The 57,671-nt window shown below is 72.2% G+C and carries 45 protein-coding genes, 2 tRNA genes and 1 pseudogene (1 of these 48 running past the window's edge); 34 read left to right on the top strand and 14 right to left on the bottom strand.

Going from position 1 to position 57,671, the window contains the following annotated elements; genetic code table 11:
• The 3 genes from ABD299_RS05590 to ABD299_RS05580 form a co-directional block, all read right to left on the bottom strand.
• Positions 1-636 carry the 5' portion of a coiled-coil domain-containing protein gene (locus ABD299_RS05590; RefSeq protein WP_344259372.1) on the bottom strand. It extends 657 nt beyond the left edge of the window, so 636 of the gene's 1,293 nt are visible here — the first part of the coding sequence; the start codon lies at positions 634-636; its stop codon lies beyond the left edge, outside the window.
• Positions 637-732: 96 nt separating this feature from the next.
• A complete protein-coding gene (locus ABD299_RS05585; protein WP_344259371.1) occupies positions 733-1,746 on the bottom strand; it encodes a glutamate ABC transporter substrate-binding protein in 1,014 nt (337 codons plus the stop codon).
• Between the two features lie 32 nt (positions 1,747-1,778).
• Positions 1,779-3,152 (bottom strand): hypothetical protein, encoded by a 1,374-nt coding sequence (locus ABD299_RS05580; protein WP_344259369.1) that lies wholly within the window; start codon positions 3,150-3,152, stop codon positions 1,779-1,781.
• 303 nt (positions 3,153-3,455) lie between these two features.
• Between ABD299_RS05580 and ABD299_RS05575 the strand changes: the two genes are divergently transcribed.
• Positions 3,456-4,514, top strand: a complete 1,059-nt coding sequence (locus tag ABD299_RS05575) for a glycoside hydrolase family 5 protein (protein WP_425581257.1) — start codon at positions 3,456-3,458, stop codon at positions 4,512-4,514.
• Between the two features lie 90 nt (positions 4,515-4,604).
• Positions 4,605-5,183 (top strand): GNAT family N-acetyltransferase, encoded by a 579-nt coding sequence (locus ABD299_RS05570; RefSeq protein WP_344259367.1) that lies wholly within the window; start codon positions 4,605-4,607, stop codon positions 5,181-5,183.
• A gap of 18 nt (positions 5,184-5,201) precedes the next feature.
• On the opposite strand, the gene ABD299_RS05565 is transcribed toward ABD299_RS05570, so the two are convergent.
• Positions 5,202-5,825, bottom strand: coding sequence for a GNAT family N-acetyltransferase (locus ABD299_RS05565; RefSeq protein WP_344259365.1), 624 nt, complete (start codon positions 5,823-5,825; stop codon positions 5,202-5,204).
• Positions 5,826-5,886: 61 nt separating this feature from the next.
• Positions 5,887-6,117, bottom strand: a complete 231-nt coding sequence (locus ABD299_RS05560; protein ID WP_344259363.1) for a hypothetical protein — start codon at positions 6,115-6,117, stop codon at positions 5,887-5,889.
• 232 nt (positions 6,118-6,349) lie between these two features.
• Here ABD299_RS05560 and ABD299_RS05555 point away from each other — a divergent pair, with 232 nt between their 5' ends.
• From ABD299_RS05555 to ABD299_RS05540, 4 genes are all read left to right on the top strand, one after another.
• Positions 6,350-6,895 (top strand): HNH endonuclease, encoded by a 546-nt coding sequence (locus tag ABD299_RS05555; RefSeq protein WP_344259803.1) that lies wholly within the window; start codon positions 6,350-6,352, stop codon positions 6,893-6,895.
• 269 nt (positions 6,896-7,164) lie between these two features.
• Positions 7,165-7,464 (top strand): hypothetical protein, encoded by a 300-nt coding sequence (locus ABD299_RS05550; RefSeq protein ID WP_425581274.1) that lies wholly within the window; start codon positions 7,165-7,167, stop codon positions 7,462-7,464.
• Complete coding sequence (gene malQ / locus ABD299_RS05545) at positions 7,464-9,632, top strand: 4-alpha-glucanotransferase (protein ID WP_344259359.1); 2,169 nt, start codon at positions 7,464-7,466, stop codon at positions 9,630-9,632. Before ABD299_RS05550 ends, malQ begins: the two co-directional genes overlap by 1 nt.
• 69 nt (positions 9,633-9,701) lie before the next feature.
• A complete protein-coding gene (locus tag ABD299_RS05540) occupies positions 9,702-9,884 on the top strand; it encodes a hypothetical protein (protein ID WP_486388907.1) in 183 nt (60 codons plus the stop codon).
• A 105-nt stretch (positions 9,885-9,989) separates the two neighbouring features.
• Here ABD299_RS05540 and pepN (ABD299_RS05535) read toward each other — a convergent pair whose 3' ends face one another.
• Positions 9,990-12,554, bottom strand: a complete 2,565-nt coding sequence (pepN, locus tag ABD299_RS05535) for an aminopeptidase N (protein WP_344259355.1) — start codon at positions 12,552-12,554, stop codon at positions 9,990-9,992.
• Between the two features lie 168 nt (positions 12,555-12,722).
• Here pepN (ABD299_RS05535) and ABD299_RS05530 point away from each other — a divergent pair, with 168 nt between their 5' ends.
• Together ABD299_RS05530 and ABD299_RS05525 are read left to right on the top strand one after the other, a co-directional pair.
• The gene (locus tag ABD299_RS05530; RefSeq protein ID WP_344259354.1) at positions 12,723-13,166 is read left to right on the top strand and encodes a helix-turn-helix transcriptional regulator; all 444 of its coding nucleotides are present in this window, start codon (positions 12,723-12,725) and stop codon (positions 13,164-13,166) included.
• Positions 13,163-13,570: a VOC family protein gene (locus ABD299_RS05525; RefSeq protein ID WP_344259352.1), complete on the top strand. Its 408-nt coding sequence runs from the start codon at positions 13,163-13,165 to the stop codon at positions 13,568-13,570. The genes ABD299_RS05530 and ABD299_RS05525 overlap by 4 nt, the downstream gene beginning before the upstream one ends.
• Positions 13,571-13,657: 87 nt before the next feature.
• On the opposite strand, the gene ABD299_RS05520 is transcribed toward ABD299_RS05525, so the two are convergent.
• A complete protein-coding gene (locus tag ABD299_RS05520) occupies positions 13,658-16,954 on the bottom strand; it encodes a S8 family serine peptidase (protein ID WP_344259351.1) in 3,297 nt (1,098 codons plus the stop codon).
• A gap of 236 nt (positions 16,955-17,190) precedes the next feature.
• Here ABD299_RS05520 and ABD299_RS05515 point away from each other — a divergent pair, with 236 nt between their 5' ends.
• Positions 17,191-18,912 carry a TIGR03767 family metallophosphoesterase gene (locus ABD299_RS05515; protein WP_425581256.1) on the top strand — a complete coding sequence of 574 codons (1,722 nt, stop codon included), beginning with the start codon at positions 17,191-17,193 and terminating at the stop codon, positions 18,910-18,912.
• A gap of 3 nt (positions 18,913-18,915) precedes the next feature.
• On the opposite strand, the gene ABD299_RS05510 is transcribed toward ABD299_RS05515, so the two are convergent.
• Both ABD299_RS05510 and pepN (ABD299_RS05505) read right to left on the bottom strand, forming a co-directional pair.
• Positions 18,916-19,905, bottom strand: a complete 990-nt coding sequence (locus ABD299_RS05510; RefSeq protein WP_344259349.1) for a hypothetical protein — start codon at positions 19,903-19,905, stop codon at positions 18,916-18,918.
• A 142-nt stretch (positions 19,906-20,047) separates the two neighbouring features.
• Positions 20,048-22,657 carry an aminopeptidase N gene (gene pepN, locus ABD299_RS05505; protein ID WP_344259348.1) on the bottom strand — a complete coding sequence of 870 codons (2,610 nt, stop codon included), beginning with the start codon at positions 22,655-22,657 and terminating at the stop codon, positions 20,048-20,050.
• A 235-nt stretch (positions 22,658-22,892) separates the two neighbouring features.
• Here pepN (ABD299_RS05505) and ABD299_RS05500 point away from each other — a divergent pair, with 235 nt between their 5' ends.
• The 4 genes from ABD299_RS05500 (at position 22,893) to ABD299_RS05485 (ending at position 25,811) form a co-directional block, all read left to right on the top strand.
• The gene (locus tag ABD299_RS05500; protein ID WP_344259802.1) at positions 22,893-23,480 is read left to right on the top strand and encodes a mycothiol-dependent nitroreductase Rv2466c family protein; all 588 of its coding nucleotides are present in this window, start codon (positions 22,893-22,895) and stop codon (positions 23,478-23,480) included.
• A gap of 306 nt (positions 23,481-23,786) precedes the next feature.
• On the top strand, positions 23,787-24,389 hold the full coding sequence (locus tag ABD299_RS05495) for a biotin transporter BioY (protein ID WP_344259347.1): 603 nt from the start codon (positions 23,787-23,789) through the stop codon (positions 24,387-24,389).
• A 73-nt stretch (positions 24,390-24,462) separates the two neighbouring features.
• Positions 24,463-24,951 carry a ribose-5-phosphate isomerase gene (locus ABD299_RS05490; protein ID WP_344259346.1) on the top strand — a complete coding sequence of 163 codons (489 nt, stop codon included), beginning with the start codon at positions 24,463-24,465 and terminating at the stop codon, positions 24,949-24,951.
• 29 nt (positions 24,952-24,980) lie between these two features.
• The gene (locus tag ABD299_RS05485) at positions 24,981-25,811 is read left to right on the top strand and encodes an Fpg/Nei family DNA glycosylase (RefSeq protein ID WP_344259345.1); all 831 of its coding nucleotides are present in this window, start codon (positions 24,981-24,983) and stop codon (positions 25,809-25,811) included.
• 18 nt (positions 25,812-25,829) lie between these two features.
• On the opposite strand, the gene ABD299_RS05480 is transcribed toward ABD299_RS05485, so the two are convergent.
• A complete protein-coding gene (locus ABD299_RS05480) occupies positions 25,830-27,059 on the bottom strand; it encodes a GNAT family N-acetyltransferase (RefSeq protein ID WP_344259344.1) in 1,230 nt (409 codons plus the stop codon).
• Positions 27,060-27,152: 93 nt separating this feature from the next.
• Here ABD299_RS05480 and ABD299_RS05475 point away from each other — a divergent pair, with 93 nt between their 5' ends.
• From ABD299_RS05475 to ABD299_RS05465, 3 genes are all read left to right on the top strand, one after another.
• Entirely contained in the window at positions 27,153-28,307 is a 1,155-nt protein-coding gene (locus tag ABD299_RS05475; protein ID WP_344259343.1) for a SpoIIE family protein phosphatase, read from the top strand.
• 241 nt (positions 28,308-28,548) lie between these two features.
• Positions 28,549-29,274 (top strand): M23 family metallopeptidase, encoded by a 726-nt coding sequence (locus tag ABD299_RS05470; RefSeq protein ID WP_344259342.1) that lies wholly within the window; start codon positions 28,549-28,551, stop codon positions 29,272-29,274.
• Between the two features lie 261 nt (positions 29,275-29,535).
• Positions 29,536-30,957: an ATP-binding protein gene (locus ABD299_RS05465; RefSeq protein WP_344259341.1), complete on the top strand. Its 1,422-nt coding sequence runs from the start codon at positions 29,536-29,538 to the stop codon at positions 30,955-30,957.
• An 81-nt stretch (positions 30,958-31,038) separates the two neighbouring features.
• On the opposite strand, the gene ABD299_RS05460 is transcribed toward ABD299_RS05465, so the two are convergent.
• Complete coding sequence (locus tag ABD299_RS05460) at positions 31,039-31,830, bottom strand: SDR family NAD(P)-dependent oxidoreductase (RefSeq protein ID WP_344259340.1); 792 nt, start codon at positions 31,828-31,830, stop codon at positions 31,039-31,041.
• A 70-nt stretch (positions 31,831-31,900) separates the two neighbouring features.
• Positions 31,901-33,013, bottom strand: a complete 1,113-nt coding sequence (locus ABD299_RS05455; protein WP_344259339.1) for an acyltransferase family protein — start codon at positions 33,011-33,013, stop codon at positions 31,901-31,903.
• A 460-nt stretch (positions 33,014-33,473) separates the two neighbouring features.
• Here ABD299_RS05455 and ABD299_RS05450 point away from each other — a divergent pair, with 460 nt between their 5' ends.
• Positions 33,474-33,689 carry a hypothetical protein gene (locus ABD299_RS05450; RefSeq protein ID WP_344259337.1) on the top strand — a complete coding sequence of 72 codons (216 nt, stop codon included), beginning with the start codon at positions 33,474-33,476 and terminating at the stop codon, positions 33,687-33,689.
• A gap of 56 nt (positions 33,690-33,745) precedes the next feature.
• Here ABD299_RS05450 and ABD299_RS05445 read toward each other — a convergent pair.
• Positions 33,746-33,816: transfer RNA gene (locus tag ABD299_RS05445), tRNA-Gly, on the bottom strand.
• Positions 33,817-33,944: 128 nt separating this feature from the next.
• Between ABD299_RS05445 and ABD299_RS05440 the strand changes: the two genes are divergently transcribed.
• From ABD299_RS05440 to clpX, 5 genes are all read left to right on the top strand, one after another.
• Positions 33,945-34,021: transfer RNA gene (locus ABD299_RS05440), tRNA-Pro, on the top strand.
• Between the two features lie 93 nt (positions 34,022-34,114).
• On the top strand, positions 34,115-35,506 hold the full coding sequence (gene tig, locus ABD299_RS05435; protein WP_344259335.1) for a trigger factor: 1,392 nt from the start codon (positions 34,115-34,117) through the stop codon (positions 35,504-35,506).
• Between the two features lie 256 nt (positions 35,507-35,762).
• On the top strand, positions 35,763-36,377 hold the full coding sequence (locus ABD299_RS05430) for an ATP-dependent Clp protease proteolytic subunit (protein ID WP_344259334.1): 615 nt from the start codon (positions 35,763-35,765) through the stop codon (positions 36,375-36,377).
• A 64-nt stretch (positions 36,378-36,441) separates the two neighbouring features.
• Positions 36,442-37,089, top strand: a complete 648-nt coding sequence (locus ABD299_RS05425) for an ATP-dependent Clp protease proteolytic subunit (RefSeq protein WP_344259333.1) — start codon at positions 36,442-36,444, stop codon at positions 37,087-37,089.
• Between the two features lie 150 nt (positions 37,090-37,239).
• Positions 37,240-38,535 carry an ATP-dependent Clp protease ATP-binding subunit ClpX gene (gene clpX, locus ABD299_RS05420; protein WP_344259331.1) on the top strand — a complete coding sequence of 432 codons (1,296 nt, stop codon included), beginning with the start codon at positions 37,240-37,242 and terminating at the stop codon, positions 38,533-38,535.
• A 63-nt stretch (positions 38,536-38,598) separates the two neighbouring features.
• On the opposite strand, the gene ABD299_RS05415 is transcribed toward clpX, so the two are convergent.
• Positions 38,599-39,603 (bottom strand): hypothetical protein, encoded by a 1,005-nt coding sequence (locus tag ABD299_RS05415; protein WP_344259329.1) that lies wholly within the window; start codon positions 39,601-39,603, stop codon positions 38,599-38,601.
• A gap of 139 nt (positions 39,604-39,742) precedes the next feature.
• Here ABD299_RS05415 and ABD299_RS05410 point away from each other — a divergent pair, with 139 nt between their 5' ends.
• From ABD299_RS05410 to ABD299_RS05355, 12 genes and pseudogenes are all read left to right on the top strand, one after another.
• Positions 39,743-42,376: a valine--tRNA ligase gene (locus tag ABD299_RS05410; protein WP_344259327.1), complete on the top strand. Its 2,634-nt coding sequence runs from the start codon at positions 39,743-39,745 to the stop codon at positions 42,374-42,376.
• Positions 42,377-42,469: 93 nt separating this feature from the next.
• Positions 42,470-43,975: a bifunctional tetrahydrofolate synthase/dihydrofolate synthase gene (gene folC, locus ABD299_RS05405; RefSeq protein ID WP_344259325.1), complete on the top strand. Its 1,506-nt coding sequence runs from the start codon at positions 42,470-42,472 to the stop codon at positions 43,973-43,975.
• Positions 43,975-44,337 (top strand): DUF4233 domain-containing protein, encoded by a 363-nt coding sequence (locus ABD299_RS05400; RefSeq protein WP_344259323.1) that lies wholly within the window; start codon positions 43,975-43,977, stop codon positions 44,335-44,337. The genes folC and ABD299_RS05400 overlap by 1 nt, the downstream gene beginning before the upstream one ends.
• A 71-nt stretch (positions 44,338-44,408) precedes the next feature.
• Complete coding sequence (gene ndk, locus ABD299_RS05395; RefSeq protein WP_344259321.1) at positions 44,409-44,834, top strand: nucleoside-diphosphate kinase; 426 nt, start codon at positions 44,409-44,411, stop codon at positions 44,832-44,834.
• 296 nt (positions 44,835-45,130) lie between these two features.
• On the top strand, positions 45,131-46,150 hold the full coding sequence (locus tag ABD299_RS05390; RefSeq protein ID WP_344259801.1) for a rod shape-determining protein: 1,020 nt from the start codon (positions 45,131-45,133) through the stop codon (positions 46,148-46,150).
• 84 nt (positions 46,151-46,234) lie between these two features.
• Entirely contained in the window at positions 46,235-47,272 is a 1,038-nt protein-coding gene (gene mreC, locus ABD299_RS05385) for a rod shape-determining protein MreC (RefSeq protein WP_344259319.1), read from the top strand.
• 3 nt (positions 47,273-47,275) lie between these two features.
• A complete protein-coding gene (mreD, locus tag ABD299_RS05380; protein WP_344259317.1) occupies positions 47,276-47,977 on the top strand; it encodes a rod shape-determining protein MreD in 702 nt (233 codons plus the stop codon).
• Positions 47,974-50,076 (top strand): penicillin-binding protein 2, encoded by a 2,103-nt coding sequence (gene mrdA, locus ABD299_RS05375; protein ID WP_344259315.1) that lies wholly within the window; start codon positions 47,974-47,976, stop codon positions 50,074-50,076. Before mreD ends, mrdA begins: the two co-directional genes overlap by 4 nt.
• A gap of 10 nt (positions 50,077-50,086) precedes the next feature.
• The gene (rodA, locus tag ABD299_RS05370; protein ID WP_344259313.1) at positions 50,087-51,277 is read left to right on the top strand and encodes a rod shape-determining protein RodA; all 1,191 of its coding nucleotides are present in this window, start codon (positions 50,087-50,089) and stop codon (positions 51,275-51,277) included.
• A 64-nt stretch (positions 51,278-51,341) separates the two neighbouring features.
• Positions 51,342-53,273: a TIGR03960 family B12-binding radical SAM protein gene (locus ABD299_RS05365; RefSeq protein ID WP_344259311.1), complete on the top strand. Its 1,932-nt coding sequence runs from the start codon at positions 51,342-51,344 to the stop codon at positions 53,271-53,273.
• 145 nt (positions 53,274-53,418) lie between these two features.
• Entirely contained in the window at positions 53,419-54,198 is a 780-nt protein-coding gene (locus ABD299_RS05360; protein ID WP_344259309.1) for a TIGR03936 family radical SAM-associated protein, read from the top strand.
• Between the two features lie 199 nt (positions 54,199-54,397).
• Positions 54,398-57,671, top strand: a pseudogene (locus ABD299_RS05355) (Rne/Rng family ribonuclease); the annotation flags it as partial.

Raw genomic sequence — 57,671 nt, 5'->3', positions numbered from 1 at the left:
GCCGTCCGGCACCCAGAAGGCCAGCGGGTCGGCGATGACCTCGGCGCGCAGCGCGGTCAGCTCGCCGGTGACGCGCCGCAGCTCGTCCCCGGCCGGGTGCTCCCCCGGGCGCACCCCCGCGGACCGGGCCAGCCCGCTGAGCCGCCGCAGCTCGGCCGAGAGCAGGTCTATCCGGGCCGGCAGTGCCGACCACACGGTGTCGGCGGCGATCACCACGGCGAGCACCTCCGCGTAGCCGGCGTTGATGCGGCCGACCAGTTCCTGCCAGCCCACCCGCGCGGCCGTCCCGTCCTCCTCGGGGAGCGGCAGGTTCCGCCCGGTCAGCAGCATGGTCAGCTGGAGCAGTTCCTGGCGCCCGGGGGAGCGGCGGCGGTCGCGCAGCTGCCTGGCGGTCTCCAGGGTCTCGGTGCAGATCTCGTAGTACGTCCACAGCCGGGACACCGTCCGCTCGGCGCCGGCCCACCGTTCGCGGGTCGTACCGGACAGCGCGGTGCCCTCCAGGAGCCGGCGCCCCGCGTGGTCCTGGAGTGCGAGCAGGGAGGACTCGATCGCCTCGTGCTCGGTGCCGAGCCGCGCCAGTTCACGGTCGGCCTCCTCCCGGCTCAGTACGTGCCCGCCGGAATCCGGGGCGGCCATCGCGCTCCCCTCTCCGTGTGCGGCCGCTGGCGCGGCCGGTCGGTTGCTGTCACACCCTCTCGCAGATCTCTTCCCCGCGTCCGGCGGTACGAGAGCTCAGTCCCGGTAGACCGGTCCGGGCGGCCGCGGGGACCGGTCCCCCAGGTGGCCGGCGAGCCAGCGGTCGTAGGAGTCCCGCCACGGGCTGCCGGGTCCGCCGTCGCCGCGGAACTCCTCCAGCACCCGGTTGACCCGGCGGATGAGGTCCTCGTCGTCCGGGTGCATCGCGATGGCGTAGGGCTCCACCGTGACCGGCTCGCCGACCAGACGCATCGCCGGGTCCTGGGCCGCCTGGCCGGCCGCCAGGGCGTTGTCGGTCATCACCGCGTCGGCCTCGCCGAGCTGGACCCGCACCAGGCAGTCGAGCTGGTGCGGGACCAGTACCGTGGCGGCTCCGTGGCTCTCGGCGGCCAGCAGGTCCGCCGCGGTGGAGCCGCGGGCCGCGCACACCCGGGCGTCCCGCAGGCTCGCGTCCCAGCCGGTGACGGGGGAGCCGTGCGGTGCGAGCATCTGCTGCCCGGCCTCGAAGTAGGCGGTGGAGAAGGCGATGTGCTCGCGCCGTTCACAGGTGACGGACATGGTGCGCACCACCATGTCGAGGGTGCCGTCCAGTATCCGCGGTATGCGTTCGGCGGTGGGCACGGCCCGGTAGACCACGGTGGGCCGCTCGCCCAGCAGGTCCTCGGCGACCGCCCGCACCAGATCGATGTCGAAGCCGGTGATCTCTCCGCTGCCGGGCGCCCGGAAGCCCCACAGATAGCTGTTCTGGTCGACCCCGACGACCAGACGTCCGCGTTCCTGGATGCGCCGGACGGCCGGTCCCGCCTCGCCGGAGGGCCGCAGCCCGGCCGCCGGGTCGCTGCCGTCGGCACAGGTCTCCCGTTCCGGGGCGGTCGGGACGGGCAGTGGGGAGGCGGGGCGGAAGGTCTCCGGGACCCCGGGCGCGGCGGCCGGTGAGGACTGCCCGGCGCCGGTGGCCGTCCCGGCCGGGACGGCCAGGAGGGCGGCCACGAGGGCGAGAGCCGCCAGGGCGGTCCGGCCGGCCGGTGGGGTCCGTCCGGTTCCGTTCACCGGTTCTCCCCCGAGGGAGTGCGCCGGCCTTCTCACCGGTACTCCGACAGTCGGCGGCCGATCCCGGTCAGCACACCCGCCATGCCCGCCAGGGTGAGGACGACGATGCCGCCGGAGAGCCCGGCCAGCCGGTCACGGCCCCGCTCGGCGGCCCGCTCGAACTGCCGCTGCTCGTGTTCCACGGCCTGCTCCAGATTCTCGTCGATGCGGTCGAAGAGGCCGGCCGAGCCCTCCTCGCCGATCACGAGGGCGACGGCGGCCTCGTGATCGCCGGCGAGCTCCCGGGCGATCGCCTCGGCGTGCCGCGCGCGCCAGGCGGCGGCGTCCGCGACGGCCCTCTCCAGGGGCCGCCGGCCGGCCTCGTCGTCGGCCAGCCGGACGGCACGGTCCAGCAGGCCTCCGGGGGCGTCGGGGATCCGGCCGGCCAGCCGGTCCATCCCGCGCTCGAAGCGCTGCTCGAAGTCGTTGTCCGCGCCACGCGACACCAGCAGCATGTTCTCGGTACCCCGGGCCTTCAGGGCCTCGGACCTGGCCTCGTGGAGCACCTCCAGCGAGCGCGCGCCGGTGCGTTCGGCCTCGTCGAGGGCGGACCGGGCCAGCAGGTGGGCGCCCGCCAGCCAGCCCAGCAGCACGGCGGTCGCGGTGCCCGCCGCCAGCAGGCCCGGGCTGAACACCCGGTTGGTACGGCGGAAGTGCCGGACCTGGGCCCATCCGAGCGCCCCGAGGACGAGGACGCCGAGGCCGCCGGAGAGCCATGGGCGGCCGCCCGCCAGCCGGGTGTCGGAATGGAACGAGGAGTGCTCCAGACGGTAGAGGGCCTCGGCGGCGGGGAGCAGCACCTCCTGCATGCGGGTGTCCGCGTACCGCAGATAGGCGCTGCCCAGCGGGAGCCCCTGCCGCTCGTTTGCCCGGGCGGCCTCCACCAGGCCGGTGTAGACCGGGAGTTCCTCGGCGAGGACCCGTATGTGGTGCTGGGCCCTGGGCGAGCCGTCGCTGTGCGCGGCGGCGTGGGTGAGGAGCTCCGAGGCGTTGGCGATGTCGTCGGCGTAGCGGGCGCGCAGCTCGGCACCGTCCTCCCCGTCGGCCAGGAAGCCGGCGGCGGCGCTGGTGTTGGCGTCGGCGAGCGAGCGGTAGACGGCGGCCGCGTCGGCGCTCAGCGGCTGGCTGCTCTCCAGCGCGGTGTGCGCGGCGGAGTGCCGCACGGAGATCTCCCATGAGGTCACGGCCCCGAACAGCAGGACCAGCCCGGCGAGGGCGGCGCCGAGAACGCGCAGCCGCCCCGGCTCGGTGCCGGCCGCGGCGCGCAGCAGACGGGCCTGTTCCCGCCAGGCGGGCACCGGCCCGGCGTCCGGCGCGCGGGGCCGGGGCGGTGACGGTTCCTGCGGCACGGCCGGTGGATGTGTCACCTGTCCGCACCCTCCCCCCGGGTCTCGCTCCGGTCAGCAGTATGCCGTCCCGGTACCGGCTCGCCACAGCCCTCGCGGGCGGCCGGTACCGGGACACGGCCCGGCCGGCGCTCCACCGGGGTCCCGTATCCGGCCGGGGGCCGCGCGTTCCGGTCCGGTCCGTGCCGGTTCGCCCCGGGTTCCGGCCGCTGGTCTTGACCTTTGCGCCATGTTCACTCTAAGTTCGCCGCCGCTCACCCCCCACGGTTCACGCTTCCCCCCACCCGCCGGAAATGTCATGTTCCGGGCAGAGAAGAGGACGACATGAGCTCATCACACGGCCGGCACCGGCGGCGCTCCCTCCGCACCAGGCTGCTGGCCCCGCTGGCCGGGCTCCTGGCGGCAGGCGGACTGATGGCGGCCGGGACGCTCGCCGCGGCCGGCACCGGCGACCAAGCCCCGCAGGCTCTCACCCCGTTCCAGGAGCACGGCCGTCTGGAGGTCTGCGGCACCCGCCTGTGCGACGAGAACGGCGAGGAGGTCCAGTTGCGGGGCATGAGCACCCACGGCACCCAGTGGTACGCCCACTGCGTCACCGAGGGGTCGCTCGACGCGCTGGCCGGCGACTGGGGAGCCGACGTCCTGCGAGTGTCCACCTACGTCCAGGAGGGCGGCTACGAGACCGACCCCGAGCGCTTCACCGACATCGCCGGCCGCATCATCGACCAGGCCACCGAGCGCGGCCTGTACGTCGTCGTCGACTGGCACCAGCTCTCCCCGGGGGACCCGAACCACAACACCGAGCGCGCCAAGCGGTTCTTCCGGGACATCACCGCGCGCCACGGCCACCAGGACAACCTGCTGTACGAGATCGCCAACGAACCCAACGGCGTCGGCTGGCAGGCGGTCAAGAGCTACGCGGAGGAGGTCATCCCCGTCGTCCGGGCCGGTGACCCCGACGCGGTCGTCCTGGTCGGCACCCGCGCCTGGTCCTCGCTGGGAGTCTCCGAGGGCAGCGACGAGCGGGAGATCCTGGCCGACCCGGTCGATGCGGACAACATCATGTACACCTTCCACTTCTACGCAGCCTCGCACCGCGAGCCCTACCTGGAGACGCTCTCCCGGGCCGCCGACAGCATCCCGGTGTTCGTCACCGAGTTCGGCACCCAGGACTACTCGGGCGAGGGCGCGAACGACTTCGCCACGGCCCAGCGCTACCTGGACCTGATGGCCGAGAAGAAGATCAGCTGGATCAACTGGAACTTCTCCGACGACTGGCGCTCGGGCGCGGTGTTCCGCGAGGGCACCTGCTCCGGTGACCGGTGGACGGGCACCGGGGTGCTCAAGGAGGCGGGGGTCTGGATCCGCGAGCGGATCGGCTGACCGGAGCGGGGAGGAGGACGGGCGGCCGGCGCAAAAGTCCGCCGGTCCGCTGAATCGCTCCCCGGGCACAGACGTGGCAGTATCAGCGCCATGTCCGGCATATCCCAGCCCTCCGCACTGCCCGCACTGCCCGCCGGTCTCCGGCTCGCCGGCGAGGGCGTCGTGCTGCGCGAGTGGACCAGCGGAGACCTCACCGCCATGGTCGAGCTGTTCGACGACCCCGAGGTCGCCCACTGGACGGCGCTCAGCTCGCCGTTCGACCGGGACGCCGCCCGAGAGCACCTCGCCAAGGTCCGCGCCTCCCGCTCGGAGGGCCTGGGCATCCAGCTGGCCGTCACCAAGGACGGCGAGGAACCGCACGGCGAGATCGTGCTGTTCCGCAGCCCCGAGGACGAGGAGGGCCGGGACATCGAGCTCGGCTACAGCATCGGGGCCCGCAGCCGCCGGCAGGGGCTCGCCACCGCGGCGCTGCGGGTGATGACCGACTACGCGCGCCGGGAGTTCGCCCCCGAGCGGCTCGTACTGCGGATCGAGGAGGAGAACACGCCGAGCAATGCGGTGGCCCGGGCGGTCGGATACCGGCTCACCGACGACGAGCCGGTCATCCGGGAGATCAGGGGCCGGACGATGGCCCTGCGCACCTGGAGCCGTCCGGGGCGGCCCTTCTGAGCCGGCGCGCCCCCGCTCTCACAGCAGCCGGCCCAGGTAGACCGTCGGACTGTCCTCGGAGACGGGCAGCAGCTCCGTGAAGCCCAGCCGGTCGTAGAACAGCCGGGCGCGGGTGTTCTCCGGGCTCATCCCCAGATGCACCCCGGGCACCCCCCGTTCCCGCAGCGCGCCCCAGAAGGTGTGCATCAGCCGTGTGCCCAGCCCCCGCCCCTGCCCCTCGGGCAGCAGGTCGATGTGCAGATGGGCGGGGTACCGCTCGGCGATCTCCGGGACCAGCATCCGCTCCGGGTGGTGCAGCAGCGACCGCATCTCCTCGTCCGGGGTGCGGGGCGGACCCGACGGCTCCGGGAACCGCCCGGTCAGGGCCGGCAGCCAGTGCCGGCGGAACGCCTCGTAGTAGGCCACGCTGTCGGCGGTGCCCACGATGTAGCCGATCGGACGCTCACCGCTGTCGGCGACGAAGACCAGCTCCGGGTCGAGCGCCGCGTACGGCCCGGCGAACAGGCTCGGCAGCAGATCGGGGTCCTCGTAATGGCCGGAGGCGTCACCCCCGGCCAGCCCGGTGCGCAGGCAGATGTCGTACAGGGCGGCCCGGTCCGCGGCCCGGTAGGGGCGGATCAGGACACCGGGGGCGGCAGGCATGGCCACATCATGTTCGAGGCCCGCGCGCCGCACAAGAACGGCGGCACGGCACCCCGCCCCCTCACCGGTTCCCGGGCCGCCCGCCGCCGGATCCGGCCGCCGAACGCTGCCGTCGCCGCTCGGCGTTCACGCGCAAGCCGCAGCGGGAGCCGCCGGAGCGGTCCGCGCGGCCCGCCCTGGCTGTCAGCCGGGTGATCGCCCGGCGGACCACCGCCCGCAAGGTCATGGCGATGACCACGATCAGCGCGATGCGCAGCCCGGCCGCCGGCCACGCCTCCCCGTTCTCCTCCACCCAGCCCGCGCGGCCTCGGCGGCGCTTCCCGGCGTATCGACGTTCACCCGTCCACGGTAATCCGGGTGTTCGAGGGAGATCGTCCGCCGGACGGGGGAGAAGAGGAAGGTGACAGGCATGTGGCGCGCGACCCATTTCGCGTTCGTGGTGGCGCCACGGGCCACAGCCGGGACACACTGTGGGAGATCGTCCCGGCGCGAGCCACGCGCCGCCGACGGAACTGGAGGGCACCGTGCCGCACGTCCTGGTCCTCAACGCCTCGTACGAGCCGCTCGGCGTCGTACCGGTCCGCCGCGCACTCATCCTGCTGCTGAACGACAAGGCCGTCAGCCTGGAGGATTCCGGGGCGCTCATGCGCAGCGCGGCGCGCGCCATACCGGCGCCCAGCGTGGTACGGCTCAAGCGCTTCGTGCGGGTGCCGCACCGCAGCGCCGTGCCGCTGACCCGCCGGGCCCTGTTCGCCCGCGACGGCGGCCGCTGCGCCTACTGCGGCGGGGTGGCCACCAGCGTGGACCACGTCATCCCCCGCAGCCGCGGCGGCCAGCACGCCTGGGAGAACGTCGTCGCCGCCTGCCGCCGCTGCAACCATGTGAAGGCCGACCGGCACGTGGCCGAGCTCGGCTGGCGGCTGCGGCACGTTCCCGGTCCGCCCTCCGGGCTGGCCTGGCGGATCATCGGCACCGGTCACCGCGACCCGCGCTGGCTGCCCTACCTCCAGCCGTACGGCGCCGACGACGCGCTCGCCCGGATAGAGGGCAGCCACGCCTCCGCCTCCTGAAGGAGCCGGCCTGAAGGCGCCGGGAGGCACGGCCCTCCCGGTGGACCGCTGCGCGTGGCCCCCGTGACGCCGCAAGATGTGCCTGGCCGGCGCGCCGCGCCGCGCAATTCTTGCGCCCGCAGCCGGGTGAGGTCAGCCACCTTCCCGTGACAGGGATGGATGCCCTGGCGTCTACTGGGTAAAGCAGTAAGGTGTTCGCTTCCTTCACCGAACGGAGACACGACGTGGCCGCAGCCACCACCGCCTGGGATACCCCTGTCCTCATCGCCATGCCCACCCAGATGGACAAACCCGAAGACGGCGAACCCCTCAAACAGGACGTCCCGGAGCTGTGGGACGACACCGGCGAGCTCGACCTCTCCGACCTGTCCCACCCCGACTCCGGGCTGGAGGGCGTCAGCTCCAGCGGCGGCCCCGCGGCCCCGCTGACCAGTGAGCCCCCGCTCGCCGACACCACCCCCCTCACGTCCGAGAAGCCGCTGGCCGCCGAGCTGCCGCTGACCTCGGAACCGACCGGCAGCGGCCTGTACACCGACGCGCGCAGCGGCGCGGAGGCCGTCGAGTACTGATGGGCGGGCTGTCGCAGCTGGCCGCTGCGCACGGCGTCGCGACCTCCTACCGGCCCGCACCCGGCCGGTGTGTCGAGGTCGAGCCGGACACGGTGGTGGCCGTGCTCTCCGCTCTGGGCGTGGACGCCTCCACGCCGCGGGCCGTCAGCGACGCCCTGGAACGCCACCGGGAGAGCCGCGATGCGGCAGGACTGCTGCCGCCCACGGTCGTCTGGCCTCTTGCGCCCGCCCCCGGACTGCCCGAGGGCACCGTCCTGCGGGTCCGCACCGAGGACGGCCGCGAGCTGGACTGGGACCCGGCGGCGCGTCCGCCGCCCCTGCCACCGGGACGGCACGTCCTGGACGCCCGCGCCCCCGGCGGCCGCACCGGGCGCGCCACCCTCGTGGTCGCCCCCGAGCGGGTGCCCGCTCCCCGCCACCGCAGTCACGGCCTGCTCCTGCAGCTCTACAGTCTGCTGTCCGCCCGCTCCTGGGGCATGGGCGACCTGGCCGATCTCGCCGAACTGGCCGGCTGGGCCGGACACACCCTGGGCACCGGATTCCTCCAGCTCAACCCCCTGCACGCGGCCGTCCCCGGTGCCCCGGGCGAGGCCACCGACCCGTCCCCCTACCGGCCCGGCTCCCGGCGCTTCCCCGACCCGGTCCATCTGCGGGTGGAGGACGTCCCCGAGTACGCGTATCTGGGGCCCGCCGCCCGGCAGCGCGTCGAACCGCTGCTGCGGCGGGCCGCCGCACTGCGCCACGCGGTGCTGCACCGGGGCGCGGCCATCGACCGCGACGCGGTCTGGGACCTCAAGCGGCAGGCGCTGGAGCAGATGCGGAACGTGGTGCCCGGGCCGGGACGACGAGCCCGGTTCTGCGCCTACCTCGCCGAGCAGGGACAGGCCCTGGAGGACCACGCGACCTGGTGCGCACTGGCCGAGCTGCACGGTCCCGACTGGCGCACCTGGCCGGCGCCGCTGCGCGACCCCCGTTCCTCCGGCACCGCCCGGGCGCGGGCGGACCACCTGGAGCGGGTGGACTTCCACTGCTGGCTCGCCTGGCTCACCGACGAGCAGCTCGCCGGCGCCCAGCGCGCCGCCCGCGAGGCCGGCATGGCGGTGGGCCTGGTGCACGACCTGGCCGTCGGGGTGCATCCGCACGGCTCGGACTCCTGGGCCCAGCAGCGCGTGCTGGCCACCGGCATGTCCGCGGGCGCCCCGCCGGACGCGTTCAACGCCAAGGGCCAGGACTGGGGGCTGCCGCCCTGGCGCCCCGACGCCCTGGCCGCCGCCGGCTACGAGCCGTTCGCCGGGCTGGTGTCCGGGCTGCTCCGCCACAGCGGAGCGCTGCGCATCGATCATGTGATGAGCCTGTTCCGGCTCTGGTGGATCCCCGAGGGCGCCGAGCCGCGCGCGGGCACCTACGTGCGGTACGACTCCCGCGCCCTGCTCGGTGTGCTGGCGCTGGAGGCCCACCGGGCCGGGGCCGCGGTGGTGGGGGAGGACCTGGGTACGGTGGAGCCGGGCGTGCGCGAGGAGCTGGCGGCCCGCGGCGTGCTGGGCACCTCGGTGCTGTGGTTCGAGCGGGACCGGCCGCAGCCCGCGGCAGCCGGAGAAGGCCGGGACGGTGACGCCACGCCGCCGGACGGGATGGATGACGGGCCGGACGGCGTGAGGGAGATCGCCGGGCCGCTGCGGCCCCAGGAGTGGCGGGCCGGCTGCCTGGCGACCGTCACCACGCACGACCTGCCGCCCACCGCGGCCCGCCTCAGCGGCGCGGACGTGGAGCTTCGCGGGCGGCTCGGGCTGCTGCCGGGGGCCCCGGAGGCCGAGCGGGTGGCGGCCCGGGCGGAGGTCGACCGCTGGCTGGCGCTGTTCCTGCGCCTGGGCCTGCTGCCGCGCTGGTCCACTCCGCAGCAGCAGATCACCGCGGCCTACCGGTTCCTGGCCCGCACGCCCGCCACGATGGTGGGGATCTGGCTGCCCGACGCGGTCGGTGACACCCGCCCGCAGAACGTCCCCGGCACCTGCCGGGAGTACCCCAACTGGCGGCTGCCGCTGGCCGACGGAGGCGGCCGGCCCGTCGCGCTGGAGGAACTGGCCGCCGACGGCCGCCTCGCCCGCCTGGTGGACGCGGTTTCCCGGGACATGCGCCCCGGGCGCGGAGCCGTCCGGGACGTTGGTTAATGTGGTGCCGTGCTGAACAAGAACCCGAAGAGCGCGGCGCGTGCCGGAGCGGTCACGCTCGGCACGGCGATGCTGCTGCTGATGTCCTCCCCGGCCGCCCACGCCCTCGTCCGCGACGACGGCGACGACCCCGGTCCCGGCCTGAGCATCTTCGAGACGCTCAGCCTCTTCGTCTTCGCCCCGATCCTGCTGTTCGTGGTGATCGCCGGGCTCGTCGTCCTGGGTGAGAAGAAGGCCCGCACCGACGCCTGACGCCGGCGCCCCCGTGCGGCGCCCCGCCCGGGGCCGCGGCCGGGGGCAGCGGGGCCGCCGGGGGCGGGACGGCACCGGCCGCCCCGCCCGCCCGCGAACCCCGGATCAGCCGGCCGCCGCGTCCGCGGCCTGGGCGTTCAGCGCCCGCTCCACCCCGGCACGGGACTCCGTGACCAGCCGACGCAGCGCCGCGCTCGGCTCGGCCTCCTCCAGCCAGGCGTCCGTCGCCTCCAGCGTCCCGGCCGAGATCTGCAGCGACGGGTAGAGGCCCACCGCGATCTGCTGGGCCATCTCGTGGCTGCGCGACTCCCACACGCCCTTCAGCGCCCGGAAGTACTTCTCCGCGTAGGGCCGCAGCAGTTCCCGCTGGTCGGTCTGCACGAAACCGCCGATCACCGCCTCCTGCACGGCGTTGGGCAGCTTGTCGCTCTCCACGACCGAGGCCCAGGCCGCGGCCTTGGCCTCCTGGGTGGGCCGGGCCGCCCGCGCGGTGGCCGCGTGCCGCTCACCCGCCGACGTCGCGTCCCGCTTCAGCTCCGCGTCGATCGCCGCGTCGTCCGCCCGCCCGGTCGCGGCCAGCCGCTGGAGCAGCGCCCAGCGCAGCTCGGTGTCCACGGTCAGTCCGTCGATCGTCTCGCCGCCGTCCAGCAGACCCGCGAGCAGGTCCAGCTGGGCATCGGTGCGTGCCGTGGCGGCGAAGGCCCGGGCCCACGCGAGCTGGTGGTCGCTGCCCGGCTCGGCGGCCCGCAGCTGCTCCAGCGTCGCCCCGGTCCACTTCGCCAGGCCCGTCTCGCGCCAGGAGGGCGCGGCGTACAGGTCCAGGGCCAGCTTCACCTGGCGGTGCAGGGACTGCACGACGCCGATGTCCGACTCCTTGCCGATGCCCGCCAGGACCAGCTCCAGGTAGTCCCGGGTGGCCAGCTCGCCGTCGCGGGTCATGTCCCAGGCGGAGGCCCAGCACAGCGCGCGCGGCAGCGACTCGGTGAAGTCGCCCAGGTGCCGGGTCACCGCGGCGAGGGAGTCGGCGTCCAGCCGGACCTTGGCGTAGGACAGGTCGTCGTCGTTGAGCAGGATCACCGCCGGACGCTCCCGGCCGGTGAGCGCGGGTACCTCGGTGCGCTCGCCGTCGACGTCCAGTTCGATCCGGTCGGTGCGGACCAGCTTGCCGCCCTGGAGCCCGTACAGGCCGATGGCGATCCGGTGCGGGCGCAGCGTCGGCTCGCCGGTGGCGCCGGCCGGCAGCGCGGGGGCCTCCTGGCGCACCGCGAACGACGTGATGGTGCCCGAGCCGTCGGTGCTGATCTCCGGCCGCAGCAGGTTGATCCCGGCGGTCTCCAGCCACGCCTTCGACCAGGCGGTCAGATCCCGGCCGCTGGTCTCCTCCAGGGCGCCCAGCAGGTCGGCCAGCCGGGTGTTGCCCCACTCGTGGCGCTTGAAGTACGCCTGCACGCCGCGGAAGAACTCGTCCTCGCCGACGTAGGCGACCAGCTGCTTGAGCACCGAGGCGCCCTTGGCGTAGGTGATGCCGTCGAAGTTGACCAGCACGTCCTCCAGATCACGGATCTCGGCCATGATCGGGTGGGTGGAGGGAAGCTGGTCCTGCCGGTAGGCCCAGGTCTTCATCTGGTTGGCGAAGCTCGTCCAGGCGTGCGGCCAGCGGCTTCCCGGGGCGTACGCCTGGCAGGCGATGGAGGTGTAGGTGGCGAACGACTCGTTCAGCCACAGGTCGTTCCACCACTCCATGGTGACCAGGTCGCCGAACCACATGTGGGCGAGCTCGTGCAGGATGGTCTCGGCGCGCATCTCGTACGCCGCGTCCGTCACCTTGGACCGGAAGACGTACTGGTCGCGGATGGTCACCGCGCCGGCGTTCTCCATCGCGCCGGCGTTGAACTCCGGCACGAAGAGCTGGTCGTACTTGGCGAACGGGTAGGGGTAGTCGAACTTCTCCTCGAACCAGTCGAAGCCCTGCCGGGTGACCGCGAAGATCGCCTCGGAGTCCAGGTGTTCGGCCAGCGAGGGCCGGCAGTAGATGCCCAGCGGCACCGTCCGCCCGTCCTTCTCCCAGGAGCTGTGCACCGAGTGGTAGGGCCCGGCGATCAGCGCGGTGATGTAGCTGGAGATCCGGGGGGTCGGCTCGAAGCTCCAGACGTTGTCGCGCGGCTGCGGGGTGGGGGAGTTGGAGATGACGGTCCAGCCCGCCGGGGCGGTCACCGTGAACCGGAACTGCGCCTTGAGGTCCGGCTGCTCGAAGCAGGCGAACACCCGCCGGGCGTCGGGCACCTCGAACTGGGTGTAGAGGTAGGCCTGCTGGTCCACCGGGTCGACGAACCGGTGCAGGCCCTCGCCGGTGTTGGTGTACGCGCAGTCGGCGACCACACGCAGTTCGTTGCCGCCCTCGGCCAGCGCCGGCAGGGCGATCCGCGAATCGGCGAAGACCTCGGCGGGCTTGAGCGGCTCGCCGTTGAGGACGACCTCGTGCACCGCAGGGGCGATCAGGTCGATGAAGCCCGCCCCGGTCTCCCGGGCCGTGAAGCGCACGGTGGTCTCGGAACGGAAGGTGCCCCCCTCCTGTGCTCCGGAGAGGTCCAGGGCGATGTCGTACGACTCCACGGTCAGGAGCCGCGCCCGTTCCTGCGCCTCTTCCCGGGTCAGATTCGTGCCAGGCACGTGGTGTTCTCCCTCATGTGTCGTTCATGTCTCGGTTGTCTGTCGGTGGTGCTGTCTCACATCGCGGGATGCCCCGCCGGCCATCCTTCCACGGCCGGGGCCGCGACGCCCGGGAGGCGGTGGTCCCGGGGGCTCTCCGCTGTCGGTCCGGCGTGGAACGCTGGTCCGGTGAGCCCAGAGAACCTCTCCCACCTGCGCCGGGCGCGCGACCTGATGGACCGCGAGTACACCCGGGCGCTCGATGTCCCCGCACTGGCCCGGGCGGCGCTGATGTCGCCCGCGCACTTCTCCCGCGCGTTCCGTGCCGCCTACGGGGAGACGCCCTACGGCTATCTGATGACGCGCCGGATCGAGCGGGCGAAGGCCCTGCTGCGGCGGGGGGACCTCACCGTCACCGAGGTGTGCGTGGCGGTCGGCTGCACCTCGCTGGGGTCCTTCAGTTCCCGGTTCACCCGGATCGTCGGGGAGAGCCCGAGCGCCTACCGGGCACGCGCGCACCGGGCCGCGGGGGTGCCCGGGTGCTGGGTGCGGGCGGTCACCCGGCCCGCCCGCACACCGAGCAGGATCGGAGAAGCGCCGGCGGGCCCGCCCGGCGTAGCGTCCAGGACATGAACCTCACGCTTTCCCACACATTCGTCCAGGTGCACGACCAGGCCGAGGCACTGGCCTTCTACCGCGATGTCCTCGGCATGGAGGTGCGCGCCGACATCCCCTTCGAGGGGGTCCGCTGGCTGACGGTCGGCCCGCCCTCGCAGCCCGGGGTGGAGATCGTTCTCGAGGCGGTGGGGATGGGCCGCGGGGAGGAGGACCGGGATACCCTGCGGGGACTGCTGGCGAAGGGGTCGCTCAGCGGTGTCATCTTCGCCACCGACGACTGCGACGCCCTCTTCGAGAAGGTCCGCGCCGCGGGCGCCGAAGTGATGCAGGAGCCGGTGACGCAGCCCTACGGGGTGCGCGACTGCGCCTTCCGGGACCCTTCCGGCAACATGGTGCGCTTCTCAGGACCCACGCGCTGAGACCCGGTCCCGGCCGCAATGCCCGGGGGCCTGGGGCGGCAACCGCCGCCTCAGGCCCCCGGGACCGTGGTGCTACCGGTCAGCCGGTCAGGGAGTGACCACCCGCTCGATGCGGATGCCACCGGTCCCGGTGGGGGTGCCGCGCTCGTTGAGCAGGCGCACCTCACCGAAGAACTCGCGGCCCTCGGGCGCCGCACCGGTGACCAGCACCTCCGCGTCGACCGAGGCGGTGGCGCCGCTGGGCAGATCGATCGTGCCGTCCTCGTCCAGGCTGATGCGGCCGAGGTCCGGGCTGATGAAGCTGTCCCGGTAGTCGTACTCGGTGGTGCCGGCCGGCACCGAGTAGCCGTGCACCTCGACGGTGTAGACGCCCGGCGCCGGGTCGGCCAGCGAGACGTTCTCCTCGGAGTCGCCGCGGGTGGAGCTGCCGACCAGTACGCCGTCGTGGTAGACGTACAGGTCCAGATCCGCCGCGCTGTCCGCGGGGGAGCTCAGGGACAGGTCGAACCGCGAGACGTTGGCGGGGAGCTCCACCTCGTGGCTGGTCCACTCGCCGTCGGCGATGGTGGGACGTTCGACGACGGCCGAGCCGAGGTCACCGCCCTCGAAGGACCCCTGGATGCCGGCGAAGTCGTTGCTGACCTCCCAGGTCACCGTGGTGGGGGTGCCCAGTTCGGCCTCCTCGACGACCTGCGTCCCGGGGTCGAAGCTGGTGCCCAGCGCGGTGGCCGTGACGGTGTAGGGGTTCTTCAGCATCGGCGAGGTGCGGCGTGCCTCGACCTCGATCTCCCAGACGCCCGGGATCGGGTCCTGGTAGGAACGCAGGCCCGGCGGGCAGGGGTTGGCCGGGTTGTCGAAGTTGGGGTAGCAGTTGATGGCCGAGGTGGAGTCGGCCGGGATGCCCCAGGGGTTGATGGCGACCCAGCGGGTCTGGCTGCCCTCGGCCAGTCCGCTCATGGCGATCTCCAGGGACTTGGTGCCCTCGGGGACCTTCACGAAGTAGGACGTCGGGTCGTTGCGCTCGGCGGTTCCGGAGTTGGCCACCGTGTAGTCGGGGGCGGCCAGTTCGTCCGCGCTGATGACGGTCGCCAGCATCTGGGCGTCGGTGCCCTTGGTGCGGGGGTCGTCGATGGTCAGGATCGCGCTGTGGATACCGGCGGTGCGCGGGGCGGCCTCGACGGTGACCGTCACGGGCTTGCCCAGCGGCAGCTTGACGACGGACCTGCCCGCGATCCTGAAGGTCTTGCCGTGGTTGTTGACCAGGCGCAGCTTGTGGCTGACCGAGCCCTTCGGGCCGGAGGTGCGGGTCACGGTGACCTCGTAGGCCTTCTTCTCACCCACGGCCGGGGCGCTCTCCCGGTCGTAGATGCCGGTGCCGGTGTGCGGTGTCCGCAGGTTCTCCGACAGGTCGTGGCTGACCGGAGCCGACACGGTGTACTCGTGGGCGGTGGCGCGCTTGGCGATGAGCTTCCAGGCGGCCGGGGTGTCCATCAGGCCGGCGCCCTGCTCGTACGCCTGCACGTTCCTGATGGTCTTCGCGGAGCTGGTCAGCGCGGTGCGCAGATCGGCCGGGGTCAGGTCGATGCCGCGCTGCCCCGCCGCGGAGAGCAGCAGTGCCGAGGCGCCCGCGACCTGCGGCGAGGACATCGAGGTGCCCTGCAGCATGCCGTAGCCGGGCGGCAGGCCGTAGCCGGCGTCGGGGACCGAGCTGCCGGGCTGCCAGGTCGGGATGGTGTTGATGGAGGCGCCCGGACCGGAGATGGTGGGCTTGAAGCCGCCGTCCGCCCGCGGGCCGCGGGAGGAGAACGGGAACATGTTGTAGGCCTTCTTCACCTGCGAGCCGTAGTTGGCCGCCCACGTCTCCTTCGAGACGGCCGCGCCGACGCTGACCACCTTGTCGGCCACGGACGGGTCGCCCACGGTGTTGGCCCCGGGGCCGCTGTTACCGGCGGAGATGACCAGCTGGACTCCGTAGGTGTCGATCAGCTCGGTGTAGAGCCGTGCCCGGGCGTTGTTGCCGTCGTTCAGCGCGGGCAGGCCGCCGATCGACATGTTGACGATGTCGACGCCGCGGTTGACCACCAGGTCGATCATGCCCTCGGTGAGGGCGGTGTAGGTGCAGCCGCCGCTCCAGGCGCAGGCGCGGGAGGAGACGATCTGCGCGCCGGGGGCCGCTCCGTTCATCTTGCCGCCGAACAGGCCGTGGGCGGCGGTGATCCCGGCGACGTGCGTGCCGTGACGGTTGCTGACGATGCCGATGTTGACGAAGTCGGCGGTCTCGCCGACCCAGGAGCCACCGTAGGGATCCATGGGGACGTCCTTGCGGATCTCCACGACGAACGGGATGCTCTCGGCGATCTCGGTGTCGGGGTCGTCCTCGCCGAAGTAGCCGACGTCGAAGTTCTCCTTGTACGGCTTCATCGGGGTGTCGTTGCGGAAGTCGCCGTCGTCGTCCAGGTCGAGCGTGACGGTGCCGGCCTCGGGGTCGTAGAGCACGGCCCAGCTGGAGGTGGTCGCCCCGTCCCGGTCCAGGTCGCCGTTCATCTCGCCGCCGGCGGTGGCGCTCTCCCGGAACAGGCTGATCAGGTAGTCGCCCTCGGGGGCCTTGTACTCGCGCCCGTTGTAGGTGAAGACCTCGCCCGAGACCTCGGTGACCATGGGCCGCCAGGTGAGGTCGCTGTCGATGATCGGGTCGGTGGCGGTGACCGAGTCGACGATTTTGCGTTCGCCGGTGGTGGTCTCCTGGAGCGCCGGGTGGGCGAGGTCCACGCCGGTGTCCAGCACGCCGATGGTCACCCCGCGGCCGTCGAACTTCGGGTTCTTCCGGACGAAGTCGACGGCGCCGATCTCGTGCGACGGCTGGTAGGGGTTGGCCGCCGGGGTGTCGGGGCCGGGGCCGGGGTAGCTGCCGGCCTTGCCCGCGGCGCCGCGGGCCTCGGGGACCGGGTCGGGGAGCGGTATCTCCTCGTTGAGGTCGATGGCGTGCACCGAGGACATCGCGCGGGCCCGGTCGATGGCGGCTTCGGCCTTGCCGGTCGGCACGGTGACGCGGAGGTAGCCGACGGCGTCCTCCGCGTAGCCGACCGAGGTGCCCTCGACGGACTCGAGTCCGGCCGAGACGTCCTCGGTCGCGCCCGGCTCGGCGGCGATCATCATCGTGACGTGGGTGTCACCGCGGAGCTGGGCCTCGGCCAGCAGGGTGGCGTCGGCCGTGGAGAACTTCTCGTCCAGCGGCTTGTCCACCATGGTGCGGGGGGCGTCGTCGGCGAGGGCCGGGGTCGCGCCGGCCATGGCCACGGCGGCCACCAGGCCCGCGGCGAGGGTGACGCGCGCCGTGCGTCTCATGCCGGGTGAGGCCGACGAGGGGCGGGGAGAGAGTGACATGGGCATCCTTGTTCGGATTCCGGGACAGGATGACCGGTCATCCTACGGAAGTGCAGTGCATTTGTGGGGAGTTCGCAGAAACTTTGTCGTGTTCCCGCAAAATCGGGGGCGGGTGTGCCGCCGGAGGTCCGCTCCGAGGGCATGACCTTCGGCCCTCCGCCCTCTAGGCTCCCGGTGGACCGGAAGCGTTCCGGTCCCTCACATCCGGCACACACCGCACACGGGGGGCACACGCCATGTCCGGAAGATCGGTGAGAGAGCGGCTGAGTGCCCTGGCAGCGGCCAACCGCCGCACCGTGCTGGGGGCGCTGGGCGGCGCGGTACTGGGGACCGCCGGTGCCGTGGCGCTGAGCGGGCGCGGCAGCCCCGCCGAGGCGAGGGACGAGAGCGACGGCCGTACCCCGGGCACCGACGGCGCGCACGCCACCGGAACGACGCTGGAGGAGGCAGCCTCCGGCACCGGCACCGGCCCCTACCGCCCGCTCTCCGCGGGCCCGGGCTGGACCAGGGTGCTCCGCGACGACCTGGCCGCACCCGGCCCCGGGCGCGAGGGCCCCCGCACCCCGCTGGCGGCCTTCGTGCAGTTCACCGACACCCACGTCACCGATGTGCAGCACCCGCTCCGGCTGGAGTACCTGCGCACCGCGGCGGTCGGGTACTGGCGGCCCCACGAGACCCTCACCGTGGCCGGACTGGCCTCTCTGGTGGAGCGGGTCAACGCGCTCCGGGCGGGCCCGGCCACCGGGGAGCCGCTCGGATTCGTCATGACCACCGGCGACAACACCGACAACAACAGCACCAACGAACTGGAATGGTTCCTCACCGCCATGAACGGCGGGCGCATCACTCCGGCCGGGGACCCGGCGGGTTACCAGGGGGTACAGCGCAGCGGGCTGCCGCTGTACTGGAACCCCGAGGACGAACTGTCGGATCTGGACAAGCAGCTGGGCTTCCCCCGGCTGGAGGGATTCCTGGACGCGGCCCTGCGCGAGGTGAAAAGCCCCGGTCTGGACATCCCCTGGTACTCGACCTCGGGCAACCACGACCTCCTGGCCACCGGGGTCTGTGCGGACAGCACCGGATACCTGGCCGCCTTCGCCACCGGCGACCGCAAACTCCTCGAACTGCCCCACGGCGAGGCCGCCACGCTCTACACCTCCCTGCGCGAGGGCGGGGACCCGCTCGGCCGGGACCTGACGGAGGTCCTGCGCACCCACCGGCGCGCCATGGTCCCCGTCACCCCGGACGAGCGCCGCACCCCTTTCACACGCCGGGAGTACACCGCCGCGCACCTGGCCGCACGGCACACCGGCCCCGGCCCGGTGGGCCACGGCTACACCGAGGACAACCTCGAACAGGACACGCTCTACTACACGTTCCGCATCGCGGACAACGTCCTGGGCATCAGCATGGACACCACCAACGCCGGCGGGCACTGGCAGGGCTCGGTCGGCACCGGCCAGCTCACCTGGCTGCGCGAGCAACTCGTGCGGCACGCGGACGACCACGTCCTGGTGTTCAGCCACCACGCCAGCTGGTCGATGACCAACGACCACCCCGACCCGCGGCACCCGGGGGAGGAGCGGCACCTCGGGGAGGAGCTCATCGAGCTCTTCCGGCGGCACCCGAACGTGGTGGGCTGGATCTCCGGGCACTCCCACCGCAACCGGATCGAGCCCCGCGGCAGCTTCTGGGAGGTCTCCACCGCCTCCCACATCGACTACCCGCAGCTCGCCCGCGTCATCGAACTGGCCGAGAACGGCGACGGGACACTCTCGCTGTTCACCACGCTGGTGGAGTCGGCCGCCCCCTATGCCACCGACCCCGGGGACCTCTCGCAGACCGGGCTGGCCGCCTGGTACCGGGAGCTCGCGTTCAACGCGCCCGGCGCCACGCTGGACCGGCGGCTGGGCAAGCCGGACGACCGCAACACCGAACTGCTGCTACCCGGCCGGTGAGGGTCAGCGCGGCAGCACGGTGATCCGTCCGGGCAGGTCACCCGGCACCGCGGCCAGCAGGGCGGTGCGGACCACCGCGGCCTGGAGGCCGGGACGGGTCCGCAGTTCGTGCGGGTTCACCAGCAGCAGGGTGACGCCCTGCCGGGCAAAGGCGTCCGGGTCGCCGGGCGCGTGGCCCCCGGTCGCCGCCGGCCCGGCGCGGCCCGTCCCGACCGCCAGGGCGAGCGCGTACTCGGGCCAGCAGGCGTCCACCGGGCCGAGCAGCGAACCGTCCGGCAGCCGCAGTTCCACGTTCCAGCACGGATCGGGGAGACGCGCGTCGCGCACCAGCTCCATCAGCCGCTCCTCGTCCGCCGCGCGGCCGGCGGCGATCAGACTGTCCAGTGCCGCGGCCACCGCCGGCCGGCCGAGCAGCTGGGCGCGGCTCAGTTCCCTTACCAGCGTCGGCGGTTCGCAGTGCCCGCCGCGCACGGCCTCCGCCAGCAGCCGGCGCACCGTGGCGGTGTCGGTGAGCTGCGCCACCGTGTCCGTCACGGCCCGGCAGGCCGGGGCGACGGGAACGCCGTCGATGTCCACCGGCACGGGCAGCCGTGGGGTGCGCACGATGCGGGCGGCGCCGGTGGAACGCAGCCGGCGGGTCCGCGGCACGAGCACGTCGACCTGGTTCAGGGCGCCGATCGGCTGGGCACAGGCGAAGCCGTGCAGAGCCAGTGCGGCGGGCCCGGTGACCACGGTCCGGCCGAAGCCGTCCTGGCGGCCCTCGGCGTACCGCAGCACCGCCTGCAGCAGTTCGCTCCCGGTGGGCGGGCCCTGATGCAGCAGGAAGACCCCCGGCAGCGGCATCTGCCAGGGCCCACCGGGACGGCAGCGGGCGCTGGCGGTCGCGGGGGAGACGCCGTGCCGGCGCAGCTCCCGCAGCGACATGACGCACGGATGGGCGTCGTCCGTCCGGCGGGGGAGCTGCCGGGCGGAGAGGGGGGCGTCGGAGTCCATGTGGGTCATGATCCGGCGATTCCCCTCTCCGGCCCGGCGGCCACCCGCTGTTACACGTTCGTCGAGAAAACCGGACAACTCCACATCAATGAGCTGCTGTTCGGCCGCCGAACAGGCGGACGGCGGCATCGGGAGCGTCGGTTCAGGGCAGGGCAGCGCCCGCGTCGCATCCCTGGGCCCGCAGTGCGCGGCAGAGGTCGTCCCGGGCCTCCAGCACCAGCCGCCGCAGCGCCGGCGCGGCGTCCGGGTGCGTGTCCAGCCAGGCGTCTGTGGCCTCCAGTGTCGCGCGGTCGCCCTGCAGGGCCGGGAACAGCCCGCGCACCACGGCCATGGCGATTTCGATGGATCTCTCCTGCCACACCCGCTCGATCGCCTCGAAGTACCGCGCGGCGTAGGGAGCCAGCAGGTCACGGTGGCTGCTCTGGCAGAAGCCGTCGATCGTCGCCTCGACCAGCGCGTTGGACAACCGGTCGGACTCCACCACGTCCTCCCAGGCCCGGGCCTTGACCGCCGCGGAGGGCCGGGCGGCCAGGCAGCGCACCTGGTGACGCTTTCCGGAGGCGGTGTCGTCCCGGGCCAGCTCCTGCGCCAGTTCCCGCTCGTCGGCCAGGCCATGGGCGGCCAGCGGACGCAGGAACGTCCAGCGCAGTTCCTGGTCCACCTCGAGACCGTCGATCCGGGCCGACCCGGCCAGCAGACCGCGCAGCAACCGGAAGTCGTGTTCCGAGGCGGCGCACGCCGCGAAGAACCGGGCCCAGGCAAGCTGGTGGTCGCTGCCGGGAGCCGCCGGCCGCAGCTCGGCCAGAGCCGCTTCGGCGAGACCGGCTCCGGCTGCTTCCCTGCGGTCGGGGGCGGTGTAGTGCACCAGGGCGGTCTCGGCCCAGGCGTGCACCATCTGCAGGACGCCGATGTCGCTCTCCGCGCCGGCGGAGCGCCGCACCAGGCCGAGGAAGTCGCCGGTCGGCATCAGGCCGTCCCGGGTGAGGTTCCACAGGGCCGACCAGCACAGTGCGCGGGCCAGCGGGTCGGTGATGTCGCCCAGGTGGCTTCGCAGGGTGTCCAGCGAACCCTCGTCGAAGCGGATCTTGCAGTACGTCAGGTCCTCGTCGTTGACCAGGATCAGGTCGGGGCGCTCGGCGCCGGTCAGCGCCTCCACCACCGTGCGGCTGCCGGTGACGTCGACGCCGGCCTGCGCGTAGCGGGCCAGCGAGCCTTCCGGGCCCTCCTTCCGGTACAGGCCGACCGCGACCCGGTGCGGGCGCAGCGTCGGGTGGCTCTCGGGCGCCTCCTGCAGCACGGCCAGTTCGGTGATCCGCCCGGCGGCGTCGTAGGTGGCCTGGGGCGTCAGGGAGTTGACGCCCGCGGTCTGCAGCCAGGCCTTGGCCCACTCGCCCATGTCGCGCCCGGAGGTCTCCTCCAGCACCGACAGCAGATCCTCCAGCCGGGTGTTGCCGTAGGCGTGGCGCTGGAAGTAGCGCCGGGCGCCCTCCAGGAAGGCGTCCCGGCCCGCGTAGGCGACCAGCTGCTTGAGCACCGAGGCGCCCTTGGCGTAGGTGATGCCGTCGAAGTTGAGCTTGGCGTCCTGCAGGTCACGGATGTCGGCGGTGACCGGGTGGGTGGAGGGCAACTGGTCGGCCCGGTACGCCCACGCCTTGCGCCGGTTGGCGAAGGTGATCCAGCCCTCCTCGAAACGGGTGGCCTCCACCAGCGAGAAGGCGCCCATGAAGTCGGCGAAGGACTCCTTGAGCCACAGATCGTCCCACCACTCCATGGTGACCAGGTCGCCGAACCACATGTGGGCCATCTCGTGGAGCAGGGTGTTGGCACGTCCCTGGTACGCGGCCCGGGTGGTGCGCCCGCGGAAGACGTACTCCTCGCGGAAGGTGACGCACCCCGGGTTCTCCATGGCGCCGATGTTGTACTCGGGCACGAACGCCTGGTCGTACTTGCCGAAGGGGTACGGGAAGCCGAAGTGGTCGTGGAAGAAGTCCAGTCCCTGCTTGGTGGTGGTGAAGATCTCCTGGGCGTCGAAGTGCTTCGCCAGGCCCTTGCGGCACAGCGCGGCGAGCGGGATCTGCAGCTCGGTGCCGTCCTCCAGGCGGCGGCTGTAGTGGTCCCGCACCACGTGGTACGGGCCCGCCACCACGGCGGTGATGTAGGTGGAGATCGGCTTCGTCCGGGCGAACCGCCAGGTCGCCGAGGCGCCCTCGTCGGCCGGCTCGGGCTCCCCCTCCTGCGCGCCGTTGCTCAGCACCGTCCAGCGGGCCGGAGCGGTGACCCGCACGTCGAACGGAGCCTTGAGGTCCGGCTGCTCGAAGTTGGCGAACACCCGCCTGGCGTCCGCCGGTTCGTACTGGGTGTAGAGGTAGGTCTCGCCGTCCTCCGGGTCACAGAAGTGGTGCAGTCCCTCGCCGGTGCGGCTGTAGGCGCAGCGCGCGTCCACCACCAGCTCGTTCTGCGTGGCCAGACCGCTCAGGGTGATCCGGGAGCCGTCGAAGACACGGTCGGCGTTGAGTTCGACACCGTTGAGCGTGACCGAGTGGACGTGCGGGGCGATGAGGTCCACGAAGGTCTCGGCGCCCTCCGTCGCGCAGCCGAACCGGATGGTGGTCGTGGAGCGGAAGGTGCGTGGTCCGGAGGCGGGTGCCGGCTCGGTGGCCGAGCGGAGATCGAGGGCGATCTCGTACCCGTGGACGGTCACCAGCCGTGCCCGTTCTCGGGCCTCGTCACGGGTCAGGTTCTCTCCGGGCACGACTCGACTCCCTCGTCTCACTGATTGGTCCTGCACGCCAACGGCGCGTGTCAGCATCGCATGGGAGAGTGACGGCGTGCACGGGGCAATGCGCTCCGTGGCCGCGCGCGGAGCGGCATTCCCGGTCTCCGCCCCCGGGGCATGCGTCTGCGGGCGGGGGAGACTCGTACGCACACCCTTGCCCTGAGGAGTACACGTGTCCGACAAGACCCCCGCCGACTTCTGGTTCGACCCCATGTGTCCGTGGGCGTGGGTGACCTCCCGCTGGATGCTCGAAGTCGAGCGGGTCAGGCCCGTGGCAGTGCGGTGGCATGTGATGAGCCTGTCGGTGCTCAACGAGAACCGCGAGGACCTCCCTGACGACTACCGCGCCCTGCTGGAGAATGCCTGGGGGCCGGTACGCGTCGGTATCGCGGTGGAACAGGAGCGCGGCCAGGAGGCGCTGGCGAGGTACTACACCGCGATAGGCACCCGGCTGCACAACCAGGGCGAGAAGGACCTGTCCACGGTGCTGCCCGCCGCGCTCGAGGACGCGGGGCTGCCTGTCGCGCTGGCCGGGGCCGCCGCGTCCACCGCTCATGACGAGGCGCTGCGGGCCTCGCACCGGGCCGGCACCGACCTGGTCGGACAGGAGGTCGGCACCCCGGTCATCGCGGTGCCCGGGGCCGGGGGCGAGCAGGTCGCGTTCTTCGGGCCGGTGGTCACCCCGGCGCCCAGGGGCGAGGCGGCCGGGCGGCTGTGGGACGGCACGCTGCTGGTGGCCGGCACGCCGGGCTTCTTCGAGCTGAAGCGGACCCGGGACGTCGGACCCTCGTTCGACTGAGCGATCCTGGTGGGAGGACCCCCGCGCGTCACATCCGCGCGGGGGTCCTCCGCTGCCGCCTGCCGGTGAAGGGGAGAAGACGATCAGCCGGACAGGCAGCCGGCGGTCCGGCCGCCACCGGAAAGGCGACCGATTCCTGCAAGTGTCTTGCAAAAAAGACTTGTGGGCAACAAGGCGCCGCGACCGGCGGGTCCCGGTGAGCCGGCCTCCGGCGCCGGTGTCGCAAAGCTCACGCCGCGAACCGCCCGGTAGTCGGTTAGCGTCGATCCGTTCCGCCGACCGCTTCCGATCCTGGAGAGTCCCCGCATGAGCACCGCAGTCGCCACTGCCCGGCCCGGCGCCGTCCTCGCGGACGTCCTGTTCGCCGCAACCACCCCCCGCTCCCGGGTGCGCGACGTGGCCCTGATCGCCGGGGGTGCCGCCCTCACCGGTGCCGCCGCCCAGTTCGCCGTGCCGGTGCCCGGCTCCCCGGTCCCCGTCACCGGCCAGACCTTCGCGGCGCTGCTGATCGGCGTCTCGCTCGGCCCGGGCCGGGCCTTCCTGTCCCTGCTGTGCTACGCCCTGGCCGGCATGGCGGGCATGCCCTGGTTCGCCGAGGGCACCGCCGGATACGGCATGCCGTCCTTCGGCTACATCATCGGCATGCTGCTGGCCGCCACCGTTGTCGGCGCACTCGCCCGGCGCGGCGGGGACCGCAGCGCCCTGCGCACGGCCGGCACGATGGCCGTGGGCACCGCGGTGATCTACGCGGTGGGCGTCCCCTACCTGGCGCTGGCCACCGGCATGTCCGCCGGTGCCGCGGTCGCCGCCGGCCTGGTGCCCTTCCTCATCGGCGACGCCCTCAAGGCCGCTCTCGCCATGGGCGCGCTGCCGGTGGCCTGGAAGCTCGCCGGCCGCCGCGAGGACTGAGCCCGGCCGCCACGGGCGCGTCCGGCCGGAGCCGGTCGGGCGCACCCGCGGCGGGCGTGTCACACTCATCCCCATGCGCGTCTACCTCGGCTCCGACCACGCCGGATACGAACTGAAGAACCACCTCGTGGAGTGGCTCACGCAGCACGGGCACGAGCCCGTCGACTGCGGCCCGCACATCTACGACGCCCAGGACGACTACCCGCCGTTCTGCCTGCGCGCCGCCGCCCGCGCCGCCGCCGACCCCGAGGCGCTCGGCGTCGTCATCGGAGGCTCGGGCAACGGCGAGGCCATCGCCGCCAACAAGGTGGAGGGCGTGCGGTGCGCGCTGGCCTGGAGCGTGGAGACCGCGAAGCTGGGCCGCGAGCACAACGACGCCAACGTCGTCAGCATCGGTGCCCGCATGCACTCCACCGACGAGGCGACCACCCTCGTCGAGGTCTTCCTCGCCACCCCCTACTCCAAGGCGGAGCGCCACCAGCGCCGCATCGACATGCTGAGCGCCTACGAGCGGGACGGTGAGCTGCCGCCCATCCCGGCGCACCACCCCCAGCAGGACTGACCGGGCACGACCGACAGAAACGGACCGGGATGCCCGAGGGGCACACCATCCACCGGCTGGCCGCCGGTCACCTGGAGAAGTTCGGCGGCCGGCCGCTGCGGGCCCGCAGCCCGCAGGGCCCGTTCGCGGCCGGCGCGGCCCGCATCGACGGGCTCCCGATGACCGCCGCCGAGGCGCACGGCAAGCACCTGTTCCTCGGCTTCGGCAGTTCCGGACCGGCCGGCCGCCCCGAGAGCTGGGTGCACATCCACCTCGGCCTCTACGGCAAGGTCACCTTCGGGACCGGCGAGGCACCCGCACCGGTGGGCAAGATCAGGCTGCGGCTGGAGACCGACGGCGCGTACGCCGATCTGCGCGGCCCGGCCACCTGCGCGCTCATCACCCCGGCCGAACGGCAGGCGGTCCGGGCCCGGCTGGGGCCCGACCCGCTGCGCCCCGACGGCGATCCCGCCCGCGCCTTCGAGCGGATCTCCCGCAGCCGGACCGCCCTCGCCGCGCTGCTGATGGACCAGCGGGTGCTGGCCGGCGTGGGCAACATCTACCGGGCCGAGATCCTCTTCCGGCACGGCCTGGACCCCTACCGCCCGGGGCGTGAGCTGGCACGCGGCGTCTGGGGCCCCTTGTGGGAGGACCTGGCAGAGCTGATGACCGAGGGGGTGCGCACCGGCCGCATCGACACCGTCCGGCCCGAGCACACCCCCGAGGCCATGGGCCGCCCGCCACGGGTGGACCGGCACGGCGGCGAGGTGTACGTCTACCGCTGCGCGCACCGGCCGTGCCTGGTGTGCGGGGGCGAGGTCCGCAGCGCCGATCTCGCCGCCCGCAGCCTGTACTGGTGCCCGGCCTGCCAGAAGGGATGACGACGCCAGGTGCCGCTGTCAGAAGCCGTGCGGCAGCCAGGGCGCGACCGGACTGGTGAACGCCGTGGAGGCCGCCGCGAGCGCTCCCGGCCGCACCTCGCGCACCCGTCCGGCACTCGCGAGAGCGGTGAGCGAGAACCCGCCCAGATAGGCCGAGCCCAGTTCGTTGGCCGACAGGACCAGGTCCGCCGGGTCCCGGGTCGGCTCGCACACCGCCCCCTTCGGTCCTCCGCTCAGGTGCCACCGGCCCTCGTTCCACGGGCAGAACGCGTCGGAGACCTCCAGCACCACATCGATGTCCGTGCTGTAGCTCCGGGCGGCCAGCGCCGCGCCGACCTCCACCGGACGCAGATACAGAGAATCACCCAGCTCCAGCTCGCAGCGCCGGGTGTCGGTGACCAGGTGCAGGAACGCGTCGTCCACCGGGCGGTCGGACAGCCGCACCGACGTCATCAGATCGATGCCGCACAGGAACCGCAGCAGCGCCGCGTGGTCCGCCGGACCGGCGGCCTCCAGAGCGCGTACCTGGACGACGCCGGACGGGCCGCCCCGCTCCCACTCCGGCTTCATGTTGTAGAGCGCGTAGCCCGTCAGCTCGCCGTCCCGCTCGGCCAGCAGGGCGCGCAGCGGGGAGGCGCCCCGGCGCTCGTCCTCGGGATCCGCGAACTGGACCTTCGTCCAGCCCGGTGAGCGGGCGAGCATGCCCGGCCGGCAGGGCACCTGCCGGGCGTACAGCTCCTCGCAGCGGCCGGAGACCTCCGACGGCTCGGCGACGCTCAGCCGTACCTCCCCGGTGCCCTCGGGCAGCCGCAGACCGACCCGGCCGGTGTCGAGCCGCGCGGCCACGTACTGGGTCGCCAGGCCGTAGCCGAACCGGCCGTAGATCACAGGCTCGGAGGCGGTCAGGATCGCCAGCGGCTCCCCGGCCGCCCGCACGTCGTCGAGCTGCCGGCGCATCATCCGGCGCAGAATGCCCTGCCGCCGGTGGGTGGCGGCGACGGAGACCATGGTGAGCGCCCCGGTGCGGACCAGGGACCCGCCGGGCACGGAGAGCCGGAACGAGAAGGTGCCCGTGGTCCCTACCACCCGGTCGCCGTCCCACATTGCCAGGGACCGGTCGATTTCGGTCACTTCGCGCCACAGTGCGCGGCGCTCGGCGATCTCCGGGTGGCCGCCGAAGGCCCACTTCAGGGTGTCGAACCAGGTGTCCCACGCCGATTCGTCCAGCACCCGCAGCTCTGTAGTCATACGAACATCCCTATCAGCGCTTCCGTCTCACAGCGACCGCTTTTCCGGCGGGGAATCGACGCGCCACCGAACGGGTGGATAAGGTTCCCGGACATGGCACGCAGCAGTGAGACTGCACTCCCGGCACCCCGACGGCTCAGGGCACAGAAGGCGATGCACCGAGCCCGCACCGGGCTGCGCAGATCCGCTGTCGACTCCTTCCGCGGGGACGGCACCGACTGGAGCGTCTTCGCCGCGCTGCTGCTCACCGTCCCGCTGCTCGCCGCGGGAACCCTGGCCTGGCCGCAGTGGTGCCCGCCGGAGGCGTTGGTGCTCCCGCTGGTCGCGGGTGGCCTGCTGCTGCGCCCGGCAAGCCTCCTGGCGCTCTACGCCGTCACCGCGTCGGCGCTGGTCACTGAGACGGCGCTGCTGGGCACCCGGGCGCTCCGCCAGGACCCGGTGACCCCCGGCACCATCCTGGTGGTGGCCGCCGTCGCCCTCTCCGGGCTGTTGATAGCCCAGTTCCGCAGCCGCGTCGGGGTGCCCTGGCAGCGCGGCAACACCATGCTCTTCGACCTGCGAGAGCGCATCCGCGCCCAGAGCGCGCTGCCCCCGTTGCCCAAGGGCTGGCACCGGGAGATGTCGCTGCGGCCGGCCGGCGGTCAGTCCTTCTCCGGCGACTTCGTCGTCGCCGCCCGGACCGGTCCCGACCGGCGCGTGCTGGAGGCCGTCCTCACCGACGTCTCCGGCAAGGGCATGGACGCCGCCTCCCGCTCACTGCTGCTCTCCGGGGCGTTCGGCGGGCTGCTCGGCTCCCTGCCGCCGCACGCCTTCCTGCCCGCGGCCAACGGCTACCTGCTCCGCCAGAACTGGGACGAGGGCTTCGCCACCTCCGTCCACCTCGTGCTGGACCTGGACAGCGGCGACTACGAACTGCTCTCCGCGGGGCACGTCCCCGGCCTGCAGCTGTGCGCGGGCACCGGCCGCTGGAAGGAGGTCACCGCCGAAGGTCCCCTGCTCGGGGTCTACGAGGGCGCCGAGTTCCACCCGGCGAAGGGCACCCTGCGCCGCGGGGACGTCCTCATGCTGTTCACCGACGGCCTGGTAGAACGCAGCGACCGGGACCTCTCCGAGGGCATCGACCGCCTCACCGGGGAGGCGGACCGGTATGTGGCCACCGGATTCCGCGGCGCCGCCTGGCATCTGATCGAGTCCGTCGCCAAGGACGTCAACGACGACCGGGCGCTCCTGCTGATCAGCCGGGAGTGACCCGGCCGGGGTCGGCCGGAACCCGGTCCCGCACGCCGCGCCACTCTCCCGGGTGGGCGCGGCAGGTGGGCTCACCCATCACCCGTGGGAGTGGAATGCCCCCGGTTCCCCCGGACGACCCGACGGTAAGGCCCTGAGCTGCCCCGATGCCCGCCGGAGGGCTGCCCGCGGGCACCTTCGGGCGCGACGCGCCCAGCGCCGTGGGATGCGTCCGCACCCGGACTGTTCTTGGCTCGGACGCATGAGCAAGGTGATCAGACGTCAGGACGCGCTGCCGGGCCCGCCGTGCGGTGCCCCGGCCGGCGGGGCGGGCCCGAGCAGGCGGGCGTTCGGCGGGGCGCTGCTGGGCGCCCTGGCGGTCACCGGGCCGCTGGCCGGAACCGCGGCCGCCCGGGCGGCCGGGCACCTCGCCCCCGGCGGGGAGATCCCGGTGACCGTGCCGAAGGTGGCCGAGCCCTGGCCGCTCGCGCCACCGCCGTTCGGCGCCCCGGACGGGGACACGGACACGTATCCGCACGACGGTCCGGAAGAAGGGGACGAGGAGGAGCCGCCCGGTGCCGGTCAGTGGACCCGGCCGGTGTCCGGCTACCCGGTCTCCGCCCCCTACCGGCTGCCCGGGAACTGGCGGGCCGGCTATCACACCGGGGTGGACTTCGCGATGCCCGCCGGCGTCCCGGTGCGCGCCGTCGGCCCGGGCACGGTGGTGGTCGCCGGGGAGGCGGGCGACTACGGGAACGTGGTGATGAGCCTGATGCGGGACGACCACTACACGCTCTGCGCCCATCTGTCGGAGGTCCTGGTCCCGCCGGGCCGTCCGGTGGTGGCCGGCACCCTGATCGGCTACTCGGGCAACACCGGCCGCAGCACCGGACCGCACCTTCACTTCGAGGTGCGGGCGGAACGGGAGTACGGCACCGACATCGACCCCGCGGCATATCTGGCCCGCCACGGCGTCGCCCTGTACTGAGCGGCGCCGGTCCCCGCGCCCGCGTCGGGCCCGGGCCGGTCAGTTCCGCGGGCAGAAGGCGCCGTTGAGGTCCAGCACGGCCCCCGAGCTCCACCTGGCCTCAGGGGAAGCCGGCCGCAGCACCGACGCCAGGGTCTGCCCCAGCGCGAGCGCCGCTCGCCTTCGCAACCGGACTCCCCAGTACACATGGGAAACCTGGACCCACGAAACTTGCCTCAATGAAACTTGCATGATTGCATCTTTCCAAAAGGTGGTGCGGTCATGGACGGATTTGTGGGACGGCGAGCCGAGCTCGCTGCCCTCGGGGATCTGCTGGCGCCGGTGTCCACGGGTGGCCGCGGCGGACGACGCGGTCGCGCCGTGCTCCTCCGGGGGCGTCGACGGGTCGGCAAGTCGCGGCTGGTTGAGGAGTTCCTGGAGCGGACGGGCCTTCCTCACGTGTTCTTCACGGCCGTGGGAGGCTCGAAGGAGAAGGACCTGGCGGGCTTCGCCGCCGAGGTGGCCGAATCCGAGCTTCCCGACGCCGCCCGCGTCGCCGAGTTCGCCATGCCGCAGACGTGGGACGCGGCCCTGAGCCTCCTGGCCGGTGTACTGCCCACGGACACACCCAGCGTCGTCGTCCTCGACGAGATGCCCTACCTCGTTCGGGCAGACCCCACGTTCGAAGGAGCCCTGCAGAAGGCGTTCGACCGGACCCTGTCCAAGCTGCCCGTGCTGCTGATCCTCATCGGCTCCGACCTGGCCATGATGGAGCAGCTGAACACCTACGGGCGCCCGTTCTACCAGCGCGGCACGGAGATGGTCGTACCTCCGCTCAACCCCGCCGAGGTCGGGACCATGCTCGGCCTGCCGCCCGCCGACGCCTTTGACGCCTTCCTGATCAGCGGGGGCCTGCCGCTGATTCTCGAGGAATGGCCCCCGGGCGCAGACCTGTGGGGCTACCTGGATCAAGCGTTGCGGCGGCCGACCTCGGCACTCCTGGTCAGCGGTGAGCGCACCTTGGCCGCAGAGTTCCCCACCGAAGCCCAGGCACGCGCCGTGCTCAGCGCCATCGGACACGGAGAGCGCACCTTCACCCTGATCGGCCGCGCGGCCGGCGGCCTCAACCCCGGCTCCCTGACCCGCTCACTGGAGCTGCTCACCTCCCGTCGGATCGTCACCGCCGAGACCCCCCTTTCCACCCGCCCCAGCCGAGAGACCCGCTACCGCATCGAGGACCCCTACCTTCGCTTCTATCTGTCCTTCATCGGCCCGCGCACCTCCACCATCGAACGCGGACGTGGCGACCGCGTCCTCGCCGCCGTTCGCGACAGCTGGCCTTCCTGGCGAGGCCGGGCCGTCGAGTCCGTTCTGCGCGACGCGCTGTGGCGCCTGGCCGACGACCGGCTCCCCGACGGCACCGACGTCATCGGCGGATACTGGACCCGCACCAACGACCCCGAGATCGACATCGTCGGTGCGGACCGCGCGCCCATCGCCAGAAAGATCACCGCTGTCGGCTCGATCAAGTGGCTGGAGAACAAGCCCTTCGACCACCGGGACCTCTCCCGCCTCATCGTCCACCGATCTCAGCTCCCCGGTGCCGATGACTCCACTCCGCTGCTCGCCGTAGCACGCAGCGGATGTACCACCGACGGGGTCACCCACCTCGGCCCGGCCGACCTCATCGCGGCGTGGAACTGACCATCCGCCACAACCGCCGACGTGTCCGAGGCACGCCCTTCCGGTACGGCAGGCCCCGCGTCCGCCTGGGGCCCGGGCCGGTCAGGTCCGCAGGTAGGAGGCGCCGTTGAGGTCCAGCACGGCCCCCGAGCTCCACTCGGCCTCCGGGGAGGCCAGCCACAGCACCGCCGCCGCGATCTCCTCCGGCCCGGCGACGCGGCCGAACGGGCTCTGGGCCGCGATGGCCTCGCCGCCGGGGCCGGCGAGGCGGGGCGCGACCCGCTCGGTGGCGAAGAACCCCGGGGCCACCGACGCCACCGCGATCCGGTGCGGCGCCAGCGCCACCGCCAAGGACTGCCCCAGCGCGTGCACCGCCGCCTTGGTGGCCCCGTACGCGGGGTGGCCGGGTTCACCGCGGAAGGCACCCCGCGAACCGATGTTCACGATCCGCCCTCCCCGGCCCTGACGGATCATCCGCTCGGCCGCCCGGTGGCTGAGATGGGCGGTGCCCAGCAGATTGACCTCCGTGTGCTGCCGCCAGGCGTCCACCCACTCGTCGAAACCGGTCTCCGCCGGCGGATGCGGGGTGTTCACGGCGGCGTTGTTCACCAGCACGTCCAGACCGCCGAGTGCGTCCGCGGCATCGGCCACCAGCCCGGCGGCCTGAGCAGGGTCCCGCAGATCGGCGCCGAGCAGCACATGTCCGCCGCCGGGCAGGCTCTCCAGGGTCGCCTCGGCCTCCGCCCGCCGCGACCCCCAGTGGACCGCCACGGTGTCGCCGTTGCCGGCGAAGGCCCTGGCCAGCGCGCGTCCCAGCCCGCGTGACGCGCCGCTCACCAGCACGCGCCGCCCGTGGGCCGGAAACCCCGGGTGCCCGCCGTCCGTCCCGCTCATGGCATCCTCCTGCTGTCCGTCCGGTCCGCCGTGCGCCGTCCGCTCCGCTCCTGGCCCCGCGGACGGGGCGTCAGCGGCGTCCGAGCTCCGCGGAGTCGCGCCGGAAGGCCCACTCCATCGAGGGCTCGACCGCGAAGCGGAAGACCCGGCGCACCGGAGCGGTGCACAGCAAGGTCACCGCGACGGCACCGATCAGTGTCACACCGATCTGTCCCCAGGGCGTGTGCACCCAGTCGGCGTCGTACCAGCCCCAGTAGCGCGACCCCTTCGCCAGGAAGCCGTGCAGCAGGTAGCCGTAGAGCGTGGCTGTGCCCAGGGCGGTGAACCACAGGTGCCTGCCCGGCACCCAGGCCAGGAAGGCGGCGGTGAGCAGCAGTCCGCAGCCGAACAGGGCGAAGGTCATGATGATGCCGATCCACCACGTGTGCCCCAGCTCCTGCGCGCTGTTGGTGTGGTAGAACCACCGGGCGCTCATCCGGGGGACGGCCCAGTAGGCGGTGACGAGGGCGCCGAGGAAGACCGGCACGGCCAGCAGGCGGACCTCGGGGCGCCGCAGCCGTTCGAAGTGCTCCGGCCGCAGGTGCATGCCGATCACGAAGAACGGCAGGAACTGCAGCACCCGCTGGAGGTTGAAGTCGTCCCCGATCCCGGGGGAGACGGTGGCGAGCGAGGCGATCGCCAGGGAGACGGGGACCGGCCAGCGGATCACCTGCCACAGCGGGGCGGTCAGCCGCCACACGAACAGGGCGATCAGGAACCAGGTGACGTAGTACGGGTCGAGCAGGCCGATGGGGTACTCGGGGGAGTCGTCGGCCCAGCGCTTGAACAGCACGTAGGCGATCTCGAAGACGACGTAGGGGACACCGATGCCGGTGATCAGGCGCTTGAGCTGGCCCGGGCGGGCCTGGAAGGCACGCGAGAAGTAGCCGGCGATCAGAATGAAGGCCGGCATGTGGAACGCGTACACGAACATGTAGAGCCCGTCGGCCGCCCGGGAGTCGCTGCGCAGCGGCGTCCAGGCGTGGCCGATCGCCACCAGCACGATCGCCAGGTACTTGGCGTTGTCGAAGAACGGGTCCCGCGGTCTGGGCACGGGACCGGCGTCCGCCGGTGCCGGATGTCTGTCGGCAGCATCCGTCCGGGGCGGCGGCGGGAGGACTCGTTGATTACGGACGTGCAACATCGGCGGCACCATAGCGTCCCTGGGGCCATTCGTAAATTCGACCGGTCCGCCCCTCTTCGGAATCGTGAAGGAATTGCCGGAGTCCGGAGGGCGCGGTGTGACCGGCCGGGCGATCCATCCGTATTGATGCGGTGGAACAGGGAGAAACCGGCGCACCTCGTGCGGCCGGGGTGTCCGGGAAGCGGGTGGCGCAGGGCGCCATCGCGGGGGCGCGCGGCAATTCCAGGAACCCTCGCCGTGCGTCCGGGCGCCTGATGTGAAAGATGTCACCCAGCCCTGTGCGTGATTAACGGAACGGTAACGGTAAGGCCACTCGTGGTGGCCCGGACGCTTCCCGACGGTCCGTCAGCGGGGTCCCCGCATCCCCGGGTTGGTGGCACGATGGTTCCCGTGCGGAGGTCGGCAGCCGTGGGCCGGCCCCTGAGGGAACCGTGGCTCACTTCCGAAGGTGTGATCAGTTGTGGCGATCCAGCTGTCCTTGGTGCTGCTGTTCGGCGTCGTCCTGGTGGTGATGGTCCGAGGCGGATCGATCAAGCCGGGGCCCGCCATCGTGGCGATCCTCTTCGGCTTCTCGCTCGCCTCAACCGGCGCCGCCGAGCCCATAGCGAGCTTCCTGCAGTCGATCACCGACTCCATCGGGTCGGTCGACTCCTCGATCAACTCCGGCGGGCGCTGACCCGGCCGCACGGAACGCGAACGGCCCGGCCCCCGAAGGGGCCGGGCCGGTGCCGGAGCGGGCGACGGGAATCGAACCCGCGTAGCTGGTTTGGAAGACCAGGGCTCTACCATTGAGCTACGCCCGCCGGGCCGGATGATCACCTCATCCGGCACGCCCAGCATCGTACCAGCGCCGCCGGGTCCGGTGGTGCCGCGCCGGGGAAAGCAGCGGTGCGTGCCTGCCTGTACGCTACGTGTCGCGTCGTGAGCCATACGGGGTGTGGCGCAGCTTGGTAGCGCGTCCGCTTTGGGAGCGGAAGGTCGTCGGTTCGAATCCGGCCACCCCGACCACGTACGATGAGTGACGCGTGTTTCTGGGTGGCGTCCGCGTCCCCGGGCGCCCTCCAGATCAGCCACCAGATGTCAGCCCCAAGGAGACCGACCGTGAAGAGCGCCGTGGAGACCCTGAACCCCACCCGGGTTCGGCTCACTGTCGAGGTGCCCTTCGAGGAGCTCAAGCCCAGCCTCGACGCGGCGTACAAGAAGATCAACCAGCAGGTCACGGTGCCCGGCTTCCGCAAGGGCAAGATTCCTGCGCGCGTCATCGACCAGCGGTTCGGCCGCGGTGCGGTGCTGGAGGAGGCCGTCAACGACGCCCTTCCCAAGCTCTACCAGAGCGCGGTGCAGGAAGGTGAGCTGAACCCGCTCGGCCAGCCCGAGGTCGACATCACCGAGCTCAAGGACAACGAGACGCTGACCTTCACCGCCGAGGTGGATGTGCGTCCCGAGATCGAGATCCCGGACTACTCCGGCATCGAGGTCACCGTCGACGCGACCGAGGTCTCCGAGGAGGAGGTGGACAAGGCGGTCGAGCAGCTCCGCGAGCGCTTCGCCACCACCACCGTCGTCGAGCGTGCCGCCGCCGAGGGCGATGTCGTCAAGATCGACCTCGAGGCCCGGGTCGACGGCGAGGTGCTCGCCGACGGCGTCGCCGAGGGCGTCGACTACACCATCGGCTCCGGCCGGATGCTCGAGGGCATCGACGAGGCCGTGACCGGCCTGGAGGCCGGCGGCACCGCCACCTTCACCACCGAGCTCAAGGGCGGGTCCGCGGCCGGCCGCGAGGCGGAGGTGACGGTCACCGTCCAGTCCGTCTCCGCTCGCGAACTGCCCGAGCCCGACGACGACTTCGCCCAGCTCGCCAGTGAGTTCGACACCTTCGGGGAACTGCGCGACGACAGCCGGCGGCGGCTGCTGGAGCAGAAGAAGTACGAGCAGGCCACCGAGGCCCAGGAGAAGGTCCTGGACGCCCTGCTGGAGCTGGTCGAGGTCCCGATGCCGCAGAAGCTGCTCGAGGACGAGGTCGAGACCCGCAAGCACAACCTGGTCAACCACCAGCTGGGCCAGCTCGGCATGGACCTCGACGGCTACCTGCAGATGCAGGACAAGACCGCCGAGGAGTTCGACGCCGAGCTGAAGGAGCAGGCCGAGAAGGGCATCCGCACCCAGTTCGTCCTGGACGAGATCGCCAAGCGGGAGAAGCTCAACGTCAGCCAGGAGGAGCTCACCGAGCACCTCATGCGGCGCGCCCAGTCCTCCGGCATGAGCCCGGACCAGTTCGCCAAGGCCGTCGTCGAGGGCGGCCAGGTGCCGATGCTCGTGGGCGAGGTCAGCCGCGGCAAGGCGCTGGCGACCGTGGTGGAGTCGGTCACGGTCACCGACACCAACGGCGAGCGTGTCGACCTGGAGGACGAGGAGTCGGCCGGTGAGACGGTCCAGGCCCAGTCCGGCGACGAGCAGGCTCCGGCCGAGGGCGAGCAGAAGGCCGGCTCCTGAACCATCGCGGTACCGCCCCGCCCGCGGGCGGCGGCACCGGCTGACCGGAACGGGTCTCTGCGGCCGCGCAGGGACCCGTTTCGCGTCCGGCGCAACGCTCGCGGGAACGGGGCATGCGCTCACAGCGAACAGATCCCTGGCCAGTGGGGGTCCGTCCCGACAGCGCGTTAGGGTCCGATAGCAACCGTAAGAGAACGAACATGTCTAGGGACGGCCAGGCCCATGCGCGGCCGTCCGAGAATGAGCAGGTGGATACGTGACGCTCCCGAAGCCTTCCGCCGCGGCCGAGCTGACCAATCTCGGCCTCGGCGACCATGTGTACAACCGGCTGCTCAACGAGCGCATCATCTTCCTCGGCCAGCCGGTCGACGACGATATCGCCAACCGCATCACCGCGCAGCTGCTGCTCCTTGCCGCCGAGCCGGACAAGGACATCTACCTGTACATCAACAGCCCGGGCGGTTCGATCACGGCCGGCATGGCGATCTACGACACCATGCAGTACATCAAGAACGACGTGGTCACCATCGCGATGGGACTGGCCGCGTCGATGGGCCAGTTCCTGCTGACCGCCGGCACCCGGGGCAAGCGCTTCGCCCTGCCGAACGCCGAGGTGCTGATCCACCAGCCCTCCGCCGGCCTGGCGGGTTCGGCCTCCGACATCAAGATCCACGCGGAGCAGCTGCTGCGCACCAAGCGCAAGATGGCGGAGCTCTCCGCTCACCACACCGGTCAGACCATCGAGCAGTGGACGAGGGACGCCGACCGGGACCGCTGGTTCACCGCTCAGGAGGCCAAGGAGTACGGCCTGCTGGACGAGGTCATCTCCAGCGCCGAGGACATCACGGGCGGTGGCGGGACCGGCGCCTGACGGTCGTCCCCCCGGCTTCGCAGTCCTCGAACGCAGCTCACCCACCCAAGGCGGTACATCACCGATGAACTCCCTCTCCGGCTCCGGCCGATACTCCGGTCCGCAGGCCGAGTCCCGCTACATCGTCCCGCGCTTCGTCGAGCGCACCTCTCAGGGGGTGCGGGAGTACGATCCCTACGCGAAGCTGTTCGAGGAGCGGGTGATCTTCCTCGGCGTGCAGATCGACGACGCCTCCGCCAACGACGTCATGGCGCAGCTGCTGTGCCTGGAGTCGATGGACCCGGACCGCGACATCCAGATCTACATCAACTCTCCCGGCGGCTCCTTCACGGCCCTGACGGCGATCTACGACACCATGCAGTTCGTCAAGCCGGACATCCAGACGGTCTGCATGGGGCAGGCCGCCTCCGCGGCGGCCGTGCTGCTGGCCGCGGGGACCCCCGGCAAGCGCATGGCGCTGCCCAACGCACGTATCCTGATCCACCAGCCGTACAGTGAGACCGGGCGCGGCCAGGTCTCCGACCTGGAGATCGCGGCCCGCGAGGTCCAGCGGATGCGCACCCAGCTGGAGGAGATGCTCGCCAGGCACTCGACCCGGCCGATGGAGCAGATCCGCGAGGACATCGAGCGGGACAAGATCCTCACTGCCGAGGAGGCCGTCGAGTACGGTCTCATCGACCAGATCGTCACGGTCCGTCAGACCACGGCGTAGAAGTCCGGTGCCCTCCTTGGCCGGGAAACTCCGCACGCGGGAGTATTCCGGCCAAGGAGGGCCATTCCGTCAGGGCGACAGGGTACCGTCGTCAGAGCAAGCACCAGGCACCGTCTCCCCGGCGGTGCGCAGGCGAAGGGGAAGCACCTCGTGGCACGCATCGGTGATGGCGGCGATCTGCTCAAGTGCTCGTTCTGCGGCAAGAGTCAGAAGCAGGTGAAGAAGCTCATCGCAGGGCCGGGGGTGTACATCTGCGACGAGTGCATCGACCTCTGCAACGAGATCATCGAGGAGGAGCTCGCCGAGTCGCCCGACTCCGAGCTCGGTGAACTGCCCAAGCCCCGCGAGATCTACGACTTCCTCGACAGCTATGTGGTCGGTCAGGAGGATGCCAAGAAGGCGCTCTCGGTGGCGGTGTACAACCACTACAAGCGGGTCCGCGCCTCCGAGGCCGAATCGGGCCCCTCGCGGGACGAGGAGATCGAGCTCGCCAAGTCCAACATCCTGCTGCTCGGTCCCACCGGGTCGGGCAAGACCCTGCTGGCCCAGACGCTGGCCCGGATGCTCAACGTCCCCTTCGCCATCACCGACGCCACCGCCCTGACCGAGGCGGGTTACGTCGGTGAGGACGTCGAGAACATCCTGCTGAAGCTGATCCAGGCGGCCGACTACGACATCAAGAAGGCCGAGCAGGGCATCATCTACATCGACGAGATCGACAAGGTCGCCCGCAAGAGCGAGAACCCGTCGATCACCCGTGATGTCTCGGGCGAGGGTGTGCAGCAGGCCCTGCTGAAGATTCTGGAGGGGACCACGGCGGCGGTGCCGCCGCAGGGCGGGCGCAAGCACCCGCACCAGGAGTTCCTCCAGATCGACACCTCCAACGTCCTGTTCATCGTCGGCGGCGCGTTCGCCGGGCTCGACGACATCATCCGGGCCCGGTCCGGCGCCCGCGGCATCGGCTTCGGTGCGGACATCCGCTCCAAGCGCGACCGGAACACCTCGGAGCTGCTGGCCGACGCGCTGCCCGAGGACATGGTGAAGTACGGCATGATCCCGGAGTTCATCGGCCGTCTGCCGGTGATCACCTCCGTGCACAACCTGGACCGCGAGGCCCTTCTGCGGATCCTGACCGAGCCGCGCAACGCGCTCGTCAGGCAGTACCAGCGGCTGTTCGAACTGGACGGCGTGGAGCTGGAGTTCGACCTCCCGGCGCTGGAGGCCATCGCCGACCAGGCGATCCTGCGCGGCACCGGCGCCCGCGGGCTGCGGGCCATCATGGAGGAGGTGCTGATGTCCGTGATGTACGAGGTGCCCTCCCGGCAGGACGTCGGCCAGGTCGTGGTCACCGAGGCCGTGGTCCGCTCCAACGTCAACCCCACCCTGGTGCCGCGCTCCCGGCTCACCAAGCAGCGGGGCACGCCCCCGCAGGAGAAGACCGCCTGACACCGCGCGACGACGGCGGGGCCCGGACCGTTGCCGGTCCGGGCCCCGCCGTCGCTGTGACGGTCAGCCGCCGCTGCCGGCCTCGACCAGGGCGTCGGCCCGCAGCCGCGCCGTGACCTCGGCGGCCTCCTTCATGGGCACCGGCCTCAGGTCCAGCGCCGACTCGGGGTCCTCCATGTCGAAGCCGGCGCCGGGCAGCACGTCGACCAGGGTGACGGCCACCGTGCTGTAGTCGGCCCAGACGCACATCGGAGCCTGCATCGGAACGCCCAGGTCGGAATCCGTGACCTGGAGCGTCTGGCACTTCATGACAGCGTTCTCCAGCCCGGCCGGGCTGACCGACTCCGGGCTGCCGAGCAGTTCGACCTCGTCGTCGCCGGCCATCTCCTCGGCGGCGACCGCGAAGAGGCTGTCGACCATCGTCTCCGGGTCGTTCACCTCGCCGTACAGGCCGCTGACGACCAGTTGCCGGCCGCCCTCGCCGGTGAAGGGCTCGCCCTCGTAGTAGACGGCTCCGGCGCCCTCCATCTCCTGCAGCCCGAGCTCGGCCAGTTCCTGCTCGTCGAAGTCGGACTCGTCGGTGGAGGACTGGAGTTCGAAGTCGCCGGTGGTCTGCGGCATGGACAGCTCGTAGCGGGTGCCGTCGTCCTCGCCCAGCCCGCTGCCGCTGCCCCCGAGCAGGAAGTAGAGGGCGCCGCCGGTCACGACGACCGCCGCGACCACGGCGGCGGCGATGAGCGCCTTCCTGCCGCCTCCGCCGGAAGGAGGCGGCGGGGGCATCTGGCCGTACGGCGGCTGCTGGCCCGGGTACTGACCGGACTGCTGCTGGCCGTACGGGCCGGGCTGCTGGCCGTAAGGGCCTGGCTGCTGCGGCTGTCCGTAGGGCCCGGGCTGCTGCTGCGGGTAGCCGTACCCCGGGGCGCCCTGCGGCCCCGGAGCGCCGCCCTGCGCGTACGGGTTCGGGCCGCCGGGCGGCGGTCCGGGCGGCGGCGGTGCCCCGTACGGGCCGGGCGTGCCGCCGGGCGGCGGAGGCTGCTGCCCGTACGGCCCCGGCTGGTTGTGACTCATGCTGCTTCCCCTCGCGAGCGGTCCATCGAAGCGTGTCGCGCTCATCTTGTCCGACAAGGTGCCGCGGTGTATATCCGAGGCGGCCGCGGGCCGGGAACCGAGTCGAAGCCGGGCCCCGCCCGGCCGTAGACTGACAGCCGTGACCGACAACACTCAGCAGCCCGCCCACGGGCCCCACAGCGCATCCGCAGACCTGCCGACCCAGTACGCTCCGGCCGAGGTAGAGGAGAAGCTGTACGAGCGCTGGGTGGAGCGCGGTTACTTCGAGGCGGACGAGGAGAGCGGCAAGGACCCCTACGCCATCGTCATTCCGCCGCCCAACGTCACCGGCAGTCTCCACCTGGGCCACGCCTTCGAGCACACCCTGATCGACGCCCTCACCCGCCGCAAGCGGATGCAGGGGTACGAGACCCTGTGGCAGCCCGGCATGGACCACGCCGGCATCGCCACCCAGAACATCGTCGAGCGGGAGCTGGCCAAGGAGGGCAAGTCCCGCCACGACCTGGGCCGGGAGGCGTTCGTCGAGCGCGTCTGGCGGTGGAAGGCGGAGTCCGGCGGCCAGATCTCCGGCCAGATGCGGCGGCTCGGCGACGGCGTGGACTGGTCCCGCGAGCGCTTCACCATGGACGAGGGCCTCTCCCGGGCCGTCCAGACCATCTTCAAGCGGCTCTACGACGACGAGCTGATCTACCGGGCCGAGCGCATCATCAACTGGTGCCCCCGCTGCCTGACCGCCATCTCCGACATCGAGGTGGAGTACCAGGACGACGAGGGCGAGCTGGTCTCCATCCGGTACGGCGAGGGCGAGGACTCCGTCGTCGTGGCGACCACCCGGGCCGAGACGATGCTCGGCGACACCGCGGTCGCGGTCCATCCCGACGACGACCGCTACGCCCACCTGGTGGGCAGGCGCATCGCGCTCCCGCTCACCGACCGTTCCATCCCGGTGGTCGCCGACGAGCACGTGGATCCGGAGTTCGGCACCGGGGCGGTCAAGGTCACCCCCGCGCACGACCCGAACGACTTCGAGATCGGCCGCCGTCACGACCTGCCCCAGCAGACCGTGATGGACGAGCACGCGGTGATCACCGTGCACGGCCCCTTCCAGGGCCTGGACCGGCTGGAGGCCCGCTCGGCGATCGTCGCCGCGCTGCGCGCCGAGGGCCGGATCGTCGCCGAGAAGCGCCCCTACACGCACTCGGTGGGCCACTGCTCGCGGTGCAAGACCACCATTGAGCCGCGGCTGTCCATGCAGTGGTGGGTCAAGGTCGCGCCGCTCGCGCGGGCGGCCGGCGACGCCGTCCGGGACGGCCGGGTCACGATCCACCCCAAGGAGATGGAGTCCCGGTACTTCGGCTGGGTCGACAACCTGCACGACTGGTGCATCTCCCGCCAGCTGTGGTGGGGGCACCGCATCCCGGTCTGGTACGGCCCCGGCGGCGAGGTCCGCTGCGTCGGCCCCGACGAGGAGCCGCCCTCCGGCGAGGGATGGCGCCAGGAGACCGACGTCCTGGACACGTGGTTCTCCTCCGGGCTGTGGCCGTTCTCCACCCTCGGCTGGCCGGAGCGGACGCGCAGCCTGGAGAAGTTCTATCCGAACTCCGTCCTGGTCACCGGCTACGACATCCTGTTCTTCTGGGTCGCCCGGATGATGATGTTCGGGCTCTACGCCATGGACGGCACCCCTCCCTTCCGCACCGTCGCCCTGCACGGCATGGTCCGCGACCAGTTCGGCAAGAAGATGTCGAAATCCTTCGGGAACGCCGTCGATCCGCTGGAGTGGATGGACGAGTACGGCTCCGACGCCGTCCGCTTCACCCTGGCCCGTGGGGCCAACCCCGGGGTGGACGTCCCGATCGGCGAGGACTGGGTCCAGGCGTCCCGGAACTTCGCCAACAAGATCTGGAACGCCACCCGCTTCGCGCTCCTCAACGGCGCCACCGTGGAAGGTCCGCTGCCCGCGCCCGAGGAGCTCTCCGCGGCCGACCGCTGGATCCTCTCCCGGCTGGGCGCGGTGGTCTCCGAGGCCGACGCCCACTACGACGACTACCAGTTCGCGAAGCTGAGCGACGGGCTCTTCCACTTCGCCTGGGACGAGGTCTTCGACTGGTACGTGGAGCTGACCAAGACCACCTTCCAGGCCGGCGGCCGTCCGGCGGAGGTCTCCCGTCGCGTTCTGGGCGAGGTCCTCGATGTCGTGCTGCGGCTGCTGCACCCGCTGGTCCCGTTCGTCACCGAGGAACTGTGGACGACGCTGACCGGCCGGGAGTCCGTGGTGGTGGCCGACTGGCCGGCCGACTCCGGCTTCCGGGACCGGGCCGCCGAGGAGGAGATCGCCGCCGTCCGGCACCTGGTCACCGAGGTCCGCCGGTTCCGGGCCGACCAGGGCCTTCAGCCCGGCCAGCGGGTGCCCGCCCGGATGGACCTGACCGCCACCCCGCTGGCGGCGCACGAGGCCGCGATGCGCGCCCTGCTGCGCCTGCAGCCCGCCGGTGAGGACTTCACCGCCACGGCCTCGCTGCCCATCGCCGGTGCGACCGTCGCGCTGGACCTGTCCGGAGCCATCGACGTCGGCGCCGAGCGCAAGCGTCTGACCAAGGACTTGGCCGCGGCGGAGAAGGAGCTGAAGCAGACCACCGCCAAGCTCGGAAACGACGGCTTCCTGTCCAAGGCGCCGGACCACGTGGTGGTCAAGATCCGCGCCCGGCGCGAGGCCGCCGAGGCCGACATCGCGCGGATCACCGCCCAGCTGGAGCGGCTCCCGCAGGGCTGACGGCAGCGCGCCGGCCGGCCGTACCTCCCGAGGGCCCTGTGCCCCGGCGGGGGTGCGGCCCCGCCGGGCGCCGGGCTCCGTAGACTGGGCCGAGTGACGAATCGCCCCACTCCCGAGTCCGGTGATCCCTTCGAGGAGATCGTCGGCGCCGAGACCGGCCGCGACCCCGACCTCGCCGTGATCGAAGCGGGCAGCCGGACACTGCGCACCCAGGCCGGTCCCCCGAAGGGCGACGTACCCGCCCGGCCCGCCGACCCGGAGACCGACCGGGCGCTGCGGGAGGTGGAGGCGGAGCTGGCCGGCCGCTGGCCGGAGACCAAGCTCGACCCCTCGCTGGACCGCATGCGGGCCCTGATGGACGTGCTGGGCCAGCCGCAGCGCGGCTACCCGTCGATCCACATCACCGGCACCAACGGCAAGACCAGCACCGCCCGCATGATCGAAGGGCTGCTGACCGCCTTCGACCTGCGCACCGGCCGCTACAGCAGCCCGCACGTGCAGTCCGTCACCGAGCGGATCAGCCTGGACGGCGAGCCCATCGCGCCCGAGCGGTTCGTCGAGACCTACCGCGACCTGGTGCCGTTCGTGGAGATGGTGGACTCCCGGCAGGAGCACCGGCTGTCGTTCTTCGAGGTGCTGACCGGCATGGCGTACGCGGCCTTCGCCGACGCACCGGTCGACGTGGCCGTCGTCGAGGTCGGGATGGGCGGCAGCTGGGACGCCACCAACGTCATCGACGCGGGCGTCGCGGTGATCACCCCGATCGCCCTGGACCACACCGACCGGCTCGGCGGCACCCCCCAGGAGATCGCCGTGGAGAAGACCGGGATCGTCAAGCCGGACGCCACGGTGGTGCTCGCCCAGCAGACCGTCGAGGCGGCCTCGGTGGTGCTGCGGCACGCCGTGCAGGTGGACGCCACCGTGGCCCGCGAGGGCATGGAGTTCGGGGTGGTCTCACGTGAGCTCGCCGTGGGCGGGCAGTTGCTGACGTTGCGCGGGCTCGGCGGTGAGTACCCGGGCATCTTCCTGCCGCTGCACGGCGAGCACATGGCGCACAATGCCGCCGTCGCGCTCGCCGCCGTGGAGGCGTTCTTCGGTGTCGGGGCCGTCCGTGCGCGGACCCTGGACCCGGAGATCGTCCGGGAGGCGTTCGCCGCCGTCACCTCGCCGGGCCGTCTCGAGGTGGTGCGGACCAGCCCGCCCGTCGTGCTGGACGCGGCGCACAACCCCGCGGGCGCCCGCGCCGCGGCTGCCGCGGCCTCCGAGGCGTTCGGCTTCAGCCGGCTGATCGGAGTGGTGGGGCCCAGCGGGGGCAAGGACGTCAGGGGTCTTCTGGAGGCCTTCGAGCCGGTGCTGGCCGAGGTCGTGGTCACCCGCAACGCCACCCTCCGGGCGATGGACGTGGACGAGCTGGCCGCCCTGGCGGTCGAGGTGTTCGGCGAGGACCGGGTGCGGGTCGAACCCCGTCTGGACGACGCGCTGGAGGCCGCGATCACTCTCGCGGAGGAAGAGGACGAGTACGCCACCGCAGGCGTCCTGGTCACCGGCTCGGTGATCACCGTGGGCGAGGCCCGCCTGCTGCTGGGAAGGGAACGCTGATGCGCACGCTCTGCGCCGCCACACTCATCGCGGAAATGTTCGTCATCGCACTGGCCGCCCTGGTCGTCGTCCGCCTGGGTGACGCTCCGGCGGGAACGGTATGGACGGTCAGCGGCATTGCCATGGCGTTGTGCGTGCTGCTGAGCGGAATGATCGGCCGTCCGGGTGCCGTGCAGCTCGGCTGGGCCCTCCAGGCCGGGGTGATGCTGAGCGGATTCGTCGTGCCGGTGATGTTCTTCCTGGGAGCCTGCTTCGCCGGGCTGTGGTGGGCCTCGGTGCACTACGGCCGCGTCGTGGACCGGATCAAGGACGAAAGGGCCGTGGCGATGCCCCGGACGGCCGTGCAGGAGCCTCCCGGGTAACACCGGGCGGCGGGCTGCGGGTATGGTGCGGCTCATCCCGCGACTCATTCCCCGGTACTTGGAGTTGTCCCATGAGCCAGCGCACCCTGGTCCTTCTGAAGCCGGACGCCGTCCGGCGCGGCCTCGTCGGCGAGATCGTCGGCCGGATCGAGTCGAAGGCGGGCTGGCGGATCACCGCGCTGGAGATGCGCACGCTGGACCGTGCCACGCTGCAGGCCCACTACGCGGAGCACGCCGGGCGGCCCTTCTACGAGCCGCTGCTGGAGTTCATGACCTCCGGGCCCAGCGTGGTGATGACGGTGGAGGGCGAGCGGGTCATCGAGGGCATGCGGGCGCTGGCCGGGCCGACCGATCCGATCGCCGCACCGCCCGGATCCATCCGCGGTGACTTCGGGACCATTGTGCGGGAGAACCTCATCCACGCGTCGGATTCCGAGGAGTCCGCCGAGCGCGAGGCGAAGATCTTCTTCGCCGCCGCGGCCGATTCCCCCGCCTGACGGCAGTTCAGCCGCGATGGGCTTCCCACCTGGAACGACTGCCGTTACGGTATGCGCCATCCGGGTATGTACAGTCGTACGAGGGAACCCTTCACCCGGACACGACGTCACCATGATGGAGGCCGGGCCGGGTTCGGCCGACAATGGCGGGAGCGGTGCTCCTGCGCTCCGTGTTCGACCGGCCGTGGATACGATGGCATAACCGCGATCCGCAGTGCAGCTCATCGCACCCCCTGCCGACCTCCCGCACTTATCGCTCCAGCTGGAAGGCCAGACGTATCCCCATGGCGAACAGTATGTCGTTCATCGGCCGTGACATGGCAGTGGACCTCGGGACGGCCAATACGCTGGTGTATGTCAGAGGTCGCGGGATCGTCCTCAACGAGCCGTCCGTCGTGGCCATCAACACCAACACCGGCGGGATTCTCGCGGTCGGGTCCGAGGCCAAGAAGATGATCGGCCGGACCCCGGGCAACATCGTGGCGGTCCGTCCGCTCAAGGACGGTGTGATCGCCGATTTCGAAATCACCGAGCGGATGCTCCGCTACTTCATTCTGAAGATCCACAAGCGGCGCTATCTGGCCCGGCCCCGGGTCGTGGTCTGCGTGCCCTCCGGCATCACCGGAGTGGAGCGGCGCGCCGTCATCGAGGCGTCCACCCAGGCCGGTGCCCGGCAGGTGCACATCATCGAGGAGCCGATGGCCGCGGCGATCGGCTCGGGGCTGCCGGTCCACGAGGCCACCGGCAACATGGTGGTGGACATCGGCGGCGGCACCACCGAGGTCGCCGTGATCTCGCTGGGCGGCATCGTCACCGCGCAGTCCATCCGGGTGGCCGGTGACGAACTGGACAACGCGATCATCCAGCACATCAAGAAGGAGTACAGCCTCCTGCTCGGCGAGCGCTCCGCGGAGACCATCAAGATCACTATCGGCTCCGCCTTCGACCTCGACGAGGACGAGCACACCGAGATCCGCGGCCGGGACCTGGTCAGCGGCCTGCCCAAGACGGTGGTCATCTCCTCCACCGAGGTCCGCAAGGCCATGGAGGAGCCGGTCAACGCCATCGTGGACGCCGTCAAGACGACCCTCGACAAGTGCCCCCCGGAGCTCTCCGGCGACGTCATGGACCGCGGCATCGTCCTCACCGGCGGCGGGGCCATGCTGCGCGGCCTGGACGAGCGGCTGCGCCGCGAGACCGGCATGCCCATCCACATCGCGGAGAACCCGCTGGACTCCGTCGCGCTGGGCTCCGGCAAGTGCGTCGAGGAGTTCGAGGCCCTGCAGCAGGTCCTGGACGCACAGCCCCGGCGGTAGGCGCGCGCGCCGCCCCCGCGGACCGGCGTCCGCCGGCCCGCCCGCTCCTGACAGGACACATCCAGAAAGGCACGGCCGCCGCACGTGAGGGACACACGAGAGAGCCGGCTGCTTCTCGTACTGCTGGTATCCATCGCTTTCGCGCTGATCACGGTGGACATCCGCGGGGGCGAGGAGTCACCGCTCGACGGCCCGCGGCGGGTGGCCGCCACGGTCTTCGGCCCCGTGGAGGCAGGTCTGGCCTCCGCGGTCGACCCGGTGGGCAACGCCATCGGCGCCGTCCGCGACTCCGGCAGCAGAGCCGACCGCATCAGTGAACTGGAGCGGGAGAACGCCGAACTGCGCCAGCAGCTCGGCAGCGACGTCCACCGGGACTCCCGCGTCGAGCAGCTCGACGAGCTGCTGCGGACCGCCGGCGCCGGACAGTACGGCATCATCGGCGCACAGGTCATCGCCATAGGGCCCACCCAGGGCTTCTCCTGGACCGTGACCATCGACGCCGGCAGCCGGGACGGCATCGCCCGCGACATGACGGTGCTCAACGGTGACGGCCTGGTCGGCCGCGTCACCACCGTCGGCCCTCGAACAGCGACCGTGCTGCTGGCCAACGACCCCAACTTCACCGTCGGCACCCGCATGGAGGGCAGCAACGAACTCGGCTTCGCCACCGGCCGCGGCGACAACGCCCTCGACGTCCAGCTGCTCAACCACCGGGCGAACGTCAAGAAGGGCGACCGCATGGTCACCTTCGGCTCGGAGGGCAACAAGCCGTTCGTGCCCGGCGTACCGGTCGGCGAGGTCATCGGCGTCGACCCCGCCGCCGGCGACCTCACCCGCACCGTGCGGGTCCGCCCCTACGTCTCCTTCAGCCGCCTGGACCTGGTCGGGGTCGTCGTCGAACCGCCCCGGGAGAACCCGCGCGACTCCGTGCTGCCGCCCCGGCCCGAGGACGCCAAGGAGGAGGACGAGCGGATCGAGTCCCGCCGGGCGGCCGGGGACGACGAGGACGACGACACCGACCGCGAGGACGACGTTCACGACGGCCCGGACGGCTTCGGCGGCCCGGGCGACGACACCGACTCCGCGGAGGACGCAGAGCCCTCCGCACCGGGAGCTGACTGACCGATGCGCGTGCACCGCACCCTTCTCGCGACCCTCCTCGTCGTCGTGGCGCTGGTCCTCCAGGTCAGCGTCCTGGCCCGGCTCCAGCTCCCCGGCGCGGTCCCGGACCTGCTGCTGCTCACCGTGCTCGGCCTGGCCATGGTCTACGGGCCCGTCGGCGGCGCCCTCGTCGGCTTCGGTGCCGGACTGCTCGCCGACCTCGCCCCGCCCGCCGACCACGCCGTGGGCCGCTACGCCCTGGTCCTGTGCCTCGTGGGCTATGTGGCCGGACTGACCAGACCCGAGACCGGCCGCCACCGTTCGGCGACCGTGCCCATGCTCGTGGTCGCCGCCGGGGCGCTCTCCTCGACCCTGCTGTACGCCGGGGTGGGCGCCCTGGTCGGTGACACCGCCGCCCGGCACGTCGGGCTGGTCGGCCTGCTCGTCACCGCCACCCTCTACGACCTGCTGCTGGCGCCGTTCACGGTGCCGCTGGTGATGGCCATGGCCCGCCGGCTGGAGCCCGACCCCCTGGCGGAGGGCGCACCCGGCGGCACCGCGGCGATCCCCGACAGCGGCCCCCGCTGGCCGCGCACCACCGGCCCGCGGGCCGGGCGCTTCGGCCGCTTCGGCCGCGGCCCGGTCATCGGAAGCCAGCGCGGCAGCCTGCTGAGCCGGTCCGCACGCAACCGGGCCGGCCGCATCAAGGGAGTGAAGCGCTTGTGAGCAACATCCCCGAGACCGGCAGGTCCTCCCGCGTCACCATCCGCCTGGTCATCATCCAGATACTGGTCGTCTCCCTGCTGCTCACCCTGGGCGGCCGGCTGTGGTACCTGCAGATCCGGCAGGGCGACGAGTTCGCCGAGGCGGCCGCGGGCAACCACGTCCAGCAGGTCGTGCAGACGCCGGTGCGCGGCACCATCTACGACGCCCGTGGCGTTCCGCTGGCCGACAACGAGACCCGGCTGGTGGTCTCCGCCGACCGCACCGAGCTGCTCAAGCAGCGCGACCGCGGCGCCCAGGTCCTCGCCGACCTGGCGGAACTGCTGGGCATGGAGGAGGACGACGTCCGCAACCAGGTCCGGCTGTGCGACGCGGAGACCCCGCAGCCGTGCTGGAACGGTTCGCCCTACCAGCCCATCCCGATCACCGACGAGGCCACCACCCAGCAGGCGCTGCAGATCCGGGAACGCTCCGAGGACTTCCCCGGGATCATGGCCGAGCCGACCGCGGTGCGCCGCTACACCGCCCCCTACGACGCGCGGACCGCCCAGGTGCTCGGCTACCTCTCCCCGGTCACCGACGAGGAGGTCGCCGCGTCCGAGGACACCGCCTCCCCGCTGCTGCGCTCGGACATGGTGGGCCGCTCCGGCCTGGAACGGTCCTACGACGGCTACCTGCGCGGCCAGTCCGGGGTCACCCGGTACGAGGTCGACAAGTTCGGCCGGGTGCTGCGGGAGACCGAGGCGGAGAAGGCGGTTGCCGGCGCGAGCATCGTCACCAGCCTCGACGCCCGGGTGCAGGCGCTCGCCGAGCAGGAACTCGCCCAGGCCATGAAGGACGCCCGCCTGGAGCGGGACCAGATCACCGGGCGCAACTACGAGGCGGACGCCGGCGCCGTGGTGGTCATGGAGTCCAGGACCGGCCGGGTGGTCGCCATGGCCTCCAACCCCGACTACGACCCCAACGCCTGGGTCGGCGGCATCTCCGCGGACGAGTACCGCAGGCTCACCGGGGACGACTCCAACTACCCCCTGCTGAACCGGGCCATCCAGGGGCAGTCGCCCCCGGGGTCGACCTTCAAGGTCGTCACCGCGGCCGGTGCCGTCAACGCCGGCTACGAGTTCGACGGCCGCCACAACTGCTCCGCCTCCTACAGCCTGGGCAGCCAGACCTTCAAGAACTTCGAGTCCCGCGGCTACGGCCCCATCACCATGGGCCGCGCCCTGGAGGTCTCCTGCAACACCGTCTTCTACCGCTTCGGACACGCCGAATGGCAGAAGGACGGCGGCGCCAAACCGAAGAACAAGCCGAACGATTGGCTGTACCGGGCCGCGCACGACTTCGGCCTGGGCAGCCCGACCGGCATCGACCTGCCCAACGAGGTCCCCGGAAGGATCCCGGACCGGCAGTGGAAGCAGGACTACTGGGAGGCCAACAAGGACCTCTGGTGCAAGATGGGGGAGTCGGACAACAACGACTACCAGCACCGGCTCGCCCGCGAGAACTGCCAGGTCGGCATGACCCTGCACGCCTACGACGCCATCAACTACTCCATCGGCCAGGGCGATGTCCTGGTCACCCCGGTGCAGATGGCGACCATATACGCCGCCATCAGCAACGGCGGCACCCTCTGGGAGCCGTCCGTCGGCAAGGCCGTGATCGCCGCCGACGGCACCGTCGTCGAGGAGATCGAGCCCCGCGAGGCCGGCCGGGCCCCGGCGAGCGACCGGACCATCCGGCAGCTCCAGGAGGCGACGCGGGCCGTGGTCACCCGCGGCACGGCCTCCTGGCGTTTCCAGGGCTGGCCGCACGACGAGATCCCGCTGCACGCCAAGACCGGAACGGCGACCACCGAGGGCAAGCAGTCCACTTCCTGGCTCGCGACGTTCTCCGACGACTACACCATCGTCATGACGATCTCCCAGGCCGGCACCGGCTCCGGGGCCTCCGGGCCGGCGGTGCGCCGCCTGTACGAGGGGATCTACGGAGTCCAGGAGGACGGCAGCATCGACCGGAGCAAGGCACTGCTGCCCACCCCGCAGAAGGATCTCCCCGAGATCGACGAGAACGGCACCATCGTCGCCCCGCGCGACGACGAGTGAGGGCGCATCCTTGAGCATCCGCACATACACCAACGGCTCCATAACCACCCGGCAGAGCACCTGGCGCAGGCTCACCGCCCGCGACTCGGTGTTCCGCCGGGTGGACTGGATCCTTCTGCTGGCCGCGGGGGCCCTGTCGCTGCTCGGCTGCCTGCTGGTGTGGTCGGCGACCCGCAACCGCACCGAGATCAACAACGGCGACCCGCAGTACTTCCTGATCCGCCAGCTCATCAACCTGGCCGTGGGCGTCGCCCTGGCGGCCGGCGTGATGTGGCTGGGCCATCACCGGCTGCGCGGGGCCGTCCCGGTGTTCTTCGGCTTCTCGGTGATCGCGATGCTGCTCGTCTTCACCCCGATGGGCACCGAGATCAACGGCCAGCGGGCCTGGCTGTCCATCGGGGACTACACCCTCCAGCCAGGAGAGTTCGCCAAGGTCGCCGTGATCCTGGCGATGGCCATGGTGCTGGCCGCCCAGGTCGACGCGGGGGACCGTGAGTACCCGGGCCACCGGGCCGTCCTGCAGGCGCTCGGGCTCGCCGCGATACCCCTGGCCATCGTCCTGGTCGACGACCTGGGCATGGCCATGGTCATCGGCGTCATCGTGCTGGGCATCCTGGTGGCCTCCGGGGCCTCCATCGGGTGGACGATCGGGCTGGTCCTGGCCGGCATCGTGGGCGGCGTGCTGGTCTGGCTGTTCGACGTGCTCGACGAGTACCAGATCAACCGCTTCGCCGCCTTCGCCAACCCCGCCCTGGACCCCTCGGGCGCCGGCTACAACACCAACCAGGCCCGGATCGCCATCGGCTCCGGGGGCCTGGAGGGCAAGGGGCTCTTCCAGGGCACCCAGACCACCGGTCAGTTCGTCCCGGAGCAGCAGACGGACTTCATCTTCACCGTGGCGGGGGAGGAACTCGGCTTCATCGGCGCCGGCGGGATCATCCTGCTGCTCGGCGTCATCCTGTGGCGGGCGCTGCGCATAGCCAACGGCGCCACCGAGCTGTACGGCACCATCATCGCCGCCGGCATCGTCGCCTGGTTCGCCTTCCAGTCCTTCGAGAACATCGGGATGACGCTGGGCATCATGCCGGTCGCCGGCATCCCGCTCCCCTTCCTCTCCTACGGCGGCACCTCGATGTTCGTCACCTGGATCGCCATCGGCCTGCTCCAGTCGATCCGGATGAAACGTCCATTGGCCGCCTGACGGGACCACCCAGTACGCTGAATGGTCAGCTTCCCCTCCCCACCCCATCCCGGAGACATCCCACATGCCTGTCGAGTCGGTCTTCCCGCGCCTGGAGGAACTCCTCCCGCACGTCCAGAAGCCGATCCAGTACGTCGGCGGTGAGCTGAACTCCACCGTCAAGGACTGGGACTCCTGCGACGTCCGCTGGGCCCTGATGTACCCGGACGCCTACGAGGTGGGCCTGCCCAACCAGGGCGTCATGATCCTCTACGAGGTGCTCAACGAGCGCGACGGGGTGCTGGCCGAACGCACCTACAGCGTCTGGCCCGACCTGGAGGCCCTGATGCGCGAGCACCGGGTCCCGCAGTTCACCGTCGACGCGCACCGCCCGGTCGGCGCCTTCGACGTGCTGGGCGTCTCCTTCTCCACCGAGCTGGGCTACACCAACCTGCTCACCGCCCTGGATCTCTCCGGCATCCCGATGCTCGCCCGGGAACGCACCGAGGACCACCCGCTGGTCGTCGCCGGAGGCCACGCCGCCTTCAACCCCGAGCCCGTCGCCGACTTCGTCGACGCCGCCGTGCTCGGCGACGGCGAGCAGGCCGTACTGGAGATGACCGAGACCATCCGGGCCTGGAAGAACGAGGGCCGGCCCGGCGGCCGCGACGGGCTGCTGCTGCGCCTGGCCGCCACCGGGGGCATCTACGTCCCGAAGTTCTACGACGTCGAGTACCTGCCCGACGGCCGCATCGCCCGCGTCGTGCCGAACCGCTCCGGGGTGCCGTGGCGGGTCTCCAAGCACACCGTCATGGACCTCGACGAGTGGCCCTACCCCAAGCAGCCGCTGGTGCCGCTCGCCGAGACGGTGCACGAGCGGATGTCGGTCGAGATCTTCCGCGGCTGCACCCGCGGCTGCCGGTTCTGCCAGGCGGGAATGATCACCCGCCCGGTCCGCGAGCGGTCCATCACCGGCATCGGTGACATGGTCGACAAGGGCCTGCGCAGCACCGGCTTCGAGGAGGTCGGCCTGCTCTCGCTGTCCTCGGCCGACCACAGCGAGATCGGCGACATCGCCAAGGGCCTGGCCGACCGCTACGAGGACGACAAGATCGGGCTGTCCCTGCCCTCCACCCGGGTCGACGCCTTCAACATCGACCTGGCCGACGAACTCACCCGCAACGGGCGCCGCTCCGGCCTGACGTTCGCGCCCGAGGGGGGCAGCGAGCGCATCCGCAAGGTCATCAACAAGATGGTCTCCGAGGAGGACCTGATCCGCACCGTCGCCACCGCCTACGGCAACGGCTGGCGGCAGGTGAAGCTGTACTTCATGTGCGGGCTCCCGACCGAGACCGACGAGGACGTCCTGCAGATCGGCGACATGGCCGTCAGGGTCATCGCCAAGGGCCGCGAGGTCGCCGGGTCCAACGACATCCGCTGCACCGTCTCCATCGGCGGGTTCGTGCCCAAGCCGCACACCCCCTTCCAGTGGGCGCCGCAGCTCTCCGCCGAGGAGACCGACGCCCGGCTGGAGAAGCTCCGCGACAAGATCCGCGCCGACAAGCGGTACGGCCGGTCCATCGGCTTCCGCTACCACGACGGCAAGCCGGGCATCGTGGAAGGGCTGCTCTCGCGCGGCGACCGCCGGATCGGCGAGGTCATCCGCGCCGTGTACGAGGCCGGCGGCCGGTTCGACGGCTGGCGCGAGTACTTCTCCTACGACCTGTGGATGAAGTGCGCGGACGCCGTGCTGCCCGCGCACGGCGTGGACGTCGACTGGTACACCACCCGCGAACGCACCTACGAGGAGGTCCTGCCCTGGGACCACCTGGACTCCGGTCTCGACAAGGACTGGCTCTGGGAGGACTGGCAGGACGCCCTCGACGAGACCGAGGTCGAGGACTGCCGCTGGACACCCTGCTTCGACTGCGGGGTCTGCCCCCAGATGGGCAGCGAGATCCAGATCGGGCCCACCGGCCGCAAGCTGCTCCCGCTCTCGGTCGTCGACGGGCAATGACCCCGTGGCCGGGCCGCACCGGGCGGTGTCCCCGTCCGGCCCCGTCACCGGCCGCGTACCCTGGGCACAGACAGCACGCACGATCACGAGGGACTGAACGACACTGGGCAAGCGACAGCCCGTAGGCCCGCCGCCCGCAGCCGCGGTGCAGCGGATCCGTCTGCGGTACACCAAGCGCGGTCGTCTGCGGTTCACCAGCCACCGCGACTTCCAGCGGGCCTTCGAGCGGGCGCTGCGCCGCTCGGCCGTCCCCATGGCCTACTCGGCGGGCTTCACCCCGCACCCCAAGGTCAGCTACGCCAACGCCGCGCCGACCGGGACGGCCAGCGAGGCCGAGTACCTGGAGATCGCGCTCACCGCTCCCCGCGACCCGGCGGAGCTGCGGGCCGGACTCGATGCCTCGATGCCCGACGGCCTCGACATCATCGACGCCGTCGAGGCCCGCACCACCGGCTTCGCCGAGCAGCTCACGGCCTCCTGCTGGGAGCTGCGCCTGGACGGCGTCCAGCCGGCCGAGGCGGAGCGGGCCGTGGCGGCGTTCCTGGCGGCGGAGGCTGTCGAGGTGCGCCGGCAGACCAAGAAGGGCGTCCGCACCTTCGACGCGCGGGCCGCGGTGGCCTCGCTGGAGGTGGCGGCCCCGGCGGGGCCCGATGGGCCGGGCGGGGGGCCCTGTGCGATACTGCGCCTGGTGGTACGGCACCTCACACCTGCCGTGCGACCCGACGACGTCCTGTCCGGTCTCCGCGCCACGGCCGACCTGGCGCCGCCGGTCCCCGCAGCGGTGACCAGGCTGGCGCAGGGGCCGCTCGATGAGGAGACCGGCACGGTGACCGACCCGTTCGCGCCCGACCGCGACGCCGCCACGGCCGCCCCACCCAAGGCCGCCGGGCTGCGGGACGCGGCGGTGCCGGAGGTCACCGGATAGATGCCGCCGCATGCACCGCCGAGCCGCCAGGCGCCAGGGAGCCACTCGGGTCCGGCTGTCCCGGCCGGTGCGCCGACCATAAGACTTTCGCCGTAGCCGGGCCGGGAACGTCCGGAACCGGCGAGCGACACATACAGCTCCCGAGCGGCGCCCGCCCCACCGGCGCGGCGCCCGGGAGCGTGACGGGAGAACCGCCCGCATGCACGAGTCCCACGAGTCCGCTCAGGCGGACGGCGCCGAGCGCGCCGAGCACAGCACCCCCAGCGACAGCCTGCCTCCCCGGCGGCGCCGGGCGGCGTCCCGCCCCGCGGGACCGCCGGCCGAGGCCGCCGGGGAGCCCGCGGCACATCTGACGGTCCCGGCACCCGCCGACGGCACGCCCGCGACGGCGGACGACGCGCAGTCCGGTGCGGCCGCCGCTCCGTCACCGCAGGAGCCGCCGGCCGAGGCGGCACCCCCGAGGGCCCGCCGCCGCGCCACCCGCAAGGCCACCGCCCCGCAGACCTCACCTCCCCCCGCCCCGGCCGCGGACCCCGCCGCCGTTGCCGAGCCCGCCGCTGCTCGCGGGAGCCGGGAAGAGGCCGCCGAGCCGCCGGCGGCGGAGCCGGAGCCGGAGGCGAAGCCGGCGCGTACCCGTCGCCGTGCGACCCGCAAGGCCGCTGCCGCGACACCTCCCGCCGAGGCCCCCGAGGAGAGCAAGGCCGTCGAGGAGGCCGGGGCCGCTGGGACGGCTGGGGCTCCCGAGGAGGCCGTTGCCGAGCCGCCCGTGGCGGAGCCGGAGCCGGAGGCGAAGCCGGCGCGTACCCGCCGCCGCGCCACCCGCAAGGCCGCCGCCGCGGCACCCCCCGCCGAAGAGGCCGAGAAGGCCCCGGAGAAGGCCGAGGCCCCTGAGACGGCCGAGGCCGCCGGGCCGTCCGACGCCGATGGGCAGGCCCCGGCCGATGTCGCCGAGCCCGCTGCCGAGCCGGAGGCGAAGCCGGCGCGTACCCGCCGCCGTGCGACCCGCAAGGCCGCCGCCGCGCCGGAGAAGGAGGCCGCCGGCCCCGCACCGGAACTTGCGGCGGAGTCCGCCGAGAAGGAGCCGGAGGACGTTCCCGTCCGCCGCCGCGCCACCCGCAAGCCGGTCCGGTCGAAGGCGGCCCGTACGGCGGAGCCCGCCGCGGAGGCGGAAGCCGCATCGGGCCGGACAGCCCCGGCGGTGGCCCCGCCGTCGGCCGTCTTCCAGGCGCCGGTCTTCCAGGCACCGATGTTCCAGACCCCCGAGCGCGCCGCCGCGGAGGCGGCACTCGCCGAGGAGCCCGAGGAGCCCGAGGCCCCGGAGGAGACCGAGGAGCCGATCGCGGAGGCCGAGGAGGAGACCGGGGACACGGAAGCCGCCGCCCGCGAGGACGAGGAGGAGGCGGGGGAGCGCCAGTCGCGCCGCCGTCGCCGCGGCGGGNGAGACCGGGGACACGGAAGCCGCCGCCCGCGAGGACGAGGAGGAGGCGGGGGAGCGCCAGTCGCGCCGCCGTCGCCGCGTCGGCCGTCGCCGTCGCCGGGGGGAGACCGCCTCGCTGGCCGCCGAGGCCGCCGGGGAGGAGGGCCGCGGTTCCGCCGAGGAGGCGGAGGCCGCCGCACCCGCCGGTGAGCAGGAGACCGGTGCCGGGACAGCCGAAGCCGAGGAGGAGGGCGAGGCCGCCGGCGACGCGGAGGAGGCCGGCGGCGGATCGCGCCGTCGCCGTCGCCGCCGTCGCCGGAACGGCGACGCCGCCGAGACGCCCGCCGCCGGGGACGACCCGGAGCGCACTGTGGTGAAGGTCCGCGAGCCGCGCCGGAAGAAGGACGAGGGCACCGACACCTCCGGGGACGGGGTCACGTCCATCAAGGGCTCGACGCGGCTGGAGGCGAAGAAGCAGCGCCGCCGGGAGGGCCGTGAGCAGGGCCGCCGACGGGTGCCGATCATCACCGAGGCCGAGTTCCTGGCCCGCCGGGAGGCCGTCGAGCGGGTGATGGTCGTCCGGCAGAGCGGCGAGCGCACCCAGATCGGCGTGCTGGAGGACGACATCCTCGTCGAGCACTACGTCAACAAGGAGCAGGCGACCTCCTACGTCGGCAACGTCTACCTGGGCAAGGTGCAGAACGTGCTGCCGTCGATGGAGGCGGCGTTCGTGGACATCGGCAAGGGCCGCAACGCGGTCCTGTACGCGGGCGAGGTGAACTTCGAGGCACTGGGTATGGGCCACGGCCCGCGCCGCATCGAGTCCGCGCTGAAGTCCGGCCAGCCCGTGCTGGTGCAGGTCACCAAGGACCCGATGGGGCACAAGGGCGCCCGGCTGACCAGCCAGATCTCGCTGCCCGGCCGGTACCTGGTCTACGTGCCCGAGGGCTCGATGACCGGTATCAGCCGCAAGCTGCCGGACACCGAGCGGTCCCGGCTCAAGCAGATCCTCAAGCGGATCGTCCCGGACAACGCGGGCGTGATCGTGCGCACCGCCGCCGAGGGCGCCACCGAGGAGGAGCTGACCCGCGACGTCGAGCGGCTCCAGGCGCAGTGGGCGGAGATCCAGCAGAAGGCCAAGAAGGGCAACGCCCCCACGCTGCTGTACGGCGAGCCCGACATGACGGTCCGCGTCGTGCGGGACATCTTCAACGAGGACTTCTCCAAGGTCGTCGTCAGCGGTGAGGACGCCTGGGAGACCATCCACGGCTACGTCACGCACGTCGCTCCCGACCTGGCCGGGCGCCTGCAGAAGTGGACCTCGGAGGTGGACGTCTTCGCCACCTACCGGATCGACGAGCAGCTGATGAAGGCACTGGACCGCAAGGTCTGGCTGCCCAGCGGCGGCTCGCTGGTGATCGACCGGACCGAGGCGATGATCGTCGTCGACGTCAACACCGGCCGGTTCACCGGGCAGGGCGGCAACCTGGAGGAGACGGTCACCAGGAACAACCTGGAGGCGGCCGAGGAGATCGTGCGGCAGCTGCGGCTGCGGGACCTCGGCGGCATCATCGTGATCGACTTCATCGACATGGTGCTGGAGTCCAACCGTGACCTGGTGCTGCGCAGGCTGCTGGAATGCCTGGGCCGGGACCGCACCAAGCACCAGGTGGCCGAGGTCACCTCGCTCGGCCTGGTGCAGATGACCCGCAAGCGGGTCGGCCAGGGGCTGCTGGAGTCCTTCTCCGAGCCGTGCGTGCACTGCAACGGCCGCGGCCTGATGGTGCACATGGAGCAGGCGCACGCCCCGGCCGGTGGCGGGGGCGGCAAGAAGTCCCGGAAGAAGGGGAAGGGCGCGGCCGCCGAGCCGCAGCCCGAGCCCGCGGTGGAGGCGGAGGTGCCGGCCGCGGTGGCGGCCGAGGCTGTCGCCGAGCCGGTGGAACCGGTGCAGGCCGAGGAGCAGCCCCCGTTCGTGCCGGACGAGGAACTGTACGGGAGCGTCGCCGAGGCGCAGGAGGCCGCGCGGCGCGGAGGCCGGGCCGCCCGCCGCCGGGGC

The organism is Streptomyces sodiiphilus, assembly GCF_039529215.1.
GTDB classification, from domain to species: domain Bacteria; phylum Actinomycetota; class Actinomycetes; order Streptomycetales; family Streptomycetaceae; genus Streptomyces; species Streptomyces sodiiphilus.
This window is presented reverse-complemented; position numbering and strand designations above follow the sequence as displayed.

Excerpts from the sequence above, each read along its gene's own strand:
- ABD299_RS05575 (WP_425581257.1), top strand. The coding sequence starts at position 3,456 with ATGAGCTCATCACACGGCCGGCACCGGCGGCGCTCCCTCCGCACCAGG.
- ABD299_RS05570 (WP_344259367.1), top strand. The coding sequence starts at position 4,605 with ATGTCCGGCATATCCCAGCCCTCCGCACTGCCCGCACTGCCCGCCGGT.
- ABD299_RS05565 (WP_344259365.1), bottom strand. The coding sequence starts at position 5,825 with ATGCCTGCCGCCCCCGGTGTCCTGATCCGCCCCTACCGGGCCGCGGAC.
- ABD299_RS05550 (WP_425581274.1), top strand. The coding sequence starts at position 7,165 with ATGCCCACCCAGATGGACAAACCCGAAGACGGCGAACCCCTCAAACAG.
- malQ (WP_344259359.1), top strand. The coding sequence starts at position 7,464 with ATGGGCGGGCTGTCGCAGCTGGCCGCTGCGCACGGCGTCGCGACCTCC.
- ABD299_RS05540 (WP_486388907.1), top strand. The coding sequence starts at position 9,702 with ATGCTGCTGCTGATGTCCTCCCCGGCCGCCCACGCCCTCGTCCGCGAC.
- ABD299_RS05525 (WP_344259352.1), top strand. The coding sequence starts at position 13,163 with ATGAACCTCACGCTTTCCCACACATTCGTCCAGGTGCACGACCAGGCC.
- ABD299_RS05520 (WP_344259351.1), bottom strand. The coding sequence starts at position 16,954 with ATGTCACTCTCTCCCCGCCCCTCGTCGGCCTCACCCGGCATGAGACGC.
- ABD299_RS05515 (WP_425581256.1), top strand. The coding sequence starts at position 17,191 with ATGTCCGGAAGATCGGTGAGAGAGCGGCTGAGTGCCCTGGCAGCGGCC.
- ABD299_RS05510 (WP_344259349.1), bottom strand. The coding sequence starts at position 19,905 with ATGGACTCCGACGCCCCCCTCTCCGCCCGGCAGCTCCCCCGCCGGACG.
- ABD299_RS05500 (WP_344259802.1), top strand. The coding sequence starts at position 22,893 with ATGTGTCCGTGGGCGTGGGTGACCTCCCGCTGGATGCTCGAAGTCGAG.
- ABD299_RS05495 (WP_344259347.1), top strand. The coding sequence starts at position 23,787 with ATGAGCACCGCAGTCGCCACTGCCCGGCCCGGCGCCGTCCTCGCGGAC.
- ABD299_RS05490 (WP_344259346.1), top strand. The coding sequence starts at position 24,463 with ATGCGCGTCTACCTCGGCTCCGACCACGCCGGATACGAACTGAAGAAC.
- ABD299_RS05485 (WP_344259345.1), top strand. The coding sequence starts at position 24,981 with ATGCCCGAGGGGCACACCATCCACCGGCTGGCCGCCGGTCACCTGGAG.
- ABD299_RS05480 (WP_344259344.1), bottom strand. The coding sequence starts at position 27,059 with ATGACTACAGAGCTGCGGGTGCTGGACGAATCGGCGTGGGACACCTGG.
- ABD299_RS05475 (WP_344259343.1), top strand. The coding sequence starts at position 27,153 with ATGGCACGCAGCAGTGAGACTGCACTCCCGGCACCCCGACGGCTCAGG.
- ABD299_RS05470 (WP_344259342.1), top strand. The coding sequence starts at position 28,549 with ATGAGCAAGGTGATCAGACGTCAGGACGCGCTGCCGGGCCCGCCGTGC.
- ABD299_RS05465 (WP_344259341.1), top strand. The coding sequence starts at position 29,536 with ATGGACGGATTTGTGGGACGGCGAGCCGAGCTCGCTGCCCTCGGGGAT.
- ABD299_RS05460 (WP_344259340.1), bottom strand. The coding sequence starts at position 31,830 with ATGAGCGGGACGGACGGCGGGCACCCGGGGTTTCCGGCCCACGGGCGG.
- ABD299_RS05455 (WP_344259339.1), bottom strand. The coding sequence starts at position 33,013 with ATGTTGCACGTCCGTAATCAACGAGTCCTCCCGCCGCCGCCCCGGACG.
- ABD299_RS05425 (WP_344259333.1), top strand. The coding sequence starts at position 36,442 with ATGAACTCCCTCTCCGGCTCCGGCCGATACTCCGGTCCGCAGGCCGAG.
- ABD299_RS05415 (WP_344259329.1), bottom strand. The coding sequence starts at position 39,603 with ATGAGTCACAACCAGCCGGGGCCGTACGGGCAGCAGCCTCCGCCGCCC.
- ABD299_RS05400 (WP_344259323.1), top strand. The coding sequence starts at position 43,975 with ATGCGCACGCTCTGCGCCGCCACACTCATCGCGGAAATGTTCGTCATC.
- ndk (WP_344259321.1), top strand. The coding sequence starts at position 44,409 with ATGAGCCAGCGCACCCTGGTCCTTCTGAAGCCGGACGCCGTCCGGCGC.
- ABD299_RS05390 (WP_344259801.1), top strand. The coding sequence starts at position 45,131 with ATGTCGTTCATCGGCCGTGACATGGCAGTGGACCTCGGGACGGCCAAT.
- mreD (WP_344259317.1), top strand. The coding sequence starts at position 47,276 with ATGCGCGTGCACCGCACCCTTCTCGCGACCCTCCTCGTCGTCGTGGCG.
- ABD299_RS05365 (WP_344259311.1), top strand. The coding sequence starts at position 51,342 with ATGCCTGTCGAGTCGGTCTTCCCGCGCCTGGAGGAACTCCTCCCGCAC.